Annotated in this window: 34 protein-coding genes and 3 pseudogenes (1 of these 37 only partly in view); 17 read left to right on the top strand and 20 right to left on the bottom strand. The window is 68.3% G+C overall.

What is annotated here, in order from left to right:
* A partial coding sequence (locus WS91_RS20350; RefSeq protein WP_197422257.1) for a pyridoxal-phosphate dependent enzyme occupies positions 1 to 710 on the bottom strand: 710 nt, incomplete at its 3' end.
* Between the two features lie 407 nt (positions 711 to 1,117).
* Here WS91_RS20350 and WS91_RS20345 point away from each other — a divergent pair.
* Positions 1,118 to 1,375 (top strand): hypothetical protein, encoded by a 258-nt coding sequence (locus WS91_RS20345; protein WP_059580422.1) that lies wholly within the window; start codon positions 1,118 to 1,120, stop codon positions 1,373 to 1,375.
* Between the two features lie 60 nt (positions 1,376 to 1,435).
* On the opposite strand, the gene ppk2 is transcribed toward WS91_RS20345, so the two are convergent.
* The 7 genes from ppk2 to WS91_RS33865 form a co-directional block, all read right to left on the bottom strand.
* Positions 1,436 to 2,362 carry a polyphosphate kinase 2 gene (gene ppk2, locus WS91_RS20340; protein ID WP_038749428.1) on the bottom strand — a complete coding sequence of 309 codons (927 nt, stop codon included), beginning with the start codon at positions 2,360 to 2,362 and terminating at the stop codon, positions 1,436 to 1,438.
* A 227-nt stretch (positions 2,363 to 2,589) separates the two neighbouring features.
* A complete protein-coding gene (locus tag WS91_RS36085) occupies positions 2,590 to 4,119 on the bottom strand; it encodes an OmpW/AlkL family protein (protein WP_059580419.1) in 1,530 nt (509 codons plus the stop codon).
* A 13-nt stretch (positions 4,120 to 4,132) separates the two neighbouring features.
* Positions 4,133 to 5,428: an HlyD family secretion protein gene (locus WS91_RS20330; RefSeq protein WP_059580415.1), complete on the bottom strand. Its 1,296-nt coding sequence runs from the start codon at positions 5,426 to 5,428 to the stop codon at positions 4,133 to 4,135.
* A gap of 13 nt (positions 5,429 to 5,441) precedes the next feature.
* Complete coding sequence (locus tag WS91_RS20325; RefSeq protein WP_059580412.1) at positions 5,442 to 6,464, bottom strand: hypothetical protein; 1,023 nt, start codon at positions 6,462 to 6,464, stop codon at positions 5,442 to 5,444.
* Positions 6,461 to 8,584 carry a peptidase domain-containing ABC transporter gene (locus tag WS91_RS20320; protein ID WP_059670870.1) on the bottom strand — a complete coding sequence of 708 codons (2,124 nt, stop codon included), beginning with the start codon at positions 8,582 to 8,584 and terminating at the stop codon, positions 6,461 to 6,463. Before WS91_RS20320 ends, WS91_RS20325 begins: the two co-directional genes overlap by 4 nt.
* 135 nt (positions 8,585 to 8,719) lie before the next feature.
* On the bottom strand, positions 8,720 to 8,905 hold the full coding sequence (locus WS91_RS20315; RefSeq protein ID WP_038749441.1) for a hypothetical protein: 186 nt from the start codon (positions 8,903 to 8,905) through the stop codon (positions 8,720 to 8,722).
* Between the two features lie 240 nt (positions 8,906 to 9,145).
* Positions 9,146 to 9,304 (bottom strand): hypothetical protein, encoded by a 159-nt coding sequence (locus tag WS91_RS33865; RefSeq protein ID WP_162483266.1) that lies wholly within the window; start codon positions 9,302 to 9,304, stop codon positions 9,146 to 9,148.
* 294 nt (positions 9,305 to 9,598) lie between these two features.
* On the opposite strand from WS91_RS33865, the gene WS91_RS20310 reads away from it, so the two are divergent.
* Positions 9,599 to 11,029 (top strand): TolC family protein, encoded by a 1,431-nt coding sequence (locus WS91_RS20310; RefSeq protein ID WP_082717588.1) that lies wholly within the window; start codon positions 9,599 to 9,601, stop codon positions 11,027 to 11,029.
* Positions 11,030 to 11,482: 453 nt separating this feature from the next.
* Here the strand turns inward: WS91_RS20310 and ggt are convergent, their stop codons facing one another.
* Positions 11,483 to 13,201, bottom strand: a complete 1,719-nt coding sequence (gene ggt, locus WS91_RS20305; protein ID WP_038749449.1) for a gamma-glutamyltransferase — start codon at positions 13,199 to 13,201, stop codon at positions 11,483 to 11,485.
* A 653-nt stretch (positions 13,202 to 13,854) separates the two neighbouring features.
* On the opposite strand from ggt, the gene WS91_RS20295 reads away from it, so the two are divergent.
* The 7 genes and pseudogenes from WS91_RS20295 to WS91_RS20270 form a co-directional block, all read left to right on the top strand.
* Positions 13,855 to 14,373 carry a metal-dependent hydrolase gene (locus WS91_RS20295; RefSeq protein WP_059580397.1) on the top strand — a complete coding sequence of 173 codons (519 nt, stop codon included), beginning with the start codon at positions 13,855 to 13,857 and terminating at the stop codon, positions 14,371 to 14,373.
* A 520-nt stretch (positions 14,374 to 14,893) separates the two neighbouring features.
* Complete coding sequence (locus WS91_RS37990) at positions 14,894 to 15,418, top strand: hypothetical protein (RefSeq protein ID WP_038749457.1); 525 nt, start codon at positions 14,894 to 14,896, stop codon at positions 15,416 to 15,418.
* A 56-nt stretch (positions 15,419 to 15,474) separates the two neighbouring features.
* Entirely contained in the window at positions 15,475 to 15,657 is a 183-nt protein-coding gene (locus tag WS91_RS36080; protein ID WP_156432413.1) for a hypothetical protein, read from the top strand.
* 393 nt (positions 15,658 to 16,050) lie between these two features.
* Positions 16,051 to 20,919: a DEAD/DEAH box helicase gene (locus WS91_RS20280; RefSeq protein ID WP_059670869.1), complete on the top strand. Its 4,869-nt coding sequence runs from the start codon at positions 16,051 to 16,053 to the stop codon at positions 20,917 to 20,919.
* Between the two features lie 377 nt (positions 20,920 to 21,296).
* A complete protein-coding gene (locus tag WS91_RS20275; protein WP_038749463.1) occupies positions 21,297 to 21,590 on the top strand; it encodes a hypothetical protein in 294 nt (97 codons plus the stop codon).
* 388 nt (positions 21,591 to 21,978) lie between these two features.
* Positions 21,979 to 22,446, top strand: a pseudogene (locus tag WS91_RS33850) (amino acid permease); the annotation flags it as partial.
* 1 nt (position 22,447) lies between these two features.
* Positions 22,448 to 22,660, top strand: a pseudogene (locus tag WS91_RS20270) (dihydrofolate reductase family protein); the annotation flags it as partial.
* A 336-nt stretch (positions 22,661 to 22,996) separates the two neighbouring features.
* On the opposite strand, the gene WS91_RS20265 reads toward WS91_RS20270, so the two are convergent.
* The gene (locus tag WS91_RS20265) at positions 22,997 to 23,434 is read right to left on the bottom strand and encodes a YciI family protein (RefSeq protein ID WP_059580381.1); all 438 of its coding nucleotides are present in this window, start codon (positions 23,432 to 23,434) and stop codon (positions 22,997 to 22,999) included.
* A gap of 280 nt (positions 23,435 to 23,714) precedes the next feature.
* Between WS91_RS20265 and WS91_RS20260 the strand changes: the two genes are divergently transcribed.
* Complete coding sequence (locus tag WS91_RS20260; RefSeq protein ID WP_059670868.1) at positions 23,715 to 24,833, top strand: 3-deoxy-7-phosphoheptulonate synthase; 1,119 nt, start codon at positions 23,715 to 23,717, stop codon at positions 24,831 to 24,833.
* A 400-nt stretch (positions 24,834 to 25,233) separates the two neighbouring features.
* A complete protein-coding gene (locus WS91_RS37460) occupies positions 25,234 to 26,040 on the top strand; it encodes a hypothetical protein (protein ID WP_231752054.1) in 807 nt (268 codons plus the stop codon).
* A 254-nt stretch (positions 26,041 to 26,294) separates the two neighbouring features.
* Here the strand turns inward: WS91_RS37460 and WS91_RS20250 are convergent, their stop codons facing one another.
* From WS91_RS20250 to WS91_RS20240, 3 genes are all read right to left on the bottom strand, one after another.
* Positions 26,295 to 26,963, bottom strand: a complete 669-nt coding sequence (locus WS91_RS20250; RefSeq protein WP_059670867.1) for an O-methyltransferase — start codon at positions 26,961 to 26,963, stop codon at positions 26,295 to 26,297.
* Between the two features lie 137 nt (positions 26,964 to 27,100).
* A complete protein-coding gene (locus WS91_RS20245) occupies positions 27,101 to 27,301 on the bottom strand; it encodes a hypothetical protein (RefSeq protein ID WP_156432412.1) in 201 nt (66 codons plus the stop codon).
* Positions 27,302 to 27,415: 114 nt separating this feature from the next.
* A complete protein-coding gene (locus WS91_RS20240) occupies positions 27,416 to 28,885 on the bottom strand; it encodes a GGDEF domain-containing protein (RefSeq protein WP_059670865.1) in 1,470 nt (489 codons plus the stop codon).
* 36 nt (positions 28,886 to 28,921) lie between these two features.
* On the opposite strand from WS91_RS20240, the pseudogene WS91_RS38210 reads away from it, so the two are divergent.
* Positions 28,922 to 29,256: pseudogene (locus tag WS91_RS38210) on the top strand (hydrolase).
* A 281-nt stretch (positions 29,257 to 29,537) separates the two neighbouring features.
* Positions 29,538 to 30,209, top strand: a complete 672-nt coding sequence (locus WS91_RS20225; RefSeq protein ID WP_059579030.1) for a hypothetical protein — start codon at positions 29,538 to 29,540, stop codon at positions 30,207 to 30,209.
* An 18-nt stretch (positions 30,210 to 30,227) separates the two neighbouring features.
* On the opposite strand, the gene pcaQ is transcribed toward WS91_RS20225, so the two are convergent.
* A complete protein-coding gene (gene pcaQ / locus WS91_RS20220) occupies positions 30,228 to 31,232 on the bottom strand; it encodes a pca operon transcription factor PcaQ (RefSeq protein ID WP_059579032.1) in 1,005 nt (334 codons plus the stop codon).
* Positions 31,233 to 31,340: 108 nt separating this feature from the next.
* Between pcaQ and pcaH the strand changes: the two genes are divergently transcribed.
* The 4 genes from pcaH (at position 31,341) to WS91_RS20200 (ending at position 34,647) form a co-directional block, all read left to right on the top strand.
* Positions 31,341 to 32,045 carry a protocatechuate 3,4-dioxygenase subunit beta gene (pcaH, locus tag WS91_RS20215; RefSeq protein WP_038749493.1) on the top strand — a complete coding sequence of 235 codons (705 nt, stop codon included), beginning with the start codon at positions 31,341 to 31,343 and terminating at the stop codon, positions 32,043 to 32,045.
* 2 nt (positions 32,046 to 32,047) lie between these two features.
* Complete coding sequence (gene pcaG / locus WS91_RS20210; RefSeq protein WP_059670863.1) at positions 32,048 to 32,641, top strand: protocatechuate 3,4-dioxygenase subunit alpha; 594 nt, start codon at positions 32,048 to 32,050, stop codon at positions 32,639 to 32,641.
* Positions 32,642 to 33,241: 600 nt separating this feature from the next.
* Positions 33,242 to 33,952: a hypothetical protein gene (locus WS91_RS20205; RefSeq protein ID WP_059579038.1), complete on the top strand. Its 711-nt coding sequence runs from the start codon at positions 33,242 to 33,244 to the stop codon at positions 33,950 to 33,952.
* Positions 33,953 to 34,002: 50 nt separating this feature from the next.
* Entirely contained in the window at positions 34,003 to 34,647 is a 645-nt protein-coding gene (locus WS91_RS20200; protein ID WP_059579124.1) for a hypothetical protein, read from the top strand.
* 40 nt (positions 34,648 to 34,687) lie between these two features.
* Here WS91_RS20200 and WS91_RS20195 read toward each other — a convergent pair whose 3' ends face one another.
* The 6 genes from WS91_RS20195 to WS91_RS20170 form a co-directional block, all read right to left on the bottom strand.
* Positions 34,688 to 35,515: a M55 family metallopeptidase gene (locus WS91_RS20195; protein WP_038749543.1), complete on the bottom strand. Its 828-nt coding sequence runs from the start codon at positions 35,513 to 35,515 to the stop codon at positions 34,688 to 34,690.
* Positions 35,512 to 36,825 (bottom strand): DmpA family aminopeptidase, encoded by a 1,314-nt coding sequence (locus WS91_RS20190; RefSeq protein ID WP_059670862.1) that lies wholly within the window; start codon positions 36,823 to 36,825, stop codon positions 35,512 to 35,514. The genes WS91_RS20195 and WS91_RS20190 overlap by 4 nt, the downstream gene beginning before the upstream one ends.
* Positions 36,825 to 37,718, bottom strand: a complete 894-nt coding sequence (gsiD, locus tag WS91_RS20185) for a glutathione ABC transporter permease GsiD (RefSeq protein ID WP_038749502.1) — start codon at positions 37,716 to 37,718, stop codon at positions 36,825 to 36,827. The genes WS91_RS20190 and gsiD overlap by 1 nt, the downstream gene beginning before the upstream one ends.
* A gap of 7 nt (positions 37,719 to 37,725) precedes the next feature.
* Positions 37,726 to 38,646, bottom strand: a complete 921-nt coding sequence (gene gsiC, locus WS91_RS20180; RefSeq protein ID WP_038749504.1) for a glutathione ABC transporter permease GsiC — start codon at positions 38,644 to 38,646, stop codon at positions 37,726 to 37,728.
* A 127-nt stretch (positions 38,647 to 38,773) separates the two neighbouring features.
* A complete protein-coding gene (gsiB, locus tag WS91_RS20175; RefSeq protein ID WP_059579044.1) occupies positions 38,774 to 40,336 on the bottom strand; it encodes a glutathione ABC transporter substrate-binding protein GsiB in 1,563 nt (520 codons plus the stop codon).
* 387 nt (positions 40,337 to 40,723) lie between these two features.
* On the bottom strand, positions 40,724 to 41,173 hold the final stretch of the coding sequence (locus WS91_RS20170; protein WP_059670875.1) for a dipeptide ABC transporter ATP-binding protein. Its footprint extends 1,620 nt past the window's final position; only the last 450 of its 2,070 coding nucleotides appear in the window; its start codon lies off the right edge, out of view; its stop codon occupies positions 40,724 to 40,726.

Here is a 41,173-nt window from a genome sequence, read left to right as displayed (position 1 = left end):
GCGCACGAATCGTCGGTCTGCACGCCGATCACCTTGATCTCGGGCCGCACCGCCTTCACGTACGCGGCCACGCCCGCGGCCAGGCTGCCGCCGCCGATCGGCACGAAGATCGCGTGGATCGGCCCCTGATGCTGGCGCAGGATTTCCATCGCGACCGTGCCCTGGCCCGCGATCACGTGCGGATCGTCGAACGCCGGGATGAACGCGAGCCCGTCGCGCTGCTGCACGCGCAGCGCGTACGCATACGCATCGCTGTACGATTCGCCCGCCTGCACGACTTCGACGAACGCGCCGCCGTGCGCGCGCACCGCATCGACCTTCACGCGCGGCGCCGTCTCCGGCACGACGATCGTCGCCTTCACGCGAAGCCGCGCCGCCGCGAGCGCGACGCCCTGCGCATGATTGCCCGCAGACGCGGTGATCACGCCGCGCGCGAGCGCGTCGGCGGACAGATGCGCCATCTTGTTGTACGCGCCGCGGATCTTGAACGAGAACACCGGCTGCGTATCCTCGCGCTTCAGCCAGACCGTGTTGCGCACGCGCGCCGACAGGTTCGGCGCAAGCTCGAGCGCCGTCTCGCGCGCGACGTCATAGACGCGCGCGTTCAGAATCAGCTTCAGGTATTCGTCGAGCGCGCTCGCCGCGCGCATCGCGGGCGCGGCTCGCGTGCGGGCTTCGGGGGTTTCCGTGACGGCGTCGTCTGACTGCATGGCAGGCTCTCCTGGGAGTGGACGCCCGGGAGACGGAAACAAAAAACCCGCCTCACGGGGCGGGTTGCTGTAAATGCTTTCGTACGCGCGCTAACCCACCATTCGATGAATGGTGCGAATAATGTGCGCGATGCGAAAGCCATAGGAATTCATGTGCGCAAGCTTGCGGTAGCGCGCACGGTTTGTCAATCCCGCCCGGCGCACGCCGGCGCCGCGTTCGTGACGCGCGGCACATCCTGACATATTGCATTCGTAGCCTAACGTACATCTTTCAATCGAACATGTCTCTAATGTCTGTTGCGGCACCGGTCCCGGTCCGGTGCCGTCGAATTCCGGCCGGGCATGACGCCCGTCGGGCCACTCGTCAATCCGGACTCTTTGGGTCCAAACTTCTCAGGAGAACCAAGATGCAGGAACTCAGCCAGCAGGAAATCGCCCACGTCTCGGGCGGCCACTATGACGGCGGCAGCATCTTCGACACGCTCGGCAATCTGATCGAGGTCGCAGGCAAAGGCGCGGAAACGATCGGCAACACGCTCACGCTCGGCCTTCTGTCGCCGATCAGCAGCGCGGCATACGGCATCGGCGAAGTGCTGACGACGGCGGCCGTGAACCTCGGCAACTCGCTCCTCAACCTGTTCGGCATCCCGGCCAAGCATTATTGACGCGCGGCGTCGGCGTCCCGGCGCGCGCGGGCGTTCGTCCGCGCGCGCCGCGGGAAGACCTCAGTAAATCTCCGGCACGATCATGTCGGCCGGCACCGGACGCCGGATGTAGTCGTCGTGATGCTCGCGCTGCGGCAGATGCACGGGATCGCGCTCGATCTCGTAGTACGGCACGAGGCTCAGCAGATGGCTCATGCAATTGAGCCGCGCGCTCTTCTTGTCGACCGCCTGCACGACCCACCACGGCGCCTCGGGAATGTGCGTGCGCATCAGCATCTCCTCCTTCGCCGCCGTGTACGCCTCCCAGCGGCGGCGGCTCTCGAGATCCATCGGGCTCAGCTTCCATTGCTTGAGCGGATCGTCGATGCGGTTCTGGAAGCGGACTTCCTGCTCTTCGTCGGTGATCGAGAACCAGTACTTGACGATCTGGATTCCGCTGCGCGCGAGCATTTTCTCGAACTCCGGCACCGAGCGGAAGAACTCCTCGTACTCGTCGTCGGTGCAGAAATTCATCACGCGTTCGACGCCCGCGCGGTTGTACCAGCTGCGGTCGAACAGCACGATCTCGCCGCCCGCGGGCAGATGCGCGACGTAGCGCTGGAAATACCATTGCGTGCGCTCGCGGTTGCTCGGCGCGGGCAGCGCGGCGACCCGGCACACGCGCGGATTCAGCCGCTGCGTGATGCGCTTGATCGCGCCGCCCTTGCCCGCCGCGTCGCGCCCCTCGAAGATCACGACGAGCCGGTGCCCGGTGTTCACGACCCAGTCCTGCAGCTTCACGAGCTCGCCCTGCAGGCGGAACAGCTCGCGGAAGTAGCGCTTGCGCGCTTCGCGGCGCTCGGCGGAAAAGAGCGTCTCATCCTCGAAGCGACGGTCGTCGAGCTCCATCTCGAGCTCTTCGTCGTACGCGTCGACGAGATCCTCCTCGAAGCGGCGCTGCCGCTCGTGCAGCGGCGCCATGTCGCGCCGCGTGTCCTTTTCGCTCATGCCGGCCTCCTTGCTGCGCGTTGCAGACGCGTTCCGCGCACATTATCGCAGGCCCGGATGTCGGGGGAATGACCGCGCGGAAAGGATCGGGCGGCGGCGTGGCCGGCGGCCGGCAAGCCGCCGGACGATGAGACGAGACGGGCCGCCCGCCGGCGACGCCCACATCCACGCCGGCACCGGCCGGAGCGCATGGATTGCCTCGAGCGCACGGAGCCGCGCGACGCCGCTCAGAACCGGTAGTTGAGCAGCATCGTGCAGAGCAGGACGTTCGCGGAAAGCGTCGTCGTGTTCGACGCGAGGATGCGCTTCGCGTCGTTGATGTTGAGCGTGATCGCCGCCTTCAGCGGAATGTACGAGAGCGCCGTCGACAGCGACAACTGGCGCGTGAGCTGATAGTTCGCGCCGACGACGAACACGGGCGTCCACGTGCTCTTCACGCTCGCCGTCGCATGGACGCCGTTCGACAGCACGAGATTCGCGCCCGCCTGCAGCAGACGATCGAGCGCGCTCGGATCGGCGAGCAGCGATTGCAGATCGCCGAGCGAGATGCCCGCCGACAGCAGGCCGCCGAGCGACGTGAGCTTGTTCGCGAACACCGGGCTCAGGTTCGAGTTCGTGAAGCGCGTGTAGCTGATGCCGAGGCCGACGTATGGCCGGAGCCGGTCCTCGCGCTTACCGAGGTAATACTTGAACACGGTCGACGCAAGCCACGCGCGCGTCGTGCCGAGCGGATTGCTCTGCGTGTTGCCGAGGTCGACGAGCGGCAGCCGGCCCTGCACGCCCGGGAAGATCTTGTCGAACGGCAACCCGACGCTGCCGTGGCCGCGCATCGTCAGCTCGGGCGGAATCCCGCCGACGATCTCGGCCGCGACGTGCTCGCCGAAGAAATGCGTGAACGTGAACGCGGGCGTGTTCGCGTTGCTGATCGACACCGCGGAGCCCGGATTCACGAAGCTGCCGATCCCGAGCGCCCCCGTCGTCGTCGTCACGGGCGTCGAGCGGCCCGTCGACAACACGTAGTGCCAGCCGATCCCGATCATGTTGCTGTCGTCGCCCCGCAATTGCTCGAGGAGCGTCGGGCCCTGCGCCTCCGGCAGATCGGGCAGCATTTCCGGATCGATCGGATGCAGCTCGTACGGCATCCGGTCGTAGCGCACGCCGGCGATGAAGCGCGGCGCCGCGTCCGCGGGCGGGCGCCGCGCCGCGCCCTCGTCCGGCGCGCACGCGCTGCCGCCGCATGCGTCGGCGGAGGGCGCGTCGTCCGCGGGCGCGCCGCCCGGCGCGTCGGCGAAGCCGATGCCGTCGCCGCCGCCGCCGGAGCGCACGCGCGTCGCGGCGGCCGGCGTCGCGACGCGTTGGCCGAGCGTGATCGTCTCTTCGGTGAGCCTGCGCGGACGCGGCGCGTTCGGGCTCGCGGCGAGGGCGCCCGATGCGTCCGATGCGCCCGCTCCAGCCGCTGCGCCCGCCATGTCCGCCGTCCCGCTCGATGCGCCGCCGCTCGACGCCGCGCCGCGCCCCGCGCCCGCCGACGCCCGCCGCGCGTCGCCCGGCACCGGCCCCCACGCGTTCGCGTCGAAGCCGGGCGCGTCGCCGCCCGGAAAGAAGCCGATGCCGTCCGCGCCGTCGCGCCATTTCGCCGAGCCGCCGTCCTGCGCGTGCGCGGACCATGCGCACGCGAGCAGCGTCGCGCCGAGCCAACAGGACACCGGAGCGCGCCAGCCGCGGCGCGCGCGTCGTCGACGATGCTTGTCACCCATTACGCATCGGCCGTCACGCGGGCGTACCGAACATCCGCTGCCGGATCCGATACAACGGTTCGAACAGCCATTCGAGCAGGCTGCGCTTCTCGAGCACGATGTCCGCCTTCAGCGTCATCCCGGCCTTCAGCGTGAGCGGCCTGCCTTCAAACGCCGGATTGCGGTCGGCGAGCTCGACCCAGCACTTGAAGTAGGTCTGCGGCGCGCCGGCGTCGGCCGGCAGATTCAGCTCCTTCGCGGTGAACGCGACGGGCGACACCGACAGCAGCTTGCCGCGATAGGTGCCGAACTTCTCGACCGGATAGCTGCCGTACGCGAGCTTCACTTCCTGGCCGGGCTTCACGAACCCCGCCTTCGACGACGGAATGTACAGCTCGGCGATGAGCCCGTCCGCCTTCGCCGGCAGGATCTCGACGACGCGCGTGCCGGGCGGATCGATCACGCTGCCCTGCACGACGTCGAACCGCACGATCTGCCCGTCGGCGGGCGCGTACAGCACCTGGTTCACGTTCTCGTCGATGTTGAATTCCTTCGAGTTCAGCTCTTCCCGCTTGATCTTCAGCTCGGCGTTCGAGCCGTCGTACTTGCTCTGCACGGTTTCCAGATCGCCGCGCAGCTTCATCGCGTTCTTCACGAGATCGGCGCGGCGCAGCATCAGATCCTGATACGCCTGGCTCGCCTGCAGATACTGCGTGTTCACCTGGTTGTACTGCTCGAGCGTGACCACCTGCTCGTTCAAGAGCTGCTTCACGCGGTCGCGCCGCTCCTGGTACTCGGACACGATCCGCTTCTGGTCCTGGATCTGCTTGTCCATGAGGCCGCGGCTCTCCGCGAGCGCGCCGATCTGCTGGTTGATCTGCTGGATCGTCGACTGGTATTCGAGCTTCACCGCATCCATCTGCTGATCGACCTCGACGCGCTGGCGCTTGATCGATTCGCGCATCCCCTGCGCGTTGTTCGCCTGCGCGACGAAGCTCGTGTCGCGCGTGACGCTCAGGAGCTTCTGGCCGGCCTTCACGTGCTGATCCTTCGCGACGAACACCTCGCGCACCGCCCATCCGGGCGGCGCGCCGACGCCGATCAGCCCCGTGCGCGGCGTGAGCATGCCCATCACGTTCTCGGTGTTCGCATACGTGAGGCGCACGAGCGCGACGACGAACATCACGAACATCGCGATCGACAGATAGCAGAAGAACCGCATCGACACCGGCACGTCGACGACGCCGTTGATCACCGTGCCGAACGTCGTGCCGCGCGTGAGCTTGCGCGGCGTCTTCTGCTCTCTCAGAGCGGTCATCCAGGTAGGCATGGGCGAAAACTCGTCAGGCGCTGCGCAGCGTCTGCGCGGCGGCGCGCGCGTTCGGCTCGAGCAACGGGGATGGCATCAGGTACGGCGTGAAGTGCTCCCAGAAGTGCCACTGTTCGGGCTGCTTCACGAGCGCTTCCTCGAGCTTGTCGGCGATCCGCTGATGGGTCGCCGCGACGCGCGACGATTCGTCCGCGACGCCGAGCATCCGCGACGCGGGCCGCGCGTCGAGCTCGACGAAGTGCATCTTGCACGTGTCGCGAAACGGCACGCCCGTCGCGTACGACACGAGCATCGGGATGTCGTGCTCGACCGCGAGCTTCACGCCGCCGCCCGCGAGCCGCACCCAGCGGCCGCCGAGCCGGCATGCGTTGGTCTTGCCGAAGCGGCCGTGCAGATCGGAGAACAGCAGGAACACGGGCGCTTCCTTGCGCAAGCCCGTGACGAGCCGGCGCAGATGCACGCGCTGCTCGATGTCGATCAGCTCGATCTTGCCCGCGCCGTATTCTTCGACGAGGCGCAGCGCGTCGTCGAAGAACGCGCCCGGCGCGTCCTTGTGCATCACGATCATCATCTTGCGGTCTTCGGGAATCATCAGCCGCAGCTTCGTGACGAACAGCATCAGGTTGCCGAAGTGCAGGCCCGCGAGCATCAGCGGGCCGCCTCGCGCGAGCGCCGCGCGCAGCGCGCTCTCGCCTTCGCATTCCATCCGGTCGAGCAGCGCCTTCATCGACGCGATGCTGTGCGAGCGCAGCATCAGCCCCGCCACCTCGGCCTCGAACAGCTCGTGGACGATGCCGTCCGCGACGCCGCGGATGCGCACCGGATCGTCGTTCAGGTGCGCGCTCAGCATGTGCCTCACCGACATTTCGATCGACGAGCGGATCGACGGAAAGAGGCGCAGGCACACGCCCGCGCACCAGCGCATCATGCCGAGCCCGCGCTCGGGCGAGCGGCCGAGCGCGATCCGCTTGACGATCCGCCGCACGAAGAAGCAATACGAGAACGCATTGAACAGAAAGAGCCGCATCAACGTCATCGCTGCACCTCCAGCTCCGGCTGCCGCTCGGGCGTCACTTCGGCGAGGCGGCCGTCGCGCATCTCGTAGATGCGATCGACCATCGACAGGATCGACGCGTCGTGCGTGACGAGCACGATCGTGCACGGCAGCGTCAGCACGTTGCGGCAGATTTCGTGCGTCGTCGCCTGATCGAGGTTCGACGAGAATTCGTCGAGAATCAGGAGCCGCGGCTCGCAATACAGCGCGCGGGCGATCAGCAGGCGCTGCATCTGCCCGGCCGACAGGAACTTCTGCGTGTCGCCGAGCGGCGTGTCGTAGCGGTTGTCGAGCTGATCGATTTCGCGGTCGATGCACGCGAGGCGCGCGGCCTCGTGCATCGCGCCGACGCGTGGCGCGGGCGCGAAGTTCGTGATGTTGTCGCGAATCGTGCCGCGGAACAGCTGATCCGACTGCGTGACGGCCGCGACGTGCTTTCGGTAGAGCCTCAGGTTCACCTCGGACAGATCGACGCCGCCCACGAACAGCGTGCCCGGGCTCGACTGATACAGCCCGCAGATCAGGTTCAGAAGCGTCGTCTTGCCGCTGCCGGTCCGGCCGACGATCGCGACCTTCGCGCCGGCCGGCACGTCGAGATCGATGTCTTCGAGAATCGCACGGCGGCCGCCCTTCGGTGTGTACGTCAGCGCACGAATCGACAGCGAGCCGTCGAAATGCTCGACCGAGCGCACCGGCGCGTCGGGCGCGGGCTCCTCGGTCTCGGTCTGCAGCACGTCGGCGACGCGGTCCATGTGCACCTGCAAGACCTTGCGCCGCACGTAGAGCTGGATCGAATCGATGAACTTGTCCGCGAACAGGTTCTTGTACTGGATGAACGCGTAGATGATCCCGATCGTGCTCTGCCCGTGCATCACGAGCCACGCGCCGTACGTGACGATGATCAGCTGCTCGACATGGACGATCCCCTTCGAGATCGCGTCGAACAGCAATTGCAGCCGCTCCTGCTGGCGAACCGCCTGCAGCTTCTGCGTGAACGCGTTCACCCACAGGCTGCTGCGCGAGGTTTCCGACGACAGCAGCTTGATCGAATGCGCGGAGCGAATGTTCTCGATGAGCAGCGCGTCGGCCTCGGCGCCGCGCGTGAGGATCTGCGACATCGCGTCCTGCAGCTGCGGCTGGATCGCGAGCCGCGACAGCGCGAACAGCACCATCCCCGCGAGGCTGATGCCGGCGAGCACCGGGCTGTAATACAGCATCAGCACGAGCGTGACGACGCACGTGAACACGTTGAGCAGCCCGCCGATCAGCCCGTCGACGAGAAAGCGGCCGATCTCCGACACCGACGCGACGCGCGAAATCGAATCGCCCGTGTTGTGGAACAGGTAATAGCCGATCGGCAGCCGCGCGAGATGCCCGACCATGTTCGACGACAGCTGCTGCGACACGATGTTGCGCAAGTAGCTCTTGATGTTGCCGACGAGGTTCGCGTACAGCGTGTCGAACAGGAACACGATACCGAACAGGATCGTCAGCAGGTACAGGATGTCGACGTCGGTCTTCTTCAGCGCCTCGTCGATCGTGAGCTGCACGTACGACGGCCCGAGCAGCAGCAGCAACTGCGCGGCGATGCCGCCCCCGACGCCGAGCAGGATGCTCTTGCGAATGCCCGTGAGGCCCACCAGGTAGTCGCGCAGATGGATCTTGTCGGACGTGCCGACGTGCTTGAAGCCGATGTCCGGATTGAGCTCGAGCGCGTAGCCCGTGATCTGCGTGAGCGCCTGCGCGAGCGGCAGTTTCGTCTCGCCGAGCGCCGGATCGACGATGTGCACGCTGCCGTAGCAGACTTTCGTCAGCACGACGTAGTGGTTCATCCCCCAGTGCAGGATGCACGGCAGCTTCAGCGCGTCGATCTCGTTCGCCTCGAACTGGAGCCCGCGCGCGCGCATCCCGAGGTCGTTCGCGATCTCCATCAGATCGAAGAACGACAGGCCGGAATCGATCTTCACGGGATACCGGTTGCGCAGCGTGCGCAACGTCGTGTCCCGGCCGTGCCAGGTCGCGATCATCGCAAGGCACGCGAGACCGCATTCGGTCACCTCGTCCTGAAGAATGGGCCTGACTTTATTTGTGTTGAACCACATAGCTTGCGAATGCTGGACACGACAATGCCGGCCCGCGCCCGGCGCGCTGCGGCTCGAAGCCGTCGCGCGGGCACGGCGTGAACGCCGCGCCCCGGCTTCAGCGGAACGCGGCCTGGACGCTGCTTCGAGCCCGGCTTAGCTGCCGGACCCGAGCGCCATCTTGAATTGGTTGACGGCCTGGGCCTGGTATTGGGTCAAGAGCCCGTTGACGACGGGGCCGATCGATTGATTCGCGAGGGAAACCGTGTAGGCGGCCGAGTTGGCGTAGGCGGAGCCTCCGCCGCGGATCGCACGGGCTTGTTGCTCAGATATGGCTTGCATCGGGGTGGCCTTTACTCTTGAAGCAACGTCGTGGCCCGAATCCGCATCCGCCAGCGCGGACGACCCCATTCGGAGATGCCTCGACATCACTGTCTCCTGATCATTTCCTCCGATTGCCAACAAAGAAGAATGAATAGTGTTTATATATCTCGATTGGCGACGGATTACCGTTTTTGCAACTTGAACTTCAGACTATTTTACGCGGGGGGCGCCTCCCCGCGCAAATGCAACGGCTAGTGCTTACTTGCCGTTGCTATTGTAGTTCTTGGGATTCTGCAGGTAGCCGCCGAGCGTCGGCATGAACTGGCCGAGCGCCGTGAACAGCGGGCCGGATGCCGCTGCCAGCGTGCCCAGCGAGCTGATCGGGCCGCCGCCGTGAACCACCTTGGTCTGCTCCATCGTCATAACCTTCATAACTATCTCCTCGTAAAGAAAAAAAGACGACGTCAAGACTTCTCTAATAATGCCAATGGCCGTAAATAACCGAACGACGTTTATTTTTTATCGCTGCGATTACAAGCCGGAATCAGGCTATCATGCGCTCAAGATGGAAACAAGATGGCCGGCCTCGTCATATATGGGTTTTTGACGATCCGAAATTCACCAAAAAGATGCATGCGTTTCAACTCATTATTTAAAACGTTTAATTTGTAGCGTCGACCGCTTGACACATGGCAGGAGATGGAGACGGAGATGTTTGAAACAGCGAATTTGGGTGCCTCGTCTAAATTTTGGCATGCGGGTTTTCACTTAACGAGTAAATCCTTTCGCTTTCGAGCCAATGTGGCTTACGCCACCGTTTGCGCGGCATTCGTCGCACTCGGTACCGGTTCCGAAACGGCAAGCGCATTCTGTCTAGACGAGGTTTACCAGCACGCGGTTTCGAACGATCCGAAATTCCTGCAGGCGCGGGCCGAATACGACGCCGCGCGGCAGAAATTCCCGCAGGCGCGCGCGCAAATGCTGCCGCAGGCGAGCGCGCAGCTCGAATGGGGGCGCTACGGCACGCACGCGAACCTGTTCGGCATCGACGTGAGCGGCAACAGCACCGCCGCATACGGCGCCGCGCAGGTCACGCAGGCGCTCTTCAACATGCCGTACCTGTACGACATGAGCCGCGCAAAGGAATTCGAGGAATCGGCGCGGCAGCAGCTCGAAGTCGCGAAGCAGGAGCTCATCATGCGCGTGGCGAACGCGTGCTTCGATCTGCTGTCCGCGCGCGAGAAGCTGCAGCTCGCCGACGACGAGGTCGACGCGCTCGCGCGGCTCGAGAGCGACACGCGCCGCATGGCGCAGCTCGGGATGAAGACGATCGGCGACACCGCCGAGATCGAGGCGCGCAGGAGCCTCGCGCAATCGGACGAGGCGCTCGCACGCATCGACGTCGAGGCGCGCCGCGCGCGCTACGAGACGCTGCTCGGCTCCGCGATCGATTTCACGCGCTGGCCGCGGCTCGCGATGCACGGCACGTCGCCGCGCATTCCGTCGGGCGATTACCAGCCGCAGGACAACCCGTCGTATCAGCAGGCGTATCGCGACCTGCGCGTCGCGCGGCTCGCCGCGAAGCGCATCGGCGCCGAGCATCTGCCGACCGTCGACCTGTTCGCGTCGTATTCGCGCGGGCTCAATCCGAACCTGCGCGGCCTCACCGACAAATCCGACTTCCATCAGAGCGCGGTCGGCGTGCAGGTGACGATTCCGATCTTCTCGGGCGGCAGCGTGCACTACCGGCAGGTCGAGGCCGAGCACGTCGCGACGCAGTACCAGAACCGGCTGCGCGAAGTCGAGCAGCAGTTGAGCACCGACCATCGCGAGACGCTCGCGGCGCTGCAGTCGATCGGCACGCGCATCCGCGCGCTGCAGCAGTCGCTGCAGGCGGCGCGGCTCGCGTACGATTCGTCGATGAAGGCGCACCAGGTCGGCTACAGCACGACGTACGAGACGCTGAACCTGCGCACCGACATCTCGAACATCCGCCAGAAGCTGTTCGAGAGCTATCTCGACGCGCTGAAGCTGCAACTGAAGCTGAAGGGCATTCTCGGCACGCTGGACGAGCAGTCGCTCGTGGCGGTGGACAGCTTCCTCGCGAGCAACGCGGCTTCGCCGGATCAAACGAGCGAGTGAGCGGCCGCGCGATCCGGTGCGCGCGTTCGGCGCGCTCGGGCCGCGGACGTCTCGCGCACCGAAATGAAACGTCCCGCTTGCGCGGCACGACGATCGTGACGATCGTGTGACGCAAGCGGGACGTTTTCGTTTTCGCCGAAAGCCTCGCGACGAAGCGCGCGCCGGAACAGCGGCGCGGCAAAGACGCAGGAACGGCGGGAATGCGGCGGAAGCGGCGGAAGCGCGCGGCGAAAACGAAACGCGCCGCCGGCCGATGCGCCGCTTCGCCGCTTCGCCACTTCGCCGCTTCGCCACTTCGCCACTTCGCCACTTCGCCACTTCGCCACTTCGCCACTTCGCCACTTCGCCACTTCGCCACTTCGGTACTTCGGTACTTCGGTACTTTACCGCTTTCGCCGCCCGGCGCTTCCGGCGGCGAGCGGCGAGCGGCGAGCGGCAAACGACGCTACACGCTCACTGAATCACGCGCGACACGCCGCGCCCGCGCGGGTCGGACACCGCCTCGGGCGTCTTGCCGTCGATCTGGATCGCCTGGATGTCGCCGCTGAAGTCCTGGCCCTTCAGCGTGTAGCCCTTCGCCTCGATGCCCTTCGCCAGATCCCCGTCGATCGGGTGGTACGGCTCCCAGAAGATCGTGTTCGGCGGCAGCAGCTGATGGTGGAAACGCATCGCGCCCACCGCGTCCTTCAGCGGCATCTTGAAGTCGTACAGGTTCGTGATCACCTGGAAGATCGACGTGAAGATCCGCGAGCCGCCCGGCGTGCCGATCACGAGCGCGACCTTGCCGTCCTTCGTCAGGATCGTCGGCGACATCGACGAAAGCGGCCGCTTCTTCGGCTCGATCGCGTTCGCGTCGCTGCCGACGACGCCGAACATGTTCGCCACGCCCGGCTTCGCGGAGAAGTCGTCCATCTCGTCGTTGAGCACGATGCCCGTGCCTTCGGCGACGACGCCCGAGCCGAAGTAGCCGTTGATCGTGTACGTGTTCGACACCGCGTTGCCCCACTTGTCGACGACCGAGAAATGCGTCGTCTCCGCCTTCTCGGGCATCGACGTGCCGAGGCCCGGCTGCACGCTCTTCGTGTCGGACGGCTTCTCCGGATTCACTTCGGCCGCGCGCTTCGCGATGTAGGCGTCGTCGGTCAGTTGCGCGACAGGCACCTTGTAGAAATCCGGATCGCCCAGGTACTGCGCGCGATCGGCGAACACGCGCTTCTCGATCTCGGCGATCAGGTGCACGTATTGCGGCGAGTTCAGCGTGACGCCGTCGAAGTCGGCCTTGCGGTCCGCCTTCATCTTCAGCAACTGGACAAGGCCGATGCCGCCCGAGCTCGGCGGCGGCGCGGTGATCACGCGATAGCCGTTCCAGCTCGCCTGGACCGGCTGCCGCCACACCGCCTTGTACTGGACGAGGTCCTGCTTCGTGATGAGGCCGCCGCCCTTTTTCATCGACACGGCGATCAGGTCGGCCGTCTTGCCATCGTAGAAATCCTTCGCGCCGTCGTTCGCGATGCGCGCCAGCACCGCCGCGAGCTCCGGCTGCTTGAAGTTCGCGCCCGCCTTCAGGGCGGCGAAGTATTGGTCGAAGTTCGTCTTGCCGCCGAATTCCTTCGACGCGTCGACGCCGCGCTGCGCGAGCTGCTCGTCGACGATGAAGCCGTCGCGCGCGTAGCGGATCGCGGGCGCGAGCACCTGCTTCCACTTCAGCTTGCCGAAGCGCTTCTGCGCCTCCCACATCCCGGCGACCGTGCCCGGCACGCCGACCGCGCGGTCGCCGTACAGGCTCATGCCCTTGACGACGTTGCCGTCCTTGTCGAGGTACATGTCCCTCGTCGCGGCGAGCGGCGCGCGCTCGCGATAGTCGAGGAAGTACGGCTTGCCGTCCTTGTAGATGGTCATGAAGCCGCCGCCGCCGATGTTGCCCGCCTCCGGATACGTGACGGCGAGCGTGAATGCGATCGCGACCGCGGCGTCGACCGCGTTGCCGCCTTCCTTGAAGATCTGCTCGGCGGCGTCGGCGCTGTATTTGTCGGCGACGGCGACGGCCGAGCCGTCGAGCACGACGCGCTGCGGACCTTTCGCATGAGCGGGCGCGCTCGGCAGGAAGCCGACGAAGGCCGCGCTCACGAGCGCGGCGAGCGCCGTCGACTTGAAGCGGTTCGTTGCGTTCATTGCATGTCTCCCATGTTGATCTCCTTGCAAATTGGGGCGCGAAAAGCTGACGAATAGGCTTATAGCACGGCTGCACGCGTAAACAAAAATGGGGCTTCGTAGTCGCGCCGGCCGGCGGGGCCCGGAGCGCGGCTCGTGGATGCGGCGTTGCATTGCATGGCGACAGGCTCGCACCGGATGACAAGCAGCGGCAATCGGTACGCGGCACGCCGCATGCGTGCCCCCGGCGCGCGAGCCGGCCGCGCCGCATCCGTTGCCCACGGCGGAAGAATCGCGAAACGCCGGCGTTGCCCGGTCGCCGTTCGTGCAAGCGCGCGGCCGCTGCGTCCGCGCGCTCGTCGGAAGCTCGTCACGCGTTCGTTGCGCCGAGGCACTGCCGATAATGTAGTTAGTTGCGCCAAGTTGCGCTGAAAAATCAGACGGCATCCGCCAATTGGCAACGGTTGCATGCCGATCAGCCTTGCCGCACCGCGATGATCGAAAGGATTGCTGCGTCGGCCGTGCCAAGCGCCCGCCACGCCGCGCGCAACTTCACGTTCGCATCGCTTGGCGCGCGCCGAAAACTTTTCTTCGCCGCTCCTGCGCGCCGCACGCCAAATCTGCGAAGATAGCGCCCCTTTTCGATTTCGGCCGCGCGCCGACGCAACACCGGCATGGCATCACACGCAGCACATCACGCAAGCGGCTGGGCCGCGGGCCTCGTCGCCGCGGCGCTCGTCGCGCAGGCGGGCGCCGCGGGACCGTGGCACGTCTACAGCCTCGCCGCATTCGCGGCGGGCGTCGCGGGCGGCACCGCGCCCGACTGGCTCGAGCTCGCGTGGTGGCGCCGCTCGCGGCGGCTCTGGGTCACGCACCGCACCGTCACGCACTGGGGCGTTGCGTGGGTGGCGATGCTTGTCTTCGCGTATCGGTCGCTCGGCCATCTCCACCCTTGGGCCGCGCCGCTCTTCGGCTTCGCGTGCGGCGGCCTCGTCCATCTGATCGCCGACTGGCCGAACCCGCTCGGCGTGCCGTGGCTGTGGAAACGCCATTCGCTGAACTGGTGGAACAGCGGGCATTGCGACCTGCTCGTCGTCGCGGCCGCGTGGGCGGGCGCGCTGTGGCTCGCGCAGGCCGCATGGGGGCACGCGGCGCCGCTCGCGCACTGGCTCGGCTGGCTGCGCACGGTATGACGCCGCCCGTCGACGGATACCGAATGCCAGACGCCGAATGCCAATGCCGAATGCCGGACGCCAGACGCCAAACGCCAGACGCCGGACGCCGGATGACAGATAACGGATGACGGATGACGGCGATGATGACTCGAACGTCAATCGCATGACCGACGCGCCCGCTCGACGTGCGCTCGAAGGCAATCGCTCGATCGCCGATCGCTCGACCAGCAATTGCTCGCCCGGCAATCGCCCGGCCGGCATCCGTTCGATCCTGACCGCCTGGCCGACGATCGTTCGGCCAGCAATCGCCCGCCCGACGATTGGCCGGCAAGCGATCGCTCGATCGACGCCCGCGCGGCCGACCGACGCCGGCTCGGCCGGCAGCCGTTCCACCGACGATCGGCAAACCGGCCGCCGATCGACACTGCTCCCGGCATGCGTCCGGGCCGCGCCGCGGCCGCGGGTAGAATGGCGAACGCGGCCTCGCCGCGCCCTTCGACGATCAGGCCGGATCGTTCCTGACACAACGCACAAGAACATGACCGACGACATCACGACGCCTCCGCCTTCATCCGCCGCACGCCCGCTGCCGAGCTTCGGCCCGCTTCGCTGGATCGTCCGGCACTGGCGCGGCGACTACTCGCTCGGCATCGCCTTCTGGCTGAATCAATCGCCGATCTACGCGCTGCGGACGATCTGCAGCCAGGTGCTGATGACCCGAGTGTTCGAACGGCTCGGCGAAGGACAGGGACCGGGAGACAACGACGCGATCGCAAGCGCGCTGGCGGCCGTCCCGCCGGTGGTGCTCGCCGACGTCGCGCTGTCGCTCCTCAACGTCTGGTGGGTCGTCGGCGTCTGGCGCGCGGCCAGGCGGCACATCGCCCGCACCGGCCGCCGATTCTGGGCGCGCGCGGCACAGGTGACGGCGGCGCTCGTCGCGGCGCGCATCGCCTATTCGATCGTGGTCATTCCGCACTCGATCGAGACGCTCCAGCTCCTCGTCATCGATCCGGGGAGACTGCTCACGGACCCGGTCGGCACGCTGAAGAACTGGCTGTTCTGACGAGCGTCGGCGCAGGCGCGCGATCGCCGTGCTACGGCGATCGCGCGCCGCTGGAGTTGCCGCTGGAGTTGCCGCTGGAGTTGCCGCTGGAGTTGCCGCTGGAGTTGCCGCTGGAGTTGCCGCTGGAGTCGCCACCGAAAGTGCAGCCGAAGTCGTTGCCCGAAGCATCACCGAGTTCGGCCAACGAGCGCGTCGCCAGCCCTGATGCCGACAAGCCATCGGCGACGCGAGGCGAATAACGTCCACGCCTTCGGAACCATTTTCGTTCGGCGCATGATCTCCGCGGGCATGTCGCATGTCGCATGTCGCATGTCGCATGTCGCATGTCGCATGCCCGCGTTCTGCGTTCTGCGTTCTGCGTTCTGCGTTCTGCGTTCTGCGTTCTGCGTTCTGCGTTCTGCGTTCTGCGTTCTGTAGCCACGATCGCCCCGCCCTCGGCGCAACACAACCCCACCGTTAGTCGCATTCATGAGCCGCCCACGCTTCCCGCGGCCGGCTCACGCCCCGCGCCGCCCGCCGCAACGCACCACGTCCCCGCCCGCCGATCGCCTGCAATCCGCCCGCGCGTCTGGCACACTATCCGGCCGGGCCCCGCCTTGCGCCGCCCGCGCCCGCCCCCACCTACGGTTCCGATGGACGTCACCACCACCCGCCCCGCCGCCCGCGCGCTCGACGCGTTCCATCCCGTCGTCGCCGCGTGGTTCTCCGATACGTTCGCCGCGCCCACCGGCGCGCAGGCGCTCGCGTGGCCGCACATCAAGGCCGGCCGCTCGACGCTCGTCGCCGCGCCGACCGGCTCCGGCAAGACCCTCACCGCGTTCCTGTCCGCGCTCGACGATCTCGTGCGCGACGCGCTCGCGCACGGCGGCGCGCTGCCGGACGAAACGCTCGTCGTCTACGTGTCGCCGCTGAAGGCGCTGTCCAACGACATCCACGTGAACCTCGAGGCGCCGCTCGCCGGCATCGCCGCCGAGATCGCGCGGCGCGGGCTGCCCGCGCCGCAGATCCGCACCGCGGTCCGCACCGGCGACACGTCGCAGGCCGAGCGCGTCGCGCATCGCAAGCACGCGCCGCACATTCTCGTCACGACCCCGGAATCGCTGTACGTGCTGCTGTCGTCCGAATCGGGCCGGCGCATGCTCGCGAGCACGCGCACCGTGATCGTCGACGAAATTCACGCGCTCGCCAACAACAAGCGCGGCAGCCATCTCGCGCTGTCGCTCGAGCGGCTCGACGCGCTCGCCGGCCGCAAGCTGCCGCGCATCGGGCTGTCCGCGACGCAAAAGCCCGTCGAGGCGGTCGCGCGCTTTCTCGTCGGCGGCCGCGACGACGCGCCGCCCGATTGCGCGATCGTCGACACGGGCCACACGCGCACGCGCGATCTCGCGCTCGAATTGCCGCCGGTGCCGCTCGGCCCGGTGATGGCGAACGATGTCTGGGAGCGCATTTACGACCGCATCGCCGAGCTCGCGGCCGCGCACCGCACGACGCTCGTGTTCGTCAACACGCGCCGGATGGCCGAGCGCGCCGCGCGCCATCTCGCCGAGCGCCTCGGCGCGGACGCGATCGCCGCGCACCACGGCAGCCTCGCGAAGGAGCACCGCTTCGACGCCGAGCAGCGCCTGAAGCACGGCAAGCTGAAGCTGCTCGTCGCGACGGCGTCGCTCGAGCTCGGGATCGACATCGGCGACGTCGACCTCGTCTGCCAGCTCGGCTCGCCGCGCGGCATCGCGCCGTTCTTGCAGCGCGTGGGCCGCTCCGGGCACCGGGTCGGCGGCGTGCCGAAGGGGCGACTCTTTCCGCTGTCGCGCGACGAGCTCGTCGAATGCGCGGCGCTCCTCGATTGCGTGCGGCGCGGCGAGCTCGACGTGCTGCGCATCCCGCACGCGCCGCTCGACGTGCTCGCGCAGCAGCTCGTCGCCGAAGTCGCGTGCCGCGAATGGGACGAGGACGCGCTCTACCGCTGCGTGACGCGGGCCGCGCCGTACGCGACGCTCGCGCGCGAGCAGTTCGACGACGTGCTGAAGATGCTAGCCGAAGGCTTCACGACCCGGCGCGGCGCGCGCGCCGCGTATCTGCATCGCGACGTCGTCTCGCACACGGTGCGCGGGCGGCGCAATGCGCGCATCGCGGCGGTCACCTCGGGCGGCACGATTCCCGACAACGCCGACTACGCGGTGCTGCTCGAGCCGCAGGGCGTGAACATCGGCACCGTCAACGAGGATTTCGCGGTCGAAAGCCTCGCGGGCGACGTGTTCCAGCTCGGCAACCAGTCGTACCGGATCATCCGGATCGAGACGGGGCGCGTGCGCGTCGAGGATGCGCACGGGCAGGCGCCGAACATCCCGTTCTGGATCGGCGAGGCGCCCGCGCGCAGCGACGAGCTGTCGGCGGGCGTCGCGCGGCTGCGCGCGCACGTCGACGCGCTGCTCGCGCGACGCGATGCGGATGCCGCTCGGGCGGGAGCTGAGGCGAACTCGGGTGCGAACGCGAACGCGAATGCGGGAACGGGAACGGGAACGGGAACGGAGGCAGAGGCAGAGGCAGAGGCAGAGGCAGATAAAGATGCAACGAGAAATATCGCCGCGCCGCGCGGCCGTCGCGTCGCGGCGCGCCCCGCTGCCGCCGCCGCATCGCCGCGCGCCGCGACGCACGCCGAAACCGTCGCGATCGCCGTCACCGCAACCGAATCTGCCGCAGCCGAATCTGCCGCAAGCGCATCTGCCGCAACCGAAACCGCCGCATCCGACGCCGCCGCCGAGCCGCGCCGTCTCGCGCCCGTGCTCGCGTGGCTGACCGGCGAGCTCGGCGTCGACGCCGAAGCCGCGCGGCAGATCGCCGACTATCTCGCGCGCGCCCGCGCGGCGCTCGGCGCGCTGCCGACGCAGGACACGCTCGTGATGGAGCGCTTCTTCGACGAATCGGGCGGCATGCAGCTCGTGATCCATTCGCCTAACGGCAGCCGGATCAACCGCGCGTGGGGCCTCGCGCTGCGCAAGCGCTTCTGCCGCACGTTCAACTTCGAGCTGCAGGCGGCGGCGACCGACGACGCGCTAATCCTGTCGCTGTCGCACGCGCACAGCTTCGCGCTCGACGAAGTCTGGCGCTATCTGCGCGCGGCGAGCGCCGAGCACGTGCTGATCCAGGCGCTCCTCGACGCGCCGCTCTTCAACGCGCGCTGGCGCTGGAACGCGACGACGTCGCTCGCGCTGCCGCGCTTCGCGGGCGGCCGCAAGGTCGCCCCGCAACTGCAGCGAATGAAGAGCGACGATCTGCTCGCGACCGTGTTCCCCGATCAGGTCGCGTGCGCGGAGAACATCGTCGGCGAGCGCGAGGTGCCGCGGCATCCGCTCGTCGACCAGACGCTCGACGATTGCCTGCACGACGCGATGGACACCGAAGGCTGGCTCGCGCTGCTGCGGCGGATCGAGTCGGGCGACGTCGCGCTCGTCGCACGCGATCTGCCCGCGCCGTCGCCGCTCGCGGCCGAGATCCTGAACGCGAAGCCGTACGCGTTCCTCGACGACGCGCCGCTCGAGGAGCGCCGCACGCAGGCGGTGCTCGCGCGGCGCTGGAGCGATCCGGAAGCGGCCGACGATCTCGGCGCGCTCGACGCGGGCGCGATCGACTCGGTGCGCGGCGAAGCGTGGCCGCTCGTGCGCGAGCCCGACGAAATGCACGATGCGCTCGTCGGCCTCGCGTGCGTGTCCGACGACGAGATCGACGCGCACGACGGCTGGCGCGCGTGCGTCGAGCGGCTCGCGGCCGGCAAGCGCGCGGCCCGGCTCGCGCTCGCGAACGGCCTCGGACTGTGGCTTCCCGCCGAGCGCGTCGCGTGCATGCGGGCGCTGTACGGCGCGAACGCCCCGCTCGAACCGCCGCTCGAGCCGCCGGCCGGCTTCGACGCGCCGTGGGAGCCCGACGCGGCGCTCGTCGACGTGATTCGCGCGCGGCTCACGGGCTTCGGGCCGCTCTCGGCCGACGCGCACGCGGCGCCGCTCGCGCTGCCCGCGTCGTCGGTCGCGATCGCGCTCGCCGCGCTCGAGCGCGAAGGCTACGTGCTGCGCGGCCGCTTCACGCCGGGCGCGCGCGACGACGAATGGTGCGAGCGGCACCTGCTCGCGCGCATCCACCGGTACACCGTGAAGCGCCTGCGGCGCGAGATCGAGCCCGTCGAGCTCGCGGACTTCATGCGCTTCCTGTTCCACTGGCAGCGCGTCGCGCCCGACACGCGCGGCATGGGCAACGACGCGCTCGCGTCGGTCGCCCATCAGCTCGAAGGCTTCGAGGCCGCCGCGAGCGCGTGGGAAGACGAGCTGCTGCCCGCGCGGCTCGCCGATTACGTGACGGGCGGCCTCGACGAGCCGTGCCGCGCCGGCAAGCTCGCGTGGGCGCGGCTCGGCGCGCCGGCGAAAGCCGCGAGCGCGCCCGTGAAGACGACGCCCGTCGTGCTGCTGCCGCGCCGCGAGCTCGCGCTCTGGCAGGCGCTGCGCGATCCGGCCGCGCAGCCGGCGCTGTCCGCGCGCGCCGAGCGCGTGCGCGCGACGCTCGCCGCGTACGGCGCGATGTTCTTCGACGAGCTCGCCGCGCACGCGCGCCTGTTGCCCGTCGAGCTCGAGCGCGCGCTCGGCGAGCTCGTCGCGGCGGGGCTCGTCAACGCGGACAGCTTCGCGGGCCTGCGCGCGCTGATCAGGCCGGCCGCGCAGCGCGGCGCGCACCGGCCGTCGCGCGCGCGACGCGGCGGCGCGCTGATCGGCGGCATGGACGACGCGGGGCGCTGGGCGCTCGTGCAGCGGCTGCCGCTCACGCGCGCCGATTTCGACGAAATCGGCGACGGCGGCGAACGCCGCGCATTTGGAGAAGGCGACCCGTCCGGCGAACCCGGCGAAGACGGCGAACGCGGCGAACGCGGCGAAAACGGACGACGTGCCGGCAACGGCCTCGCTCGCGCCGGCGACGCGCAACACGCCGCCGCGCCTGCCGACGCCCGCGTCGAGCGCGCGATGCGCGCGTCGCCGCCTCCGTCCGGCCGTCATGCGATCGCGCCCGCCGCGCTCGAGCACGTCGCGCGGACGCTGTTGCGCCGCTACGGCGTCGTGTTCTGGCGAATCCTCGCATGCGAAGCCGGATGGATGCCGAGCTGGCGCGAGCTGCTGCCCGTCTACCGGCGGCTCGAGGCGCGCGGCGAGATTCGCGGCGGCCGCTTCGTCGCGGGGCTCGCGGGCGAGCAGTTCGCGCTGCCCGACGCGATCCCGATCCTGCGCGACCTGCGCCGCCGCCCGGCCGAGGGCCTGATGCAGTGCGTGAGCGGCGCCGATCCGCTCAACCTGACGGGCACGCTGCTGCCGGGCGACCGCGTGCCCGCGCTCGCGGGCAACCGGGTCCTGTTCCGCGACGGCGTGCCGGTCGCGTCGCTCGTCGGCGGGCAGTTCGCCTTCGCGCCCGAGCTCGACGCCGTCGAGCGGGACGACGCCCGCGCGAGGCTCGCACGGCATCGATGACGCGGGCGGCCGCGCGGCGGAGGCAATGACAGCTCGCGGCTCGTGGCTCGCGATCAAATCACGATTGACTCACGATCGAGCCGAAATCGGCTCACGATCGGCTCGCAACCCACTCGCAACCGGCTCGCAATCGGCTCGATCCGGACTCACGCCCGGCGAGCCGCCTACCAGAACTGGTCGGTAGTTATTTTCAAGCCCCGCTCGAATAATCGATGACGGGTGACGCCTGCACACTCGCCGCATCCCGCGACGGGCGCGTCCGCCGCCCGAGCCGATCCGGCCGGTGCGGCCGCTCCGGCGGATGGGCTGCTCGTCCGCCGCTTCAGCCGACCGCCGATCGTCCCTCATCCAAGCGCATCCACTCCGGAGGTTTCGCCATGGCCACGCTATACGTCACCAACGCGGACAACGAGATTTTCGCGACCGTCAACGGCCTGGTCGTCTACGACAGGAAGACCGAGGGCAATCCCACCTTCTCCGACCAGGTCGACCTGACGCCGTATCTCGCCGACGGCCTCAACACGCTGATGATCGTCGGCGTCAACTGGGGCGGCCCGGCCACGTTCAAGGGAACCGTCGTCGTCGGCAAGATCGAGAGGCCGTTCTCCTTCACCGCGCCGAGCACGCCGAACGGCATCGTGTTCCATCAGGCGTTCGTGATTCCGCAATAAGCGTTCGCGGCGGACAGGCGGGATCAGAGGCGCCCCGGCCCGTCTTTCCGCGCCGAATCGAACCGAACCGAACCGGCAAGTCGGCAAGTCGGCAAGTCGGCAAGTCGGCAAGTCGGCAAGTCGGTGAATTGTAGACGCGGCGAACCGGAGACTCGGCGACGCGGGCCGCTTCATTCCGCCGAACGCGGTCCGCCGCCTCAAGCAAGCGCCCCGCTTCCTCATCTCGTTTCGAAACAATCCACGCCGGCCGCGACAAACTGCTAAACGCCCGCACGCCGAAGCCGCCGCCATCCACCATCATCGCCGCTCCCGTTACGCGTCGCGCGCCGCCCGGCCGCCGCGCGCGCACGCGCGCACAGTCGAACACGCCCACCAGGAGACCGGATAGATGAACGCCCCCGTCGAGCGCGGCGCCACGGCCGCGCCGCACCATGCCGGCTCGCTGACGATCCTCCAGGGCACGGCGCTCTACGTCGGCGCCGTGCTCGGCACCGGCGTGATCGCGCTGCCCGCGCTCGCGGCCGAAGTCGCGGGCCCCGCGTCGCTCGTCGCGTGGGCGGCGCTCGTCGTGCTGTCGATTCCGCTCGCCGCGACCTTCGCCGCGCTCGGCGCCCGCTATCCGGACGCGGGCGGCGTGTCGACCTACGTGCGCAACGCGTTCGGCCCGAAAGCGGCGGCCGTCGTCGGCTGGTGCTTCTATTTCGCGGTGCCGGCCGGCGCGCCCGCCGCCGCGATGTTCGGCGGCGCGTACGTCGCCGCCGTCACGGGCGGCGGGCACGCGACGGTGATCGCGTCGGCCGCCGTGCTGATCGCGATCGTCGCGGCCGCCAACGCGTTCGGCGTCACCGTGTCGGGAGGTGCGCCAGCTGCTCGCAGCCGGCCTGGTGGACAAGCTGCGGCTGCTGATCTATCCGGTCATGCTAGGGCGCGGCAAGCGCTTGTTCGGCGACGATGCGCTCGCGTGCGCCTTCACTCTCGCGCACTCGACGGCCACGCCCGGCGGCATGCTGATGGCCCGCTACCTGCGCGACGGCGAGGTGCGCACGGGCGCGTTCGAAGAAGTCGCATGACGATCCGCGCTGCAAGAGCATGCATTCCGGCCGACTCCGCCGACGCACGAATGGCGGCCTGACGAGCCATTCAAGCCGAACCCGTTTCTCGGGCCGGCCTGATACGCTCCTCGCCGCGTCGGACCGCGCGCGTCGGGCGACGCGCGGAGCGCGCCGCGCCGGGCGCTCAGTCGCGCCGCGCCCATTGCGCCGCGCCCATCGTCGGCGCCGAGACACGCCGAGCCCATGGGGCGGCCCGCGCCCAAGCGCCCCGAACGGCGAGCGACCGATGGCAATGGCGATGGCGATGGCGATGGCGACGACAGCGGCGGCGCGAACGCGAACGCGGACGCCGCGTCAGCGCGCCCCCTTCCCCCGTGCGTCGATCTCGTCGCGCAACCGTTCCTCCCGCTCCCGCAGCTCGGGCGTCATCTCCGCGCCGAAGTCGTCCATGTCGAACAACGGCCGGATCTCGATCTCCGAATCGCCTTCCATCGGATTCGGGCAGCGCTTCACCCATTCGAGCGCCTCGTCCATCGACGCGACCTTCCACAGCCAGAACCCCGCGACGAGTTCCTTGGTTTCCGCGAACGGCCCGTCGATCACGGTCCGCGCGCTGCCCGAAAAGCGCACCCGCTTGCCCTTCGCGCTCGGATGCAGGCCCTCGCCCGCGAGCATCACGCCGGCCTTCACGAGGTCTTCGTTGAACTTGCCCATCGCCTCGAGCAGTTCCGTGCCGGGCATCTTGCCCGCTTCCGATTCGTTCGTCGCCTTCACGATCACCATCACGCGCATCGTCGTTTCTCCTCGAGTCAGTGGGTTGCGCCGCGCGGCCGCCGGGCACTGCGCGGCGCGGCTTCGTCCTGCGGCTACGACACAGCGACGAACCAGCCTCGCCGAATTCGACACCTTCGCACAGAAAAACGACCGCACGCCAGCCCGCGCGGCCGCGAGCGGCTCCGGCCAGCGCCGTACCGCCGTTTGCGGCAGCGCAGCGCGGACGCGGCCGCCCGCCTCCCGGGCCGCGGCGCGAATGCCATAATCGCGATTCATTGCGCAGAATCGGAACCCCACCATGCAAAACTTCGACAATCCCCTGCACGACCGGGAAGCGGGCTTCGCCGACGCGACGCAGGACACGACGCGCATCGACGACGTCCGCATCGGCGCGGTGCGCCCGCTCATCTCCCCGGCGCTGCTGCAGGACGAGCTGCCCGTGCCGCCCGCCGTCCAGACGCTCGTCGAGCAGAGCCGCCAGGCGATCGGCGGCGTGCTGCACGGCCGCGACGACCGCCTCGTGACGGTCGTCGGCCCGTGCTCGATCCACGATCACGACCAGGCGCTCGACTACGCGCGCCGGCTCAAGGCCGCCGCCGACGCACTGCAGGACGACCTGCTGATCGTGATGCGCGTGTATTTCGAGAAGCCGCGGACGACCGTCGGCTGGAAGGGCTACATCAACGATCCGCGCCTGGACGGCAGCTTCCGCATCAACGAAGGGCTGCGCGCGGCGCGCCGTCTGCTCCTCGACATCAATGCGCTCGGCCTGCCCGCGGGCACGGAATTCCTCGATCTGCTGAGCCCGCAGTACATCGCGGACCTGATCGCATGGGGCGCGATCGGCGCGCGCACGACCGAGAGCCAGAGCCACCGCCAGCTCGCGTCGGGCCTGAGCTGCCCGATCGGCTTCAAGAACGGCACCGACGGCGGCGTGCAGATCGCGGCCGACGCGATCGTCGCGGCGCGCGCGACCCATGCGTTCATGGGGATGACGAAGATGGGCATGGCCGCGATCTTCGAGACGCGCGGCAACGACGACGCGCACGTGATCCTGCGCGGCGGCAAGAAGGGCCCGAACTACGACGGCGCGAGCATCGAGGACGCCTGCGCGGTGCTGCGCGCGGCGAGCCTGCGCGAACAGGTGATGGTCGACTGCTCGCATGCGAACTCGAACAAGTCGCACCTGCGGCAGGCCGACGTCGCCGAAGATCTCGCGCGACAACTGTCGCACGGCGAGCGGCGCATTACCGGCGTGATGATCGAGAGCAACCTGGAGGCCGGCCGGCAGGAACTGAAGCCGGGCGTGCCGCTGCAATACGGCGTGTCGATCACCGACGCGTGCCTGAGCTGGGCGCAGACCGAGCCCGTGCTCGACACGCTCGCGCAGGCGGTGCGGCGGCGGCGCGCGGCCTGACGGCGCACGCTCCGAAATCTCGCAGTTGCCGCCCGCCCGATGCGGGCGGCGGCGCACAATTCGCCCTCGCGAGCCACACAAACCCCTAGGGCCAGTTCACGTTGGTAACGGGCTTGCGAACGTGCCTTTGCGCCCGCAAGGCAAGGAGAGAGAGGAGGCGCAACAGCCGTCGCCATTGCAACGACGGAACCACGCCGCAATGCGGGCGCACGGGCACGTTCCCGTGATCGAAAAAATCCTTCGAGGAGCCGGCCGCCAGAAGGACCGATCGCTGCGCGGTGCTCCTCGCGAATACGTCGAGTATTCGCTTCGTCGCGATCCTCGCGCTCGGCCCTCCTGGCGGCCGGCGCAAGCCCGTTACCAGCGTGAACCGGCCCTAGAACACATCGACGAGGAATCCATGAGCGCCAGTGCGGATATCGATGCGGCAGTCGCCGGACAATACAGCGGGTTCGGGCGGTTCGGAGAGCTTGAGCAGTTGGCGCGGCTCTTCGACCGGCCCTTTCTGATCGCCGTCCGCGACGCGCTCCTGACGACGGCCCACCCGGCTGAATCGCTTCAAATCTCGATGGGCTGGATCGACAAGAAGCCCTATGCGGACATGCAACCTTACGGCGTCGTCGATTGCCACGGACACGCGATCACCCGCCCGGTCGAGTTGGGCGACGCCGCCATTTTCGCGATCGACGCATTCACCAGGCACGGCCAAATCACGCTTCGCCGCGGCCGGGGCCTGATCGTCCAGGCGAAGGCCGCGCCGAGCGCGCAACAGCCGAAGGTTCCCGTCACGTCGTTGTCGGCGTCCAATCCCGATGCGTCGACCAACAAGGAACTCGCCCTGTTGTCGGCGTGGCCCCCGTTCGACTTGCATCGAGCGAACAGGCGCAACGGCCTGCTGGGCAAATTCGCCGTGCCCGGCACCTCGCATACGCCGCCCTACGGCTGGTATGCGGCCGCGCCGAGCCGCAAGAGCAAGGGCTGGAACACGAACGGCCTGTGGCCGTCGCGCTGGATGTGCGCGCCCGCGATACAAAATGCGCGTTGCGACACCACGTTCGGCGAAATGCTCGTCGCGCTGTTCGACGGAGGCGCCGTCCAGGGCGTCCAAGTGGGCGCGCCGTGCTACCCGACGAGCGGCAGGTACGCCGCCATCGATCACGCCGGCTCCCACTCGTCGCGAACCGCGACGGATTGGGATCGTCTCTGAACCACCCTGATCGAGCTCCCCAAGAAATATGAAGTCACGTCCGGCTCCCACGGCGTGCTGGCGTCGATTCCGTACGTCCCCGGCTTGGCGAGCGCGATGTCGAACAGCGCGATCGGACATTCGCTCGCCTGCGCCATCTGGAAGCGACGATATCCGGTCGTCGTCATCCATCGAACCCGGCCCGATTGAGCCGGAATTCGGCGCGCGCCGAATTCCGCGAGGCGCTCGTTCGCACGCCGTCGACGCGCTTTGGCCTATGCCGTCACGACGGTCAGCGCGAAACCGTCCCAGCCTTTCGAGCCGACGGTCTGCAGCGCGGTCGTCGACAGGCGCGGATGCGCGGCGATCAGGCGGAAGTATTCGCGCACGCCGATCGCGTCCGGATCGTGGTTGCGCCGATCCGCGACGCGCCCCTGCCGCACGACGTTGTCGGCGACGATCACCGTCCCCGCGCGGGACAGCGCGACCGCGAGCGGCAGGTATTGCGGATAGTTGTCCTTGTCGGCGTCGACGAAGATCAGATCGAACGGCTCGGCCCGCTCGGCGATCAGCCGCTCGAGGCTGTCCTTCGCGCGGCCGGCGACGACCGTCACGACGTTCGCCAGCCCCGCGCGCGCGATGTTCTCGCGTGCGAGCGCCGCGTAGTCCGGATTGGCCTCGAGCGTGAGCAGCGCGCCGCCCGGCGGCAGCGTCCGCGCGAGCCAGATCGTGCTGTAGCCGCCGAGCGTGCCGAGCTCGAGAATCCGGCGTGCGCCGCGGATCGTCGCGAGCAGGTTCAGGAACTTGCCCTGATTCGCGGTGACGTTGATGGCGGGCAGGCCGGCCGCCCGGCTCGACGCGAGCGCCGCGTCCAGCGCCGGATCGGACGGCGCGAGCTGATCGCAGAGGAAATCGTCCACCGCGCTCCATTGTCGTTCGCTCATCGCGCACCTTTCGCGTGTCGGGAAAGGCCATTCTATGTCCGGCGGCGCGCCGTCGTGTTGCGGTGATGCGCGGGATTTGCGTGTCGGGCCGTCAGGCGGCGGGCGAATTCGGGGAGGCGGCGGGCGGCGGGCGGCAATTATGGGGCAACCGCGTTGTCGCCGGTCAAGTCGTTTGGGCTGCTCGCGACGGTCGCATCGTTCGCTTCGTTCATGTCGGCCGTGTCCTTCGAATCATTCGAGACGTTCGCGTTGTTCGCGTTGTTCGTGTCGTTCGTGTCGTTCGTGTCGTTCGCGTCGTTCGTGTCGTTCGTGTCGCGCGTGTCGCGCGCTTCGTTCACGTCATCCGAGTCGTTCGAGCCATCCGATCCCCCCAACCCCCTTAGGCCGCCGAAATCGCCCGAAACCGCCGGCGCACGCGCCGAGCGCCCCGAAGCCGCCCATTGCCGGCCGCCTCATCCGAGCCCGACGTCGACGACGCGATTGCGCCCGCTCGCCTTCGCCTGATAGAGCGCGCGATCGGCCGCCTCGACGATCGCCGCGACGCGCGGCGCGGGCGCGCCGTCCGGCTGCCACACCGCGACGCCGACGCTGACCGTCACGAACCCGACTTCCGACCCTTCGTGCTCGATCCCGAGCATCCGCACGCCGAGCCGCACACGCTCGGCGACGACGAGCGCGCCGCCGCGCGGCGTGTCCGGCAGCACGACGACGAACTCCTCGCCCCCGTATCGCGCGACGACGTCGCCGAGCCGCGCCGCCTGCTGCGCGATGCAGCGCGACACGGTCGCGAGCACCTCATCGCCGACGCGGTGCCCGTACGTGTCGTTGTAGCGCTTGAAGCGATCGATGTCGACGAACAGGATCGCGAGCGGACGCTCGCCGTACACCGCGCGCCGCCATTCGCGCTCGAGCGTCTCGTCGAGCGCGCGCCGGTTGTGCAGCCCCGTGAGGCTGTCGGTGCCCGCGAGCCGTGCGAGCGCCGCTTCGGCCGTCGACTTGCGCCACAGCGAATGCGCGAGATACGCGCTCATCAGGACGAAGATCAGCGCGAACACGCCCGTCAGCACGCCGAAGCGCCACGCACGAGCGCGCCACGTCTCGTAGATGTCGTCTTCGGCGATCGCCACCTGCACGATCAGCGGAATTTCGTCGAGCCGCCGATACAGGTAGAAGCGCTTCACGCGATCGATCGGCCCGGCGTCGAAGAACTCGCCCGAGCGGCCGAATTGCGCGCGCGTGTAGATGCTCGTCCCGCTCAGGTCGAGGCCGATGAATTTCTCGTCGAACGGAATCCGCATCACGATGCGCCCGTCCGCGTGAATCAGCAAGATCGCGCCGTGCGGGCCCGCATCGGCCGCCGCCAGCAACTGCTGAAAGTACGCGAGGCGCACCGCGAGCAAGACGACGCCCGCGAACGAGCCGTCCGCGCGCTCGACGCGGTGCGACAGCGCGACGCACGGCTCGCCGTCGCGCGACGGCAGGCGGTACGGCCCGCTCAGATACGTTCCGGGCCTCGGCGCGTCGCGCAGCGCGGCGAAGAAGTCGTACGACGCGAAGCTCGCCGTGGGCAGCGGCCCGTTCGCCGATGCGAGCTGCACGCGCCCGTGCGCGTCGAGCACGTACAGCGTGCCGGCCTCCCTCGCGGCCGCCGCGGAATCGAACAGGACCGAGCGGCGCAAGTCGGCGGGCAGCGCGGCGATCCTGCTGTCGCCGAGCTGCGCGGCGATGCGCGCGAGAGTCTCGTCGTACAGGTGAAAGCCGCGCGTGACGTCGCGCGCGATCATCTGCAGCGTGTTGCGCGCGGCGCCTTGCGCGTGCTCGAACGCGTCGTCGCGGCTGTCGCGCAGGATGGCCGCGCAGATGGACATCATGACGATCGCGACCGCCACCGCGCCGGCGATCACCATGTAGCCGAGCGGCATCCGGTGTGACGGTCCTCGCCGTCCGCGCAAGCCGGCATGTATCGATTTCATGCTTGTCTAGATGAGCGCGACGCGCTTCGTCACGGAAAAGATCGCCGGCCATTGCCCCGAAGCGCGCCGCGCGGCGCGCATCGGGACGACGCGCGATCGCGCGCCGCCGTGCCGGAAGAATCGGAATATTCCGACCGCGAAGCGCCTCGGCGCGCCGAATCGGCGACACGGGCCAATCGATCGGGGACATTTCGAATCGACGTCGCGGAACGCGACGAGCGGCCATTTTATCGGACGTTCGGCGCGATGTTGACTTTGCGCGCGGCGATTCGATTCACGTCGCCGGAAAGCGCTCAAGAATGCCGGATCGACGCCGATAACGCCCACGTCACGCGCGATCACGCGATCGATTCCGCCATGCCCGCGCGGCCGGGCATGGCGCCTTCGCCGCGCTGCGTCGCGCTTCGTCACGCTTCGTCGATGCGGACGCGCTTGCGCGCGCGGTCCCGTTCGTCATAATTCTGCGTCACGCGCGAGCGCGGGCCGAACGACGCGCGCGGCCGGGCACGTCGATCGTTTCAAAAACAGAAACGTCGACGCCGAACGCATTCGAATCGCAACACGCCGTTGCCGGCCTAGCGGCCCACCCATCCTGTTCGCCATGACCCACGCCAAATCATCGTCGTCCATTCCCACCGAACTGCTCTACATCGGCGCGGCGGGCGAGCACTACATCATGTCCGAGTGCTTCCGCCACAACATGGAGGCGTTCAAGCTGCCGATCGACAAAGGCTTCGATCTCGTCGTGACGCGCGCGTACCGGCATCTGTCGCGGCTCGACGACGCGCCGAAGCCGGTCGATCGCAACGCGCCGGAAACGCCGATCTACGTGCAGGTCAAGAGCCGCCAGGCCGCGCCGATCGCACCGCCGAAGCAAAAAGGCGAGCGGCCGAGCTGGGAAGGCTATTTCTCGATCAAGCCGGCCGATCTCGCGCTGATCTGCGCGACGCCCAATTCGGCGCTCGCATGCGTGCTGTTCGTCGATACGCGCGGCGAGCTGATGCGCAGCCGGACCGCGTACGCGTGGTGGATGTCGAGCGCCTACGTCAGCAAGATGCGCGATGCCGGGCACTTCATCGCGATGCCGAACAAGGACACGCTCGAGCTGTGGGTGCGCTACGTCGAGCCGGCGCCGGACAGCGAGTTCAATCAGAACACGTACGTGTCGTTCTTCAAGCAATGCCAGATCAAGGGCGCGGCGCCGGGCAAGAAATCGAGCGGCTTCCTGCTGTCGGCGGAGCGATTCGATTTCGGCAAGCTCGGCATGGAATGAGCGGATGGACGTCGCGCGTCACGCCCCGCGCTTTCGCGTGCCGCGCGCCCGCTTCGGCGCACCCTGCCCGTCGCGGCGACTTCGCCCGCCCGCCGCGCCGAGCCGCCGCCGCGCGACCGCCCGCACGGCCTCGATCAGCGAGCGCGCGACGGGCGAGAGCTGCGCATCGGTGCGCAGGATTAGCCCGACCGGCTCGTCCGCGCCCTCGACGGGCAGCGCGAGCCGCACGAGCGTGCCCGCCGCGAGATCGTATTCGGCCGCGTAACGCGGCACGAACCACACCGCGTCGTTTTCGAGCGCGAGCGCGCGCGCGACGGACACCGACAGCACCTCGACGAACGATTCGAGCGGCGGCGCGCCGCACGCGCTCAGCAGTTGCTCGGCCGCCTGGCGAATCATCGTGCCGTACGGCGGCAGCACGACCGGATGGCGTGCGAGCTGCGCGGCGGGCGCGGCGCTCGCCGCGAGCGGATGGCCCGCGCGCACGACCGCGACGAGCGGCTCGTTGTACAGGTGCTCGAACGACAGCCCGACCATCCGCTCCGGCTCCGACAGCCGCCCGATCGCGCACTCGATCGCGCCCGCCTTCAGCCGTTCGAGCAGCTCGGCGTTCGCGACGGTCGCGATCCGCACGACCGCGCGCGGCCATTCGCTCGCGAGCGCCTGCAAGACGGCGGGTGCGAGCGACGCGGCGACGGTCGGCAACATCCCGATCTCGAGCGTCGCGGCCGCGCCGCCGCTCTCGCGCGCGAGAAGCCCGACGCCCTGCCGCAGCGCGAGCACGCACGCGCTCGCGTGCGGAATGAACAGTTGCCCCTCGCGCGTCGGCCGCGCGCCCTGACGGCCGCGCTCGAACAGCTTCACGCCGAGGATCGACTCGAGCTCGGCGATCGTCTTCGACACGGCCGGCTGCGTGATCGACAGGCTTTGCGCGGCCTTCTGCACGCTGCCGAACTGCGCGACCGCGAGAAAGCACTGCAGGTGCCGGAACTTGACCCGGCCGTCGGCAATCCGGTGTTGCATAACGTCTGGTTATACGATTAGCGATAAAACATCATTTTGCATAACTTTCCGGATTAGCTAAAGTCCCTCCATCCCGCCTTGACAACCATCAACCCGGAGACGATCCCGATGGATTCCTCGACGCTCGCGCCGCGCGACTGGCCGTCGCATCCCGCGTACATTCATCCGCCGTACCGCTCGTCGGTGAAGCGCGGCCCGACGCAGCCGCTGATCCCGCTGAAGGAAAAGCTGCGCAACCAGCACGCGCCCGTCTATGGCGCGGGCGACCTCGGCCCGCTCGACCACGACCTGACGAAGAACGCGGCGAAGAACGGCGAGCCGCTCGGCGAGCGGATCATCGTCACGGGCCGCGTGCTCGACGAAGGCGGCAAGCCGGTGCGCAACACGCTCGTCGAGGTCTGGCAGGCGAACGCCGCGGGCCGCTACGTGCACAAGGTCGATCAGCACGACGCGCCGCTCGATCCGAACTTCCTCGGCGCGGGCCGGTGCCTCACCGACGAGAACGGCCGCTACCGCTTCCTCACGATCAAGCCGGGCGCATATCCGTGGGGCAATCATCCGAACGCGTGGCGGCCGAACCACATCCATTTCTCGCTGTTCGGCGACTATTTCGGCTCGCGGCTCGTCACGCAGATGTATTTCCCGGGCGATCCGCTCCTCGCGCTCGACCCGATCTTCCAGGGCACGCCCGAGGACGCGCGCGATCGCCTGATCTCGCGCTTCTCGATCGGCACGACCGAAGAAGGCTTCGCGCTCGGCTACGAATTCGACATCGTGCTGCGCGGCCGCGACGCCACCCCGACGGAGCGCTGAGCATGACGACGCTGAAACAGACCCCTTCGCAAACCGTCGGCCCGTACTTCGCGTACGGCCTCTGCCCGCAGCAGTACAACTTCGATCTGAAGAGCCTCTTCACGCCCGAGATCGCGACGCCCGACGCGGCAGGCGAGCACATCCTGCTCGTCGGCCGCGTGATCGACGGCGACGGCAACGCCGTCGGCGACGCGGTGCTCGAATTCACGCAAGTCGACGGCGAGGGCCGCTATCCGACGTCGCGCGACGACGCCGCGCAGCGCGGCTTCAACGGCTTCGCGCGCGTCGGCACCGGCACCGACGCGCAGAACCGCTTCGTCGTGCGAACGGTGAAACCGGCGCGCACGTCGGAGACGGACGCGCCGCACGTCGACGTGACCGTGATGATGCGCGGCATTCTCACGCACGCGTTCACGCGGATCTACTTCGACGACGAAGCGGCCGCGAACGAAGCCGACGCGGCGCTGAACACCGTGCCGGCCGAGCGCCGCGCGACGCTGATCGCGAAGCGCGACGCACAGGCGAACGGCGTGACCGTTTATCGCTTCGACATCCGCATGCAGGGCGAGCGGGAGACGGTGTTCTTCGATATCTGAACGAACCGACGTCCGCCGGTTGTGTGTGCGATCCGTGCCGCGCACGCAATCGGCCATTCGGGCGGATCGCCCCTCCTTATCCCCACTTTTTTCGGCCATGCGACGATCCGCGGCGCCCGGGCCGCGCCCCCCAATCGTCGGCTGGCCGGTCGATCGGCCCCGAACGGAAACAGGAGCCAATCCCGTCATGTCCGGCGCAATTAAAGCTTCTTTCAGCCAAGGAGCGGATCGACGACGAATGCCTCTTTAATTCCATTTGAAATCAGATCTTCGCTTGAATACCTCGCCATTCGTCCTATCCTGATTCCAGCAGATCGCTTATCTCACGAAACGAAAAAGAAAACATCAAACCAGCCATTCACCAAAATGCTGCGGAAACTCACGCAAACCGGATGTTGATTGCTGCCCTATGCGCCCGTACTCGACCGACACTTGGCGTCACATGCTTTCTTGCCGCTCACGTACAGACGCATCCGGAAATATCACTCGGATCCCGAATCACGCGATTATCGTCCGGGCAACCGCGTATGCCTGGGATGTCGCAGCGCCAGCTCGTCGATGGCTGGTTTTTCTTTAATGTCTCACTCAAGGGGATTAAGAATGAATTACCAGATCAACATTTCTATCAGCAACACCGGATTGAATACCATTTACCAAAATGGGCTTCATGTCACGCTCGTCAAGAGCGTGATCTCGGATCCACTGCAGCAGGGCAACCTGCCGATCGCCTGGGTAACGTTCCAGCCGCTCCAGTTGAACCAGATCTCGTGGCAGGAGCAGTACACGATGTACGCGACGACCACCGTCCTGCAGGCGGGCGCCACGATCATGATGACGTCGCAAACGGGTGCGCCGATTCAAACCGGCTGGACCTACACGTTCGAACGCGCCCAGTTCACCGGCGCCGACGGCGGCAGCCCCAGCACGTTCAACCTCCTCAACAGCCAGGCCGGCAACTTCAGTTTCGGGCTTGCCCAGCAGGCGGTCGTCAACAATGTTCCTGTCGCGGCGCCGCTCAACGCCGTGCCGGTCGCGTACAACATGAGGGCATCGTTTACGCCGATCGAAAATCTCTCGCTGTTCCTCGCGTCGTACAGCAACAATGGCTCGGTGATATCGCAGGTAGCCAGCAACGCGCTGCCGATCACGCTGTCCACCCAGAATCCGGCCGCCCAGGTCGGCTTCAACGAACGGACCAATACGTTCTACCTCCAGCAACCGGCCGTTCTCAGTGGGGAGGAGTTCGTCGAGGGACTTCGAGGCGCCGTCACCGGATCCGAAAGCTACGGCACGCTGAGAAGAATCGTGTGAGATGCGCGGAGCCGGTCTGCCGCGTCGAGTGGCAGGCCGGCGCACGGATCATGCCGGTTTGCACGATCTACATCGCGATCGATTCGGCAGGCGTGGCGAAGATCCGCGATGCGCGGCTTGCGGTCACGTTGACGAGACGGGTCGACACTTATGTCAGCTCGACACTGGCGAACATGCGCGGCGCATCGGTGAGCGCGTCCGTCATATGGCAGGCGTTCTCGCCGTACGAGCACAACAGCGTCGTCATCGACGACGCCATTTTCCTTTACATGACGGCGACCACGCTGACGGCAGGCAACGTGCTCGAGATCAATGCGACGACGAACGGACCGGCGCGGATCGAGACGCTCTATTCGTTCCGCAACGGCCAGATCGACAACGGCAATGCGGGCATCGGGCCGGCCGGCGCGTACTCCATCCGGAATCTGCAAATCGGCGCGTCCGGCGCTTTCGGGCTCGCGCAACGGGCAACGGTCAACGGCGCAACCGCGATATCGACGATGAACGCCACTGCTGTGATCACGAATACGCAAGCGGCGTTCTATCTGCTCGATTGGGCGGATCTGTTCCTGTCGTCCGGCGTAAACGGCATGATCGCCCCGTTCACGCCGACGAACAGTCTCGCGGTGCCGCTGAGCGGCGGTGCGGTCAATGTCGGATTCGACAACACCTCTAACACGTTCTATTTGACCTGACAGATTTCCCGCCGCCCGTACGCTGACGCGCAAGCGCGATTCAACGCAGCATGAACGACATCGCCGACAGGCAGTTCAACGTTCGCACGACGTGCTCGATCGACGGCGCGGCGAACCGCAGCGTGAGCGCGTCGACGCGCTCGAGCGACGGCCACTGGCAGAAGAGATCGGCGGCCGCGACGGTCTGTGCGCGCAGCTCGCAGGCCGCCGCGCGCGGCGCGTGCGGGCGCGCCAGGTGCGCGACCTCGCGCGCCTGCTCGACCGCCTGCCGCGCCGCGACGCCGATCGCCGCGCACGCGGCGGCGGGCGTCATCGACGCGCCGCTCGCGAATCCCGTCGCCTCCTTGACGGTCACGAAGCGCGCGGCCGGAAAGAGCGGCCGCGTCTCGTCGACGAACACGTCGTCGCCGGACAGCAGCGCCACGTGCGCGCCGTATTCGTGCGCGAGCGCGCCGTAGAGCCCGGCCTCGCCGGCTTCGCGCCCGTCGAGCAGCACGCGCGCGAACGCGCCGCTGTTGATCGTGTGCGCGAGCAGCCCGCGTGTGCCCGCCTTCGCGTGAAAACCGATCATGAACACGAGATCGGGCCCGGCTTCGAGGCCCGCCATCATCCCGAGCGTGCGCGGCTTGCCGAGCACGACGCGCGCGCGGGCGTCGATGCCGTCGGGCAGCAGGTTGCGAAAGCCGCCGTGCGAATCGTTGACCCACACGCGCGTCGCGCCGCCCGCGAACGCGCCTTCGACTGCCGCGTTCGCCTCCGCCGTCATCCAGCGGCGCGCGCGCTCGTATTCGGGATTGCCGGCGCGCGTCTGCTCGGCGCTCACGACGCCCGCCACCCCTTCGATATCGGTCGAAATCAGCACTTTCATCGGTTTGCCTCGCGCGATGCGCGCATCCATCGTTCGACTTCCGGCGCGGCGTCGCGCAGCGCGCGGCGCGCGTGGCCGTCGCGGCCCACGACGCTCGTCGCGCGCCACAGCGCGTCGACGATCGCCTGCTCGACGCTGTCGGCCGCGGCCGCGAAGAGCGGATCGAGCGCGGCGTCGGCGACGAGCGCCGGCAGCGCGATGCGCTCGGCGTCGTGCGGCACCGTGTACGCGGTCGAGAACGCGAGCGCGATGTCGCCGCTGCCGTGGCCGTACACCGAGCCCGTGCGCGCGAGGCCCGCGGCCGCGCGCAGCGCGACGCGCCTCAGCTGCCGCGACGACAGCGGCGCGTCGGTCGCGACGAGCATGATGATCGAGCCCTGCTCGGGCGGCGGCGCATCCGGCCGCGCAGCGGCGGCGTCGGGCGCGAGGCCGCCGGCCGCTTTGCTGTTCGCGCGGGCATTCGCGCAGTCGCCCGCATCGTGCGCCGCGTCGCCGGCGCGGCCCGTGCCGCCGGTGCCGCCGGTGCCGGCCTCGTCCCGCGCCGCGCCCGCGCCCTGCCCGCCGGCCGCCGCCTGCGCGCCGCCCGCGTCCCGCGCGGCGATCATCCGCCCGACCGGCACGCCGTCGATCGTCAGCATCGGCAGCCGGCCGAAGTTCGCGAGCACGAGCGCGCCCACCGTCCACGATTCGCCCGCCGCGCGCGCGACGCGCGACGCCGAACCGATTCCGCCCTTCAGGTCGAAGCACGACATCCCGCGCCCCGCGCCGACCGCGCCGCGCGCGAACCCGGGCCGCGCGTCGGCGAGCGCCTGCGCGTAGTGCTCGGGCGTCACCGCGAACGCGTGCTGATCGTTCAGATAGCCGTCGTTGCATTCGAACACGAGCGGATTGACGGTCGGCCACGCGCGGCCGATCTGCGGATTCGCGTCGATGGCCGCGCGGATCTGCGCGTGCGCGAGCGCCGCCACGCCGAACGTGTTCGTCAGCGCGAGCGGCGTCTCGAGCACGCCGAGCTCGTCGAGCTGCACGAGCCCGACGCTCTTGCCGAAGCCGTTGATCACCGCCGCGGCGGCGGGCACCTTGTCGCGATAGACGTCGCCCGCGTGCGGCCGCACGACGCTCACGCCCGTCTGCACGCCGCCCGAATCGAGCGTCGCGTGGCCGACCGTCACGCCCGCGACGTCGGCGATGCTGCAAAGCGGCCCCGCCGGCAGCGCGCCGACGTGCGGCGCGGCGTCCGCCCGATCCGCTGCGCGCGTCACGTTCACGCCGCCCGCCGCATCCGGCCCGCCCGCTGCGTGCGCGCCCATCAGCGCCGCTCCAGCTTCGGGTCGAGCGCGTCGCGCAGCCCGTCGCCGAGCAGGTTGAACGCGAGCACGGTCAGGAAGATCGCGATGCTCGGAAAGAGCGCGACGTGCGGCGCGTTCACCATGTCCGCGCGCGCCTCGTTGAGCATCGCGCCCCACTCGGGCGTCGGCGGCTGCGCGCCGAGGCCGAGGAACGACAGGCTCGCGGCGGTGATGATCGACGTGCCGATGCGCATCGTGAAATAGACGACGACCGACGACACCGTGCCCGGCAGGATGTGGCGCATGATGATCGTGCGGTCGGACGCGCCGATGCTGCGCGCGGCCTCGACGTAGGTCATCTGCTTGAGCGCGAGCGTGTTGCCGCGCACGAGCCGCGCGAACGCGGGCACGCTGAACACGGCGACCGCGCAGATCACGTTGACCATCCCGTTGCCGAGGATCGCGACCACGCCGATCGCGAGCAGGATGCCCGGGAACGCGAACAATACGTCGGCGACGCGCATCGTCGCGCGGTCCCACCAGCCTTCGTAGTAGCCGGCCAGCAGGCCGAAGAACGTGCCGATCGCCGCGCCGAGCGCGACCGAGAAGAAGCCCGCGGCGAGCGAGATCCGCGCGCCCGCGACGATCCGGCTGAAGATGTCGCGGCCGAGCGAATCGACGCCGAACCAGTGCGCGGCCGACGGCCCCGCGTTCAACGCGTCGTAGTCGAAATAGTTCTCCGGGTCGTACGGCACGAAATGCGGGCCGACGATCGCGACGGCGACGAGCAGCAGCACGAACGCCCCCGCCGCGAGCGCGACGTGCTGCTTTCTGAACTTGCGCCAAAACTCGCTCCACGGCGTGCGGATCGCGGCCGGCGCGGCGGCCGGGGTGGTAGGAACAGTCGCGTTCATGCGCGCCTCACTTGAAACGGATCGTCGGGTTGATGACCGCGTACAGCACGTCGACGGTCAGGTTGATCAGGATGAACTCGAGCGAGAACAGCAGCACGATCGCCTGGATCACCGGGTAGTCGCGCATCGTCACCGCATCGACGAGCAGGCGGCCGAGCCCCGGCCAGTTGAACACCGCCTCGACGACGATCGAGCCCCCGAGCAGAAAGCCGAACTGCAGCCCCATCATCGTGACGACCGGAATCATCGCGTTGCGCAGGCAGTGCTTGAGCACGACCACCGGCTCGCGCACGCCCTTCGCGCGCGCGGTGCGCACGAAATCCTCGTGCAGCACCTCGACGAACGACGCGCGCGTGAAGCGCGCCATCACCGCGGCCACGGCCGCGCCGAGCGTGAGCGACGGCAGCACGTAGCTTCTCCACGAGCCGTCCGGCACCACGGGCAGCCAGCCGAGCTTCACCGAGAACACTTCCATCAGCAGCATCCCGAGCGCGAACGCCGGAAACGAGATGCCCGACACCGCGAGCGTCATCCCGACGCGGTCCGGCCAGCGGTTGCGCCACACGGCCGACGCGATGCCGATCCCCATGCCGAAGAGCGTCGCCCAGGCCATGCTGACGACGGTCAGCGACAGCGTCGGCATGAAGCGCTCGCCGATCTCGGTCGCGACGGGCCGCTTGCTGCGCGTCGACGTGCCGAAGTCGCCGTGCGCGATCCGCGCGAAGAAGTTCGCGAACTGCGCGGGCAGCGGCTTGTCGAGGCCGAGATCGGCGCGCACGAGCGCGACCGTCGCGTCGTCCGCCTCCGGCCCCGCCGCGAGCCGAGCGGGGTCGCCCGGCAGCAGGTGCACGAACAGGAACACGAGCACCGCGACGCTCAGCAGCGTCGGCAGGAGCCCGAACAATCGTTTGACCAGAAAATTCAGCATGCGCTTGCCTCTCGATGCGGCGCGCCGACGGGCCGCGCGCCGCCTACGCCCGATGCGCGCGGATCGGCGGATTCGGCGGATTCGGCGCAATCGCGCCGATCCGGCGGGCCGCCCGGGCCGCGTCGCGTCACTTGATCGCGATCTCGTCGAAGTTGAACGAGCCGTCCGGCATCACGTAAGCGCCCTGCAGGCGCTTGCTGCGCGCATAGACGATCTTCTCCTGCACGAGCGGAATCCACGGCGCGTCGGCCCAGATGCGCTTTTGCGCATCGCCGTAGAGCGTCGCCTTCTTCGCGCGGTCGGTGGTTTGCAACGCCTTCGCGAGATCGTCGTCGACCGCGTCGTTCTTGTAGTACGCGGTGTTCATGAGCTTCGGCGGAACCGACGACGACGCGAGCAGCGGCGAGATCGCCCAGTCGGATTCGCCCGTCGACGCGGACCAGCCGGTGTAGTACATCCGCACGGGCGCCTTCGCCGGGTCCTGCGCGCTTTCGACCTTCGCGACCCGCTCGCCCGCCTCGAGCGCCTGCACCTGCGCCTTCACGCCCACCTGCGCGAGCTGCTGCTGGACGAACTGGATCGCCTTCTGCGAGGTCGAGTTGTTGTACGCGGACCAGAGCGTCGTCTCGAAGCCGTTCGGGTAGCCCGCCTCCTTCAGCAGCGCGCGCGCCTTGGCCGGATCATACGGCCACGGGCCGAGCTTCACCGCGTAGTCGACGCCCTGCGGCACGATGCCGGCCGCGGGCGTCGCGTTGCCCGAGAACGCGACCTTCGCGAGCGCGTCCTTGTTGACCGCGTAGTTGAGCGCCTCGCGAACCTTCGGATTGTCGAACGGCTTTTGCATCACGTTCAGGCTCACGTAGCGCTGGATGATCGACGTGCGCTCGATCACGTCGACTTTCGGGCTCGCCTTCAGGTCCGCCGTCTGCTCGAACGGAATGCGGAACGCGAAATCGGCCTCGCCCGTCTTCATCAGCGCGGCGCGCGTGTTGTTGTCGACGACGGGCTTCCAGTCGATCGCGTCGATCTTCGGATAGCCGGGCTTCCAGTAGCCGGCGAACTTCTTCACCTTCAGGTCGTCGGTCTGCTTCCATTCGACGAACTCGAACGGGCCGGTGCCGACGGGGTGCAGCCCGATGTCGCGCCCGTACTTCTTCAGCGCGGCGGGCGAGATCATCACGGCCGACGGATGCGCGAGCACGTTGACGAACGCCGAGAACGGCTCGGTCAGCGTGACCTTCACCGTGTACGGATCGACGACTTCCGTCTTCGCGATCCGGCGGAACAGGTTGTAGCGCTTGAGCTTGTTCGCCGGATCGGTCACGCGGTCGAAGTTCGCCTTCACCGCGGCCGCGTTGAAATCGGTGCCGTCCTGGAATTTCACGCCCTGGCGCAGCTTGATCGTGTAGACCTTCGCGTCGGCGCTCGCGTCGTAGCCGGTCGCGAGCACGTTCACGAGCTTCATGTCCTTGTCGAAGCCGAACAGGCCTTGGTAGAACGATTTCGACACCGCCTGCGACAGCGTGTCGTTCGAATCGTACGGATCGAGCGTGGTGAACGTCGAATCGACGGCCATCACCGCGGCCCGCTCGGCGAACGCGAGCGACGCGGACGACATCGCGATCACGCCCGCGCAGGCGACGAAAAGCGCGCGCGGCGAGAATGGCAAGAACGAATGCGGCGTAGTCATGGGTGGGCTCCTTGGCGATGCTTCGTAAGTGCGTGTGACTGGGTTCGTGTGGTCCTGCTGGCGTCGTTCGGCGGGGCCGGGTTTCGTGCGGATGGTCCGGGGCCTCGCGTCATCGGCTTGCTGCGCTCTTCTCGACTTCCTTTGCTGATTCGATGCCGCTCGCGCATCGCGCGCGCGGCGTTTGCTTCGTCCCGCGGGCGCATCGCGCTCGCGTATTGCGTCTGCGTATTGCATCTGCGTTTTGCATCTGCGTTTTGCATGCGCGTGCCGCAATTGCGTATCGCATTCGCACATCGCGCGCTCGCGCCGCGTTCGCCTGCGGCGCTCGCGCGCCATGCATGCGCCGCGCGGCTCGCCCATTTCGCGCCCGCGCTGCGCCGCGCCTCCTCAATACGCGCCGCCGACCCGATGCTCGGCGACGAAGTGGTCCGGCCCGACCGCGACGAGCGGCGCGACGACGGGCTCGTCGCCGATCGCGCGGATCGGGCTCGGCAGCTCGTCGGCGGGCAGCGTGCGCTGCGCGTGTCGGCGCGCGGGATCGGCGATCGGCACCGCGCTCATCAGCTTCTTCGTGTACGGATGGCGCGGCGTCTCGAACACCGCGCGGCGCGGGCCGATCTCGACGATCTGCCCGAGGTACATCACCGCGACGCGATGGCTGATCCGCTCGACGACCGCCATGTCGTGCGAGATGAACAGATACGCGACGCCGAGCTCGCGCTGCAGGTCGAGCATCAGGTTGACGATCTGCGCCTGCACCGATACGTCGAGCGCCGACACCGATTCGTCGGCGATCACGACCTTCGGGTTCAGCGCGAGCGCGCGCGCGATCGCGAT

The sequence above is a fragment of the Burkholderia sp. MSMB1498 genome (assembly GCF_001526245.1).
GTDB classification, from domain to species: domain Bacteria; phylum Pseudomonadota; class Gammaproteobacteria; order Burkholderiales; family Burkholderiaceae; genus Burkholderia; species Burkholderia savannae.
Note: the sequence above shows the minus strand (reverse complement) of the source record. Positions and strands in the feature narration are given on the sequence as shown.

What these genes read in the sequence shown, in the direction of transcription:
- WS91_RS20345 (WP_059580422.1), top strand. Translation starts at nt 1,118, where the DNA reads ATGCAGGAACTCAGCCAGCAGGAAATCGCCCACGTCTCGGGCGGCCAC.
- ppk2 (WP_038749428.1), bottom strand. Translation starts at nt 2,362, where the DNA reads ATGAGCGAAAAGGACACGCGGCGCGACATGGCGCCGCTGCACGAGCGG.
- WS91_RS36085 (WP_059580419.1), bottom strand. Translation starts at nt 4,119, where the DNA reads ATGGGTGACAAGCATCGTCGACGACGCGCGCGCCGCGGCTGGCGCGCT.
- WS91_RS20330 (WP_059580415.1), bottom strand. Translation starts at nt 5,428, where the DNA reads ATGCCTACCTGGATGACCGCTCTGAGAGAGCAGAAGACGCCGCGCAAG.
- WS91_RS20325 (WP_059580412.1), bottom strand. Translation starts at nt 6,464, where the DNA reads ATGACGTTGATGCGGCTCTTTCTGTTCAATGCGTTCTCGTATTGCTTC.
- WS91_RS20320 (WP_059670870.1), bottom strand. Translation starts at nt 8,584, where the DNA reads ATGTGGTTCAACACAAATAAAGTCAGGCCCATTCTTCAGGACGAGGTG.
- WS91_RS20315 (WP_038749441.1), bottom strand. Translation starts at nt 8,905, where the DNA reads ATGCAAGCCATATCTGAGCAACAAGCCCGTGCGATCCGCGGCGGAGGC.
- WS91_RS33865 (WP_162483266.1), bottom strand. Translation starts at nt 9,304, where the DNA reads ATGGAGCAGACCAAGGTGGTTCACGGCGGCGGCCCGATCAGCTCGCTG.
- WS91_RS20310 (WP_082717588.1), top strand. Translation starts at nt 9,599, where the DNA reads ATGTTTGAAACAGCGAATTTGGGTGCCTCGTCTAAATTTTGGCATGCG.
- ggt (WP_038749449.1), bottom strand. Translation starts at nt 13,201, where the DNA reads ATGAACGCAACGAACCGCTTCAAGTCGACGGCGCTCGCCGCGCTCGTG.
- WS91_RS20295 (WP_059580397.1), top strand. Translation starts at nt 13,855, where the DNA reads ATGGCATCACACGCAGCACATCACGCAAGCGGCTGGGCCGCGGGCCTC.
- WS91_RS37990 (WP_038749457.1), top strand. Translation starts at nt 14,894, where the DNA reads ATGACCGACGACATCACGACGCCTCCGCCTTCATCCGCCGCACGCCCG.
- WS91_RS20280 (WP_059670869.1), top strand. Translation starts at nt 16,051, where the DNA reads ATGGACGTCACCACCACCCGCCCCGCCGCCCGCGCGCTCGACGCGTTC.
- WS91_RS20275 (WP_038749463.1), top strand. Translation starts at nt 21,297, where the DNA reads ATGGCCACGCTATACGTCACCAACGCGGACAACGAGATTTTCGCGACC.
- WS91_RS20265 (WP_059580381.1), bottom strand. Translation starts at nt 23,434, where the DNA reads ATGCGCGTGATGGTGATCGTGAAGGCGACGAACGAATCGGAAGCGGGC.
- WS91_RS20260 (WP_059670868.1), top strand. Translation starts at nt 23,715, where the DNA reads ATGCAAAACTTCGACAATCCCCTGCACGACCGGGAAGCGGGCTTCGCC.
- WS91_RS37460 (WP_231752054.1), top strand. Translation starts at nt 25,234, where the DNA reads ATGAGCGCCAGTGCGGATATCGATGCGGCAGTCGCCGGACAATACAGC.
- WS91_RS20250 (WP_059670867.1), bottom strand. Translation starts at nt 26,963, where the DNA reads ATGAGCGAACGACAATGGAGCGCGGTGGACGATTTCCTCTGCGATCAG.
- WS91_RS20240 (WP_059670865.1), bottom strand. Translation starts at nt 28,885, where the DNA reads ATGCCGCTCGGCTACATGGTGATCGCCGGCGCGGTGGCGGTCGCGATC.
- WS91_RS20225 (WP_059579030.1), top strand. Translation starts at nt 29,538, where the DNA reads ATGACCCACGCCAAATCATCGTCGTCCATTCCCACCGAACTGCTCTAC.
- pcaQ (WP_059579032.1), bottom strand. Translation starts at nt 31,232, where the DNA reads ATGCAACACCGGATTGCCGACGGCCGGGTCAAGTTCCGGCACCTGCAG.
- pcaH (WP_038749493.1), top strand. Translation starts at nt 31,341, where the DNA reads ATGGATTCCTCGACGCTCGCGCCGCGCGACTGGCCGTCGCATCCCGCG.
- pcaG (WP_059670863.1), top strand. Translation starts at nt 32,048, where the DNA reads ATGACGACGCTGAAACAGACCCCTTCGCAAACCGTCGGCCCGTACTTC.
- WS91_RS20205 (WP_059579038.1), top strand. Translation starts at nt 33,242, where the DNA reads ATGAATTACCAGATCAACATTTCTATCAGCAACACCGGATTGAATACC.
- WS91_RS20200 (WP_059579124.1), top strand. Translation starts at nt 34,003, where the DNA reads ATGCCGGTTTGCACGATCTACATCGCGATCGATTCGGCAGGCGTGGCG.
- WS91_RS20195 (WP_038749543.1), bottom strand. Translation starts at nt 35,515, where the DNA reads ATGAAAGTGCTGATTTCGACCGATATCGAAGGGGTGGCGGGCGTCGTG.
- WS91_RS20190 (WP_059670862.1), bottom strand. Translation starts at nt 36,825, where the DNA reads ATGGGCGCGCACGCAGCGGGCGGGCCGGATGCGGCGGGCGGCGTGAAC.
- gsiD (WP_038749502.1), bottom strand. Translation starts at nt 37,718, where the DNA reads ATGAACGCGACTGTTCCTACCACCCCGGCCGCCGCGCCGGCCGCGATC.
- gsiC (WP_038749504.1), bottom strand. Translation starts at nt 38,646, where the DNA reads ATGCTGAATTTTCTGGTCAAACGATTGTTCGGGCTCCTGCCGACGCTG.
- gsiB (WP_059579044.1), bottom strand. Translation starts at nt 40,336, where the DNA reads ATGACTACGCCGCATTCGTTCTTGCCATTCTCGCCGCGCGCGCTTTTC.